Genomic DNA, 56,361 nt, shown 5'->3' with positions numbered 1-56,361 from the left:
CAATACCCGGGCAGGTCAGGTGCTGGCCCAGGCCTTCGGCATCGCGCCATACGCCGGTGTTATCCACCAGCAGGGCGTCCTTGATGCCGTACTGGGTGTAATCCACCTCAGTCGGGTTCTTCGCGTAGATCACCTGGATCAGGTTACCGTTGGCGGTGATGGTGTTGTTTTCTTCGTCGATGACGATGGTGCCGTTGAACGGACCGTGTACCGAGTCGCGACGCAAGAGGCTCGCGCGCTTGGCCAGGTCGTTCTCGGCGCCTTTGCGCACCACGATGGCGCGCAGGCGCAAGCCGTCGCCGCCACCGGTTTTGCCGATCAGGATGCGTGCCAGCAAGCGGCCGATACGACCGAAGCCGTAAAGCACAACGTCAGTGCCTTTGCGGGCGGAAGCGTTCTGCTTGCCCACCACGTCGGCCAATTCTTCACGCACGAACTGCTCGACGGAACGGCCGCTGGCTTGGGCGCGGAATTTGGCGGCCAACTTGCCCAGGTCTACCGAGGCCGCGCCGAGCTTGAGCTCGCTCATGGCTTTGAGCAGAGGGAATGTTTCGTGGACGGAGAGTTCGCTGTCGTTGGCAGAACGATGGCGAGCAAAGCGATGCGCCTTGAGAATCGCGATGACTGATTGGTTGATCAGGCTGCGGCCATAGATCGAGCTCACCACATTGTTATTGCGGTACAGCTGACCGATAAGCGGGATCATCGCTTCAGCGAGTGCTTCACGGTCGATCCATTCACCAAGACACTGGTCGGGCTTCTGAGTCACGGGAACCTTCCACATGTAGGGGCTGAAAAAAGGGGCTACATTATGCCGCCAGGCCGCCCCAGGAGCAATGCGCGTCCCACAACAAAAAGCTCTCATCCAAAAAAGCCACCCCGCTGCAGCCCAGTAAATACGCGGGTTCCAGAAGGCCACTAGTGGAGCAGGCGGGGCGACTTGTCCGTAACCCTCCGAAAACTATGTGCATTTCAGCACTACATACTGAGTCAAAACACGCCATTGTTTGTCTTAGCCACTACATTTCCCACAAACCGTAATAGGCTCAGTCAGCAACTGACAGGCGGCACCTCGGGCCGTTACAATTACCGACTTTGTCGCAACGCTTGGAGCTCAACCTTCCGTGCCCGTTCTGCGTCTACCGCTACTCCCTGCCGCGGCAGGTAAACAGCACTGGGGTAACTTGCCCGGTGCCGCCCTGAGCCTGGCCATCGCCGAGGCTGCCAGCGCAGCCAAGCGCTTTACCCTGCTGCTTACCGCCGACAGCCAAAGCGCCGAACGGCTGGAGCAGGAGCTGAGCTTCTTCGCCCCCGATTTGCCGGTGCTGCACTTTCCCGACTGGGAAACCCTGCCCTACGACCTGTTCTCGCCGCACCAGGACATCATTTCCCAGCGCATCGCCAGCCTGTACCGCCTGCCGGAACTGGCCCACGGCGTGTTGGTGGTGCCGATCACCACGGCGCTGCATCGCCTGGCGCCGACCAAGTTCCTGCTGGGCAGCAGCCTGGTGCTGGATATCGGCCAGAAGCTCGACGTCGAGCAAATGCGCACGCGCCTGGAAGCCAGCGGCTACCGCTGCGTCGACACGGTCTATGAGCACGGCGAATTCGCGGTACGCGGCGCGCTGATCGACCTGTTCCCGATGGGCAGCAAGTTGCCGTACCGCATCGACCTGTTCGACGACGAAATCGAGACCCTGCGCACCTTCGATCCGGAAAACCAGCGCTCCATCGACAAGGTCGAGTCGGTCAAACTGCTGCCGGCGCGGGAGTTCCCGCTGCAAAAAGACGCGGTGACACGCTTCAAGGCGCGCTTTCGCGAGCGCTTCGACGTGGACTTCCGCCGCTGCCCGATCTTCCAGGACTTGAGCAGCGGGATTACCCCCGCCGGTATCGAGTACTACCTGCCGCTGTTCTTCGACGAAACCTCCACCCTGTTCGACTACCTGCCCCAGGACACCCAGGTGTTCTCGCTGCCGGGCATCGAGCAAGCGGCGGAAAACTTCTGGAACGACGTGCGCAACCGCTATGAAGAGCGTCGCGTCGATCCATCCAGGCCTTTATTACCGCCCGCCGAACTGTTCCTGCCGGTGGAAGACTGCTTCGCCCGCCTGAAAAACTGGCCGCGCGTGGTCGTCAGCCAAGAGGATGTGGACGCCGGCACGGGCCGCGCGCGCTTCCCGGCGCAAAACCTGCCGAACCTGGCGATTGAAGCCAAGGCCAGCCAACCGCTCGAAGCGCTGTCCAACTTCCTCGGCGATTTCCCCGGTCGCGTGCTGTTTACCGCCGAATCGGCCGGGCGCCGCGAAGTGCTGCTGGAGCTGCTGGAACGCCTGAAGCTGCGCCCGAAAACCGTCGACAGTTGGCCGGACTTCATCGCCAGCAAAGAGCGCCTGGCGATCACCATCGCGCCGCTGAATGAAGGCCTGCAGCTGGACGATCCGGCCCTGGCGCTGATCGCCGAAAGCCCGTTGTTCGGTCAACGGGTGATGCAGCGTCGTCGCCGCGATAAACGCGCCGACGCCAACAACGACGCCGTGATCAAAAACCTCACCGAGTTGCGCGAAGGCGCGCCAGTGGTGCATATCGACCACGGCGTCGGCCGCTACCTCGGCCTGCAAACCCTGGAAATCGACAACCAGGCCGCCGAATTCCTCACCATGGAATACGCCGAAGGCGCCAAGCTGTATGTGCCGGTGGCCAACCTGCACCTGATCGCCCGCTACACCGGCAGCGACGATGCCCTGGCGCCGTTGCACCGCCTCGGTTCCGAGACCTGGCAGAAAGCCAAGCGCAAGGCCGCCGAACAGGTGCGCGACGTCGCCGCCGAGCTGCTCGACATTTATGCCCGGCGTGCAGCGCGCGAAGGTTACGCCTTCGCCGACCCGAAAGCCGACTACGCCACTTTCAGTGCCGGCTTCGCCTTCGAAGAAACCCCGGACCAGCAAACCACCATCGACGCCGTGCGCGCCGACATGCTCGCGCCCAAGCCGATGGACCGCCTGGTGTGCGGCGACGTGGGCTTCGGCAAGACCGAAGTGGCGATGCGCGCAGCCTTCATCGCGGTGCATGGCGGCAAGCAAGTGGCGATCCTGGTGCCGACCACCCTGCTCGCCCAGCAGCACTACAACAGTTTCCGTGACCGCTTTGCCGACTGGCCGGTGACCGTGGAAGTGATGAGCCGCTTCAAGTCCGCCAAGGAAGTGAATGCCGCCGTCGCCGACCTGGCGGAGGGCAAGATCGACATCGTGATCGGCACGCACAAGCTGCTGTCGGACGATGTGAAGATCAAGAACCTGGGCCTGGTGATCATCGACGAAGAACACCGCTTCGGGGTGCGCCAGAAAGAACAGCTCAAGGCCCTGCGCAGCGAAGTCGACATTCTGACCCTCACCGCCACGCCGATTCCGCGCACGCTGAACATGGCGGTGTCGGGCATGCGCGACCTGTCGATCATCGCCACCCCGCCGGCGCGGCGCCTGTCGGTGCGCACCTTCGTGATGGAGCAGAACAACAGCACGGTCAAGGAAGCGTTGCTGCGTGAATTGCTGCGCGGCGGGCAGGTGTATTACCTGCACAACGACGTGAAGACCATCGAGAAATGCGCCGCCGACCTCGCTGCATTGGTGCCGGAAGCGCGCATCGCCATCGGCCACGGGCAAATGCGCGAGCGCGACCTCGAACAGGTGATGAGCGACTTCTACCACAAGCGCTTCAACGTGCTGATCGCCTCGACCATCATCGAGACCGGCATCGACGTGCCAAGCGCCAACACCATCATCATCGAGCGCGCCGACAAGTTCGGCCTGGCACAACTGCATCAACTGCGCGGCCGCGTCGGACGCAGTCACCACCAGGCCTACGCCTACCTGCTGACGCCACCGCGCCAGCAAATCACCGGCGACGCGGAAAAACGCCTGGAAGCCATCGCCAACACCCAGGACCTGGGCGCCGGCTTTGTGCTGGCCACCAACGACCTGGAAATCCGTGGCGCCGGCGAACTGCTCGGCGACGGCCAGAGCGGGCAGATCCAGGCCGTGGGCTTCACCCTGTATATGGAAATGCTCGAACGTGCGGTGAAAGCCATCCGCAAGGGCGAGCAACCGAACCTCGACCAACCGCTGGGCGGCGGCCCGGAGATCAACCTGCGCTTGCCGGCGTTGATTCCCGAAGACTACCTGCCGGACGTCCACGCACGGCTGATCCTGTACAAACGCATCGCCTCGGCCACCGACGAAGAAGGCCTCAAGGACTTGCAAGTAGAGATGATCGACCGCTTCGGCCTGTTGCCGGAACCGACCAAGAACCTGGTGCGCCTGACCCTGCTCAAATTGCAGGCTGAGCAACTGGGCATCAAGAAGGTCGACGCCGGGCCGCAGGGCGGGCGCATCGAGTTCGAAGCGCAGACGCCAGTGGACCCGCTGGTGCTGATCAAGCTGATCCAGGGCCAGCCCAACCGTTACAAGTTCGAAGGGGCTACGCTGTTCAAGTTCATGGTGCCGATGGAACGCGCCGAAGAACGTTTCAATACCTTGGAGGCGCTGTTTGAGCGCCTCATCCCGAAATCTGCTTGAAGGACGCCCCAATGCGCGTGTTCCGCATTCTGAGCTTGTTATTAGTGGTACTCGCACCCTCGGCGTTTGCCGACAGCCTGTACCAAGTGGAAATGGTTCTGGTGCGCCAGAACATGGAGCCGGTGATCAACAGCCGCGCCGCGCCGGAAGACTGGGATGCCGGCGCCATGCGCCTGGGCGACAGAAAGAGCCCGCCGCGCCTGGGCACGATCGTCGACAAACTTCGCGCAGACGCCAACTACACCGTGCTCGCACACAAGGCCTGGGAACAGAACCTCGGCGAGCAACCGGTAAAGATCGCGATCACCGACGGCCAGGAGCAGTTCGGCCAGTTTCCCATCGAGGGCGTGCTGAACCTGCAACTGGGCCGTTTTACCGATATCGACGCCGACTTCTGGATCAACCAGTTTGACGGCAACGGCAGCGTCATCGCCAGCGAGCACCTCGCGCAGAAAGACGTGCGCACCAAGAACAACCAGCTCAACTACCTGGATGGCGGCCACCTCGCGCTGCTGATCAAGATCACCTCGTTGACCGCCAAGCAGCCCAGCGCACCGCCCACCGACCTTCAGGACTGATCCAGCGCCATGCCCCTGACGTCGCCGCTGACCAAGCCCTTGGCCCCTTCGTGGGCCAATCGCTTCAAAGAACAAAGCCTGGAGCGCGGGCGGCGCTATGCCCTGGAAAACCGCGTGCGCATCGTCGAGTCGGGCGACAGCACCATCATCGCCAGTTGCGAAGGCTCGGGCAGCAACGTCTACCGGCAGACCATCTCGTTGCGCGAATCGGCCAAGGGCACGCTGATCCTGGTGGACAGCCGCTGTACCTGCCCGGTACACACCAACTGCAAACACATCGCGGCGGTGCTGCTCAAGGTCCAGGAAACCCTGGCCTACCCGGCGGCGGCCCAGGACGCCGAACTGCTGGAAAAACTCCAGGCCGTGCTGGACAACCGCGTGGTGTTGCCGCAAGTGGTGATGGACGATGTGCTGCCCGTGCCGCGCTTGTGGCTGGCGAGTGTCGAGTTCAGCGCGTTCGAGCCGCGCAACGGCAAGATGCAGCGCTATATCCAGCACCGTGCGGCGCTGTCGTTCAATTATCTGGGCAACTACGTCAGCGGGCAAAAGAACGCCGACATCATCGTCCGCCAGGAAACCCAGAGCCTGCGAATCAAGCGGCACCCCGAGCAGGAACAACGCTATCGCGAGCAACTGCGCCTGCTCGGCTTCAAGATCGCCACGCGCCAGAGCAAAGCGCTGCCGGAAAGTGCCGGCGAGCTGTTCGAGATGGTCAATGACAGCGCCTGGCTGAACTTCACCCTCAACGCATCGCCGACACTGCGGGCAGAAGGCTGGGAGTTGCAGATCGACGACGACTTCGGCTTCGACCTGAGCCCGGTGGACGACTGGTATGCCACCGTCGACGAAGGGCCGGAGCGTGACTGGTTCGATCTGGAACTGGGGATCATCGTCAACGGTGAGCGCCTGAGCCTGTTGCCGATCCTGCTCAACCTGATGCGTTCGCACACCGAGATCCTCAACCCGGAAAAACTCGCGCGGCGCCGCGATGACGAACTGATCCTGGTCAACATCCCCGGCCTGCCCAACGGTGGCCATGGCCCGCTGCAAGTGGCGCTGCCCTACGGCCGCTTGAAACCCGTACTGGCCACCCTCGGCGAGTTTTACCTGCAGGAACCCGGCACCACCACGCTGCGCCTGGCCAAAGCCGACGCGATCCGCCTCAACCCGCTGGAAGACCTGCCCCTGCAATGGGAAGGCGGCGAGAAGATCCGCAACTTCGCCCAGCGCCTGCGCGACATCAAGGATTTCACCTGCGTCGCGCCCGAGGGCTTGAACGCGACCTTGCGCCCCTATCAGTTGGAGGGCTTGAGCTGGATGCAGTCACTGCGCCAACTGGATGTGGGCGGCATTCTTGCGGACGACATGGGCCTGGGCAAAACCCTACAGACCCTGGCGCATATTCTCAGCGAAAAGATCGCCGGGCGCCTGGACCGCCCGTGCATGGTGGTGATGCCCACCAGCCTGATTCCCAACTGGCTCGACGAAGCCGCGCACTTCACGCCGCAACTCAAGGTCCTGGCGCTGTATGGCGCCACGCGCAAAAAGCACTTCGCGAACTTGCAGGACTACGACCTGCTGCTGACCACGTATGCGTTGCTGCCCAAAGACATCGAGCAGCTCACCGCCCTGCCCTTGCATGTGCTGATCCTCGACGAAGCGCAGTACATCAAGAACCCTTCGAGCAAGGCGGCCCAGGCGGCGCGTGAGCTCAACGCACGGCAGCGCCTGTGCCTGAGCGGCACGCCGTTGGAAAACCACCTGGGCGAGCTGTGGTCGCTGTTCCACTTCCTGTTGCCGGGCTGGTTGGGCGACGTGAAAAGCTTCAACCGCGACTACCGCGTGCCCATTGAAAAACGCGCCAGCGATGTACGATTGCAGCACCTGAACGGTCGGATCAAACCCTTCCTGCTGCGCCGTACCAAGGAACAGGTGGCGACGGAATTGCCGCCGAAAACCGAGATCATCCACTGGGTCGAGCTCAATGAAGCCCAGCGCGACGTGTACGAAACCATGCGCCTGGCCATGGACAAAAAAGTCCGCGACGAGATCACCCGCAAAGGCGTGGCGCGCAGCCAGATCATCATTCTTGAAGCGCTGCTCAAGTTGCGCCAGGTGTGCTGCGACTTGCGCCTGGTCAACGATGCCACCCTACCGGCGCGCGGCAGCAGCTCGGGTAAGCTCGACAGCTTGATGGAGATGCTCGAAGAGCTGTTTGCCGAAGGTCGCCGGATTTTGTTGTTTTCCCAGTTCACCTCGATGCTGAGCTTGATTGAAGTCGAGCTGAAAAAACGCGGCGTCGCCTACGCGCTGCTGACCGGCCAGACCCGCGATCGGCGCACGCCGGTGAAGGACTTCCAGAGCGGCAAGCTGCAGATCTTTCTGATCAGCCTGAAGGCAGGTGGCGTGGGCCTGAACCTGACCGAAGCCGACACCGTGATCCACTATGACCCGTGGTGGAACCCGGCCACGGAAAACCAGGCCACTGACCGTGCGTATCGCATCGGCCAGGAAAAGCCGGTATTCGTGTACAAGATGATTGCGCGGGGCACGGTGGAGGAGAAAATCCAGCACCTGCAGAAGGAAAAGTCCGACCTGGCAGCAGGCGTGCTGGACGGGCGGACCACCGGGGATTGGCAGTTGGGCAACGAGGATATCGAGGCGCTGTTTGCGCCGTTGCCCAATAAGCAAGAAAAGCGCTGACGGTTAGATCGCCTATCGCGGGCCTGCCCGCGATAGGCGCGCCGCCGCCTTAATCGATCAACTGCGCCTCGCGCAGTGCCCTGAGCGCCACCAGCCAACGCGGATCTTGCTTATAGTCCGTCGACGCAATCGCTTGCCCACGCATCCGCGCAATCCGCGCCGATGGCGTGACCTTCATGCGCTGGGCCGCACTCAGCGCCAGTTCGGCAGCCGCCCGATCATTGCACACCAGGCCCATGTCGCAACCTGCCGTCAGTGCGGCTTCAATACGGCTGGCCGCATCCCCGACCACATGGGCACCGGCCATGGACAGGTCGTCGCTGAAAATCACCCCGTCAAACTGCAGCTCGCCGCGCAGGATGTCCTGCAACCAGCGGCGCGAGAAACCGGCAGGCTGGGCGTCGACTTGCGGGTAAATGACGTGTGCCGGCATCACCGCCGCCAATTGCTGACTCAGGCGTGCGAAAGGCACCAAGTCATTGGCGCGAATCTGTTCCAGGCTGCGTTCGTCATTGGGAATCGCAACGTGGGAATCGGCCTCAGCCCAACCGTGCCCCGGGAAATGCTTGCCGGTGGCGGCCATGCCGGCGCTGTTCATGCCGCGGATAAACGCACCGGCAAGCACTGCGGCGCGCTCGGGGTCGCCCTCGAAGGAACGGCTGCCGACCACCGCGCTGCGCTGGTAGTCCAGGTCCAGCACGGGGGCGAAGCTCAGGTCCAGGCCAACGGCCAGGACTTCAGTGGCCATGATCCAGCCACACTGTTCGGCGAGGTATTCGGCATTGGGGTGACCCGCCAGCGCGCGCATGGCCGGCAGACGCACAAAACCCTGGCGCAAGCGCTGCACGCGACCGCCCTCCTGGTCGACCGCCAGCAGCAGGTCCGGGCGCACGGCACGAATCGCCGCGCTCAATTCCCGCACCTGGCGCGGATGCTCGATATTGCGTGCAAAAATGATCAGGCCGCCCACCTCAGGCTGGCGCAACAGGTGGCGATCCTCGGCCGTCAGCCAGGTGCCGGCAACGTCGACCATCAAAGAACCTTGCAGGGCAGCAGTCATAAACCTTCCTTAAATAACGCACACAACCCGTTGCTCTCGCGGCGCGACGGGGGCGGCGAGAACAACGGGTTGCGAGTCAATAGCTGAATTCGGCATGGGCGGCTAGCTTAGCGGATGCCAGCGGCCGCGCACACCCGGGGCGGTCAAACCTTCGCGGGGATTGGCGTGGATTTGCTGCGCGGACGCAATTGGGCGGCGGCCATGGCCTGGTCGGTCACGCCGGTTTCGGCGCGCATGCCCGCAGCGAGGAACGGCACCATCAGGCGCATCACCTGTTCGATGGAGGTGTTGACGCCAAAGTCAGTCTCGGCAATTGCCCGCAACGCTTTGATCCCGGACATGCTGAATGCCGCCGCGCCGAGCATGAAATGTACGCGCCAGAACAATTCGATCGGCGGAATGCGCGGGGCGGCTTCGTTGACCAGCAACATATAGCGGCGGAATACCTTGCCGTACATGTCTTCCAGGTAGCGGCGCAGGTGGCCTTGGCTCTGGCTGAACGCCAGGCCCAACAGGCGCATGAAGATCGACAGGTCGTTGCCGCTGCGGGGCTGCACCACCAGCGCTTGCTCAACGAGGATTTCCAGCAGTTCTTCCAGGCTCGGCTTATGGTCGGCCTTGGCCTGGCGGCGTTCGAGCTCACGGTCGAGACTGGCGCAGAACGGCCCCAGGAAACGCGAGAACACCGCCTGGATCAGGGCTTTTTTTGAGCCGAAATGGTAGTTCACGGCGGCGAGGTTGACCCCGGCCTTGCTGGTGATCAGCCGCAATGAGGTTTCAGCAAATCCTTTTTCCGCGAACAATTGCTCGGCAGCATCGAGAATGCGTTCAACGGTTTCCGACTGGGCCATGGCTACTCCGCCTGACAAACACTTGTTTGAAACATACGTTTCAGGTTGTGTCTTGTCAAGCCTGCGGGTTCGCTTTCCGGCTGGGCAGTCATCTATTTGAAGGCTATTTAATCACATCCTTTCAACTCTGTAGGCAGCGCTGTCTTTGCGTTGTAGGAGGGCTGACGAATGACCGTCCAGCGGACGCGCAAAAAAGGATGATTGCCAAGCGCAGTCCACTGTATATAATCCCAGTCACTGTATAAAAAGACAGAGCGATCAACATGCTAAAACTGACGCCACGCCAAGCTGAGATTCTGGCTTTTATCAAGCGCTGCCTCGACGACAACGGCTACCCGCCGACGCGTGCGGAAATTGCGCTGGAGCTGGGGTTCAAATCCCCCAACGCCGCCGAAGAACACCTCAAGGCCCTCGCTCGCAAAGGCGCGATCGAGATGACCCCGGGCGCTTCGCGGGGCATTCGCATCCCCGGTTTCGAAGCCAAGGCCGACGAATCGACCCTGCCGATCATCGGCCGCGTCGCTGCCGGCGCGCCGATCCTGGCGCAGCAGCACGTCGAGGAATCCTGCAACATCAACCCGACCTTCTTCCATCCTCGCGCCGACTACCTGTTGCGGGTGCATGGCATGAGCATGAAGGACGTGGGCATTTTCGACGGCGACCTGTTGGCTGTCCACACCACTCGCGAAGCCCGTAATGGCCAGATCGTCGTCGCCCGTATCGGCGACGAAGTCACCGTCAAACGCTTCAAGCGCGAAGGCAGCAAGGTCTGGCTCCTGGCCGAGAACCCTGAGTTCGCCCCGATCGAAGTCAACCTGAAAGACCAGGACCTGGTGATCGAAGGCCTGAGCGTCGGCGTCATTCGCCGCTAAAGGAGGCATCATGCAGCTCGTGCACACACCCCAACACACACAACTGTCGCTGTTCGAGGCCTTTATGGCCCAACCCCTTGCGCCCATCCTCAAGGAAACGGTCGAGGCGCCCTGGAGCGCCGAGCCTGAGGCGTTCAGTGAACTGTCGTTGCGCGGTGCGGCCGGGAGCTGCCTGAGCCTGCTGGCGCCGATCCTGCGCGAACTGAGCGAGGAACAGGATGCACGCTGGTTGACGCTGATCGCCCCGCCCGCCAGCCTGACCCAAGCCTGGCTGCGGGACGCCGGTCTCAACCGAGAGCGCATCCTGTTGCTACAACCACGCGGAGCGCAAAGCGCGCAACAGTTGACCTGCGAAGCCCTGCGCCTGGGCCGCAGCCATACAGTGGTGAGCTGGTTGAACCCGCTGAATGCCAACGCCAAGCAGCAGTTGATCAGTGCAGCGCGCACTGGCGATGCACAGAGCTTGAATATTCGTTTGGGGTAAATGCAACAGTCAGACTCGCGGCTAGCTGACCTTGGTCAGTGCCCGCGATCGACGCGAGGCTTCTTCAGGCTGAGAAGCCGATCTGCAACATACAGCCAAAAAAGCGACCAGCGAGACTCAGTGCAGAACCCGTGGACCGTCGTCCTTCTCCGGTTCGCCTTCCGCCAAGCGGCCAGCCATCTGCACACCAACGCTCAACATGGCTTTAGCCACTTCCACGTGCTGGCCTTGCAGGAATGCCTTGGCGTCCTCGGAAAAGTCCAAGATAACCAGAGAACCCTCGTCCTCAGCCCGGCGCAGCTCGATTCGGCCGTCAGGCAATTCAACAATTTCCAGAAAGGACGTCGGCATAAAAGTCTATTCTCCACGAAAGGCCGGGATTATATCAGTCATCTGCCGGGCCTCGCAGAGGATCTGGCGAGGTTTCTTTACGGCTGGATGAATGGTGTCCGTTGGATCACCGCTGCTGCGGTGGGAGCTGGTTTGCCTGCTCCCACATTGCCCAGAGCAATTGGCAGATAACTTAGCTCAGCACTCGTTCAAACCTTCGCGAAAACGCAGCGCCATCTTTTTCAGCTCTTGGCGCCAGCCTTCTAGCTCTTCGCGGCTCAACGGCTTCGGTTCATCCTCTTCCAGCGCCAGCGCCACGATCAACGGCTGGGTCACATCGCCCTTGGGGACATGAGGAACACGTGGCGGCTGGAACATATCGGCATGCGCTTTGAGCAGGCGCGCTACCCAACTGTCGGGGCTTTGCGCCATTTCCACCAGCTCGGCGAGCTCAGGGATCGCCATGGCGTCCAGCACTTCGCGATTCATGATCATTTCCGCACGCGGCGAACCGGCCTGGGGTAAACGGTAGAACCCGGCGATTTCATGACACAACCCCAGCAAGGCACCGTAGAGATGAAACAAGGCCGCCTCACGTCCCGCCTGGACCAGCGCGATGGCGTTCATCTCCTTCCCTGCCTCGGCGCGGCCAAGGGCTTCCAGGGACAAACCCGCAAAGTAAATTTTCTGATTGGTACGGGTATAGAGTTCGTTGGCCATGACGGCAATCTCCACAACGAATAGGCGTGATGCTGGTATGTAGGAGCGGACTTGCCCGCAAAAAAAACCGGGAGCGCCGTGGGGCATCAGGTTTTTCGCGTAATCGTTAACGACCTTCGCGAGCAAGCTCGCTCCTACAGCAAGCAAAAGCCGTCTATGCAGACGGCTTTTAGCGTTATCAGATTAACCGATCAAGCGCCCTGGCGCTTGTCCTCGACCTTCCACTTGCCGCCGTCGTAGAACGCCTTCCAACCAGTAGGTTTACCGTCCACTTCGGACTGAACGTACTGTTCCTTGGTCTTGCGGCTGTAGCGGATCACGGCCGGGCGACCGTCCGGGTCCTTCTTCGGCGCTTCACACAGGAAGTGGTACTTCGGATCGATCTCATCCTTGTGCGGCACGATCTCCAGCACCAACGGCGCACGGGTCTCGCGGTTTTTCGGGAACTGGCTGGCAGCCAGGAACAGCCCCGAAGCGCCATCACGCAGGATGTAGGTGTCGTTGACCTTCTCGCACTTGAGCTCGGGCATCTTCACCGGGTCCATCTTCGGTGGTGCCGCATCACCGCTTTTCAGCAGTTTGCGGGTGTTCTTGCACGTCGGGTTGGTGCAACCGAAGAACTTGCCGAAACGGCCGGTCTTGAGCTGCATCTCGCTGCCGCACTTGTCACATTCCAGGCTCGGGCCTTCGTAGCCCTTGATGCGGTAGCTGCCCTCTTCGATCTCGTAGCCGTCGCAATCCGGGTTGTTACCGCAGATGTGCAACTTGTGCTTCTCGTCCAACAGGTAGGCATCCATCGCCGTGCTGCAGATCGGGCAACGGTGCTTGCCACGCAGGACCAGCGACTCGGATTCACCCTCGTCGTCGGCGGCGATTTCATCGCCCGGCACCAGGTTGACGGTGGCCTTGCAGCGTTCTTTCGGCGGCAGGCTGTAGCCCGAGCAACCGAGGAATACGCCGGTGGACGCGGTACGAATCTGCATCGGCCGGCCGCAGGTCAGGCACGGGATGTCGGTCATCACCGGCTGGTTGGCACGCATGCCGCTGTCCGGGCTTTCGGCCACTTCGAGCTTCTTCTTGAAGTCGCCGTAGAACTCGTCGAGTACGTTCTTCCAGTCGCGCTCGCCGTGGGCCACGTCGTCGAGGTTCTCTTCCATGCCGGCAGTGAAGCCGTAGTCCATCAGGTTGGAGAAACTCTCGGACAGACGCTCGGTGACGATGTCGCCCATCTTTTCCGAATAGAAACGACGGTTGTGCAGCGCCACGTAGCCACGGTCCTGGATGGTGGAAATGATCGCCGCATAGGTCGAAGGACGACCGATACCGCGTTTCTCCATTTCCTTCACAAGGCTGGCTTCCGAATAACGCGCCGGCGGCTTGGTGAAATGCTGGGACGGGTCGAGCTTGATCAGCTTCAACGTGTCGCCCTGGGCCATGTCCGGCAGCACATCGTCGTCGCCTGGCTTGGCGATTTGCGGCATCACGCGAGTGTAGCCGTCGAACTTGAGGATACGGCCTTTGGCACGCAGCTCGAAGTCGCCTGCGCCCACACTGACGGTGGTGGACAGGTATTGCGCCGGCAGCATCTGGCAGGCCAGGAACTGGCGCCAGATGAGCTCGTAGAGACGCTCAGCGTCACGCTCCATGCCGGTCAGCTTACTCGGCTCGGTGTTGGCGTCGGAAGGACGAATCGCTTCGTGAGCCTCTTGGGCGCCTTCTTTGCTGCTGTAGACGTTCGGGTTTTCCGGCAGGTACTTCTTGCCGAACTCGCTTTCAATATACGTGCGCGCCATCGCCACCGCGTCTTGCGACAGGTTGGTGGAGTCGGTACGCATATAGGTGATGTAGCCGGCTTCGTACAGACGCTGGGCCATCATCATGGTTTTCTTCACGCCGAAGCCCAGGCGGTTACTGGCGGCCTGTTGCAGGGTGGACGTGATGAACGGCGCCGACGGCTTGCTGCTGGTCGGTTTGTCTTCGCGCTTGACGATGCTGTAGCTGGAAGACTTGAGCTTCTCCAGCGCAGCCATGGCCTGGGTTTCGTTCAGCGGCTTGAAGGCCTCGCCTTTCTCACGGGCCACTTCGAAACGCACGTTATTGCCCTTGGCGGTACCGAGGTCCGCGTGGACTTCCCAATACTCTTCGGGGTTGAACGCACGAATTTCACGTTCACGCTCTACCACCAGCTTGACCGCTACCGATTGCACACGGCCGGCGGACAGGCCACGGGCAATTTTGGCCCACAGCAGTGGCGAAACCATGTAACCCACGACGCGGTCGAGGAAACGCCGGGCCTGCTGGGCGTTGACACGGTCGATATCCAGTTCGCCCGGCTTGGAGAAGGCTTCCTGGATGGCTTTCTTGGTGATTTCGTTGAACACCACACGCTTGTAGCGGCTGTCATCGCCGCCGATGGCTTCCCGCAGGTGCCAGGCAATGGCTTCCCCTTCGCGGTCCAAGTCCGTTGCGAGATAGATGGTGTCGGCATCTTTGGCGAGCCGGCGCAGCTCTTCGATGACCTTTTCCTTGCCCGGAAGGATTTCGTACTTGGCCTTCCAGCCATGTTCCGGGTCCACACCCATGCGCGAGACCAGTTGCTTGCGCGCTTTCTCTTTAGGCGTGAGTACCGGACCTTCGCCCGCAGCCGCCTTGCCGCGCTTGGCGGCTGGCTCCTTGCTGGCGCTAGCCGAACCGCTGGTGGGCAGGTCTCGGATATGGCCGATACTCGACTTCACCACGTACTCGTTGCCCAAGTACTTGTTGATGGTCTTGGCCTTAGCCGGGGATTCCACAATGACCAGCGATTTGCCCATGGATCGGAAAATTCCTGAATTCGAGAAGTGAAAGGCAGTTGGCGCCTGACGCGGCAACGCTATATATAGTGGCAACCGGGTGAGGTCAAGCGCAGCATTCTGCGCGGCCTGCCGTTATTGCCCTGAAAAAAGACTGGGTTCGGCCTGTACCAAAGCAAAGCGCGGGACCTGTTCGCCGTCAACTTCGACGGATTCGAGGAACATGCTCAAAGGGCGCACCCAAAAGCCGTAATCGCCATACAGTGCTTGGTAGAACACCACTTCTTCTTCGGTCTCGGAGTGCCGCGCCACATTAAAAACGCGGTACTGCGGACCTTTATAATGTTGGTAGAGCCCTGGTTCGACTTTCATGCTCTGGCCGCCTTACAAAATTTGTTAAAAAAAAATAATAAACCTACCGAAAAACAAAAACCGGGGCACTGGGCCCCGGCTTCCGTCAACCAAACGCTTAGAGGCGTTCGAAGACGGTGGAAATGCCTTGGCCGAGACCAATGCACATGGTTGCAACCCCAAGGTTGCCGCCATTTTGCTTCATCACGTTGAGCAAAGTGCCGGAGATACGCGCACCGGAGCAACCGAACGGGTGGCCCAGGGCAATCGCGCCGCCGTGCAGGTTAACCTTCTCGTTCATCTTGTCGAGCACTTTCAAATCTTTCAGCACTGGCAGGGCCTGTGCGGCGAACGCTTCGTTGAGCTCGAAGAAGTCGATATCGGCGATAGTCAGACCTGCGCGCTTCAAGGCTTTTTGTGTAGCCGGTACTGGACCATAGCCCATGATCGCCGGGTCCACACCCGCAACGGCCATCGAACGAATCACGGCCATTGGCTGGATACCCAGGTCCTGGGCACGCTGCGCCGACATCACGATCATGCACGAGGCACCGTCGGTGATTTGCGACGAAGTACCGGCTGTCACGGTGCCGCCCTTGGGATTGAACGCCGGTTTCAAGGCGGCCAGGCTTTCCAGGGTGGTGTCCGGACGAATGGTTTCGTCGTAGTCGAACAGTTTCAGGAAACCGTTCTCGTCGTAGCCGTTCATCGGGATGATTTCATCCTTGAACTTGCCTTCCACGGTCGCCTTGTGGGCGAGTTGGTGGGAGCGCACGCCGAACGCGTCCTGGGCTTCACGGGTAATGCCGTGCATCTTGCCGAGCATTTCTGCGGTGAGGCCCATCATGCCCGAGGCTTTTGCCGCGTACAGCGACATGTGCGGGTTAGGGTCGACGCCGTGCATCATGCTGACGTGGCCCATGTGCTCCACGCCACCGATCACGAATACATCACCGTTGCCGGTCATGATCGCCTGGGCGGCCGTGTGCAGTGCGCTCATCGACGAGCCACACAGGCGGCTGACGGTCTGGGCGGCCGCAGTGTGCGGGATCTGGGTCAGCAACGAGGCCATGCGGGCGATGTTCCAGCCCTGCTCCAGGGTCTGGTTGACACAGCCCCAGATCACGTCTTCGACTTCGTTCGGGTCGACCTTGACGTTACGCTCCAGCAATTTGCTGATCAGGTGCGCCGACATGTCTTCGGCGCGGGTGTTGCGGTGCATGCCGCCCTTGGAGCGGCCCATCGGCGTGCGACCGAAGTCGACAATCACGACGTCTCTTGGATTCAAGCTCATAAATATTCTCGCTCAAGTGTATGGGACGCTTAACCGAAGAAGCTCTGGCCATTCTTGGCCATCTCACGCAGCTTCGCGGTCGGGTGGTACAGCGGGCCCAAATCAGCGTATTGATCAGCCAGGGCAACGAACTCGGCCACACCGATCGAGTCGATGTAACGCAGCGCACCGCCACGGAATGGAGGGAAACCAATACCGTACACCAGGCCCATGTCGGCTTCGGCGGCGGTTTCAACGATGCCGTCTTCCAGGCAACGCACGGTTTCCAGGCACAGGGCGATCATCATCCAGTTGATGATGTCCTCGTCGGACACCTCACGCTGCTCGTAGATGACCGGCGCGAGTACTTCGTGAACCGACGGGTCGGCCACTTTCTTCTGCTTGCCCTTCTTGTCGGTCTCGTAGGCGTAGAAACCCTTGCCGTTTTTCTGGCCCAGGCGCTTGGCCTCGTAGAGCGCGTCGATCGCCGAACGGCGGTCGTCTTTCATGCGGTCCGGGAAGCCTTCAGCCATCACGTCGCGGCCATGGTGGCCGGTGTCGATGCCGACCACGTCCATCAGGTACGCCGGGCCCATGGGCCAGCCGAATTTTTCCATGACCTTGTCGATACGCACAAAGTCCACACCGGCGCTGACCAGCTTGGCGAAACCGCCGAAGTACGGGAACAGCACGCGGTTGACCAAGAAGCCCGGGCAGTCGTTGACCACGATCGGGTTCTTGCCCATTTTCTTGGCGTAGGCAACGGTGGTGGCGACGGCCAGCTCGCTGGACTTCTCGCCACGGATCACTTCCACCAGCGGCATCATGTGTACCGGGTTGAAGAAGTGCATGCCGACGAAGTTTTCCGGACGCTTGAGGGCCTTGGCCAGCAGCGTGATGGAAATGGTCGAGGTGTTGGACGCCAGGATAGTGTCGTCTTTGACCTGGGCTTCCACTTCAGCCAGCACCGCTTGCTTGACCTTCGGGTTTTCGACAACCGCTTCGACCACCAGGTCGACGTGGCCGAAATCGCCGTAGGACAGCGTAGGACGAATGCCGTTAAGCACTTCAGCCATTTTCGCAGCGGTCATACGACCTTTATCAACGCGACCCACCAGCAGCTTGGCCGCTTCCGCCAGGCCTTGCTCGATGCCGTGCTCGTTGATGTCTTTCATCAGGATCGGCGTGCCTTTGGACGCCGACTGATAGGCAATACCGCCGCCCATGATACCGGCGCCAAGTACGGCGGCCTGTTTCACGTCTTTGGCGACTTCATCGTAGGCCTTGGCCTTTTTCTTCAGTTCCTGATCGTTCAGGAACAAGCCAATCAGGCTCCGGGCAGCAGAGGTCTTGGCCAGTTTGACGAAACCCGCCGCTTCCACTTCCAGGGCTTTGTCGCGACCGAAGTTCGCGGCTTTCTGGATGGTCTTGATCGCTTCAACCGGCGCCGGGTAGTTCGGGCCGGCCTGGCCTGCCACGAAACCTTTGGCGGTTTCGAACGCCATCATTTGTTCGATGGCGTTGAGCTTGAGTTTTTCCAGCTTCGGCTGACGCTTGGCCTTGTAGTCAAATTCGCCGCTGATGGCGCCCTTGATCAGGTTCAGTGCCGCTTCGGCGAGTTTGTCCGGAGCAACCACGGCATCGACAGCACCGACTTTCAGCGCGTCTTCAGCCTTGTTTTCCTTACCGGCGGCGATCCACTCGATGGCGTTATCGGCACCGATGATGCGCGGCAGGCGCACGGTGCCGCCAAAGCCTGGGTAGATGCCCAACTTGACTTCCGGCAGGCCGATTTTCGCAGTGGCCGACATGACGCGGAAATCCGCGGCCAGGCACATTTCCAGGCCGCCGCCCAGCGCGATGCCGTTGATCGCGGCAACGGTCGGCACGTTGAGGTCTTCGAAATCGCTGAAAATCTTGTTGGCTTCGAGGTTGCCAGCCACCAGCTCGGCATCGGGCAGCTTGAAGCTCTCGACGAATTCGGTGATGTCGGCGCCGACGATAAACACGTCCTTGCCGCTGGAGACGATCACGCCCTTGACCGAAGCATCTGCTTTGATGGCGTCTACGGCCTGACGCAGTTCGTTCAGGGTTAGACGGTTGAACTTGTTGACGGACTCACCCTTGAGGTCGAATTTCAGTTCGACGATGCCACTTTCAAGAGCCTTAACCGTGATGGCTTTACCTTCGTAAATCATCAACTGATCTCCACGATATGGAAGCTGAACAGTACACATTGGACGCTGGCCTCTGGATGGACATTGAAAATTTCGTCAATGCTCACCCCAATGCGCCAGGCACACCCGCCAATGCGATAGTCGGGATTCTGTATGAGACATCTGACAGACAAACGCTCAATTCATACGCCCGTTTGATTTGGGTACGCCACCTTCATCCAATTCCGGGCAATTGTCAATCGCTCGAAAGCGCTAGGAAAAACGCGACTTTCCAGTCATTTCAGAACCTCAACCGGCGGCCCACGCTTCGCCAATATTCGATTATTCACAAAATCAATAATGAACACGATGTTGAAAAAGGCTGTACAGATCCGGATATCCGGCTAGGCTTGCGGCAACCATGACAGAATAGTCAAAACGCCTGGATGAATACCCGGCGTGGAACACACAGAGTTACCGGCCTGCCTGGCCAACCCCGCCCGATGATGATGTCGGGCTTTTTTATTGCCTGGCGTTCAGGCCAGGGCCTTGAGCAACGTATCAATGGCCTGCAGATCACTCACCTCGCCCTTCTCGCCCCAGCACAATGCGATCATTTGCCGGTCCGCCTCGACTTTGTAGACGTTGGCCGGCAGCGTCGCAAAATGCGCCAACAACGTCTCATCCACGCACGGTTCCTGCCATTGATTGACCCACACCCCAGGCTCCAACTGCCAGTAACTCCATAGCGCAGGAACCTTGCCGCGCCGTGGCCGGTGGTATTGCGCACACGGGCTCGGCGGCTCCTGCTTGAGCCAGTGCGGCCACTCCTGAGGCGACAGTTGCATCGCCAGGCCCATACGGCGCGCCTCCATGCGCAGGGCCATGCGCCCGCTCTGATGACGCGACGGGCGCAGCCATGCCAGGGGGCTCAAAACCACCGCGAGGATTGACACCACTATCCAGACCGTCATATGTGTACTCCCGAATTTCTAGATGAGCGGATTTGACCTGACGCAACCCCATCCGCCTGAAAGCAGCCATACTGAACTTATTGCAGTCCCCTGGAGGAACGCCCCATGTCATACGAACATATTCTGGTCGCCGTCGACCTGACCGAAGAGTGCGATCCAGTGATCAAGCGCGCCGTGGATCTGGCTGGCGACACGGCCAAGCTGTCCCTGGTGCATATCGTCGAACCGATGGCCATGGCCTTTGGCGGCGACGTGCCGATGGACCTGTCTCAATTGCAACAGCAGCAATTCGATCAAGCCAAGGAACGCCTTGAGCGCCTGATCGCCAAGTACCCGACCCTGAAAAAAGATCAGAGCCACCTGACCTATGGTCAGCCGCGCCAGGAAATCCATCACCTGGCCAAAGAACAGGGCTGCGACCTGATCGTGGTCGGCAGCCATGGCCGTCACGGGCTGGCACTGCTGCTGGGTTCCACCGCCAATGACGTACTGCACGGCGCACCGTGCGATGTGCTGGCGGTGAAGCTGGTAAAAAGCTCGTAAGACCGATGGAGATCCAATGTGGGAGGGGGCTTGCTTGCTCCCACATTTGAACTCATCTCCTATAAAAAACCCGGTGTTCATCAGATGAACACCGGGTTTTTTAATGCATTGGAATCAATCAGGCATCCAGCTCGGCCCAACGCTCAACCAACCCTTCCAGCTCCTGGTTCAATGTTTCCAGGGACGCGATGACCTTGGCAGTTTCCGCCGCCGGACGCAGGTAAAAACCCGCGTCAGCCATTTCCGCTTCGACCGCGGCGATCTGCTGCTCCTTGGCGTCGATTTCACCCGGCAGGGCTTCCAGCTCACGCTGCAGCTTGTAGCTGAGTTTCTTCTTCGCGGCAGGCGCGGCTTCCGCAGCCGGTGCAGCGGCGGCCACAGGGGCCACGACGGCGGAGCTCAAGTCGGCCTTGCCGGACTTGCTCTCGGTCACGCCCAACAGGCGCGGCGAGCCGCCCTGGCGCAGCCAGTCCTGGTAACCACCGACGTACTCGCGCACCTTGCCTTCACCTTCGAAGACCAGGGTGCTGGTGACCACGTTGTCGAGGAATGCCCGGTCGTGGCTGACCATCAGTACGGTGCCGTTGAAGGTCAGCAGGACCTCTTCCAGCAGCTCGAGGGTTTCCACGTCGAGGTCGTTGGTCGGTTCGTCGAGGACCAGCAAGTTGGCCGGCTTGCTGAACAGCTTGGCCAGCAGCAAGCGCGCGCGCTCACCACCGGACAAGGCCTTGACCGGCGTTCGGGCGCGCTGCGGGCTGAACAGGAAGTCGCCCAGGTAGCTCAGTACATGGCGGCTCTGGCCGTCGATATCGATAAAGTCGCGGCCTTCGGCGACGTTGTCGATCACGGTTTTTTCCAGGTCCAACTGGTGACGCAACTGGTCGAAGTAGGCCACGTCGATGCGCGTACCCTCTTCCACTTTACCGCTGGTCGGCTGCAGGCCGCTGAGCATCAGCTTGAGCAACGTGGTCTTGCCGGTGCCGTTGGCGCCGAGCAGGCCGATGCGGTCGCCGCGCTGCAGGACCATGGAGAAGTCCTTGATCAGGAACGGACCGTCCGGGTGATGGAAGCTGACGTTATCCAGCACCATCACCTGTTTGCCGGACTTATCGGCGGTTTCCAGCATGATGTTGGCCTTGCCGGTGCGCTCGCGACGCTCACCGCGCTCAACGCGCAGGGCTTTGAGTGCGCGTACACGGCCTTCGTTACGGGTGCGGCGCGCCTTGATGCCCTGGCGAATCCACACTTCTTCCTGGGCCAGACGCTTGTCGAACAAAGCGTTGGCGGTATCTTCGGCGGCCAGGGTGGCCTCCTTGTGGACCAGGAAGCTGGCGTAGTCGCCGTTCCAGTCGATCAGGCCACCACGGTCCAGTTCAAGGATGCGTGTCGCCAGGTTCTGCAGGAAGGATCGGTCGTGCGTGATGAACAGCACGGCACCCTGGAAATCCTTGAGGGCTTCTTCGAGCCAGGCAATCGCACCGATGTCCAAGTGGTTGGTCGGTTCGTCGAGCAGCAGCAGGTCCGGCTCGGACACCAGGGCCTGGGCCAGCAGCACGCGACGACGCCAGCCACCGGACAATTCGGCGAGGGTCTTGTCGGCCGGCAGTTGCAGGCGGCTCAGGGTGCTGTCCACCAACTGCTGCAGGCGCCAGCCGTCACGGGCTTCGAGGTCTTGCTGGACGTGCATCAGCTTGTCCAGATCTTCTTCGGTGACGCAGTTCTGCGCCAGGTGATGGTACTGGGCGAGCAACGCGCCAACGCCGTCGAGGCCTTCGGCGACCACGTCGAACACTGTCCGTCCGTCGGCAACCGGCAATTCCTGCGGCAATTCACCAATCTTGAGGCCGGGGGCACGCCAAACAGAGCCTTCATCGGGCTTCTGGTCGCCCTTTACCAGCTTCATCATGCTGGATTTACCGGTGCCGTTGCGGCCGATGATGCACACCCGCTCACCACGGGCGATCTGCCAGGACACCTTGTCCAACAACGGCATAGCGCCGAAAGCAAGGGACACATCGCTGAATTTGAGCAGGGTCATACGCTTCTCCAAAAACTGGGCGCGCATTCTACCTGAGTTGAGGGTGGGATGCGGTCGGCATTTTCGCTACTGACGCGTTCTGTAGGACAATTTCGGCGAACTTGAACGAACCGGTCAGCAAAGCTTTCACCGGCCGCTGGCAAAAGGCTAAGCTAGAGGCAATGAGTGTCGGCGATGCCGGCGCTAGTCGTGATTTCTCTGCACGGACGTCTCATGCGCAGTCGCCTTTTCAACTTTTTATCTTGTCTGCTTCTTACCGCCACTGCCGCTCAATCCGCCCTGGCCGTGGACATCACTACCCAACGTCAATATTACGATGAGGCCAAACGCGCCCTGGCCAAAGGCGATACCGGGCCGTACATGCAATACAGCCAGGCCCTGGCCGATTATCCGCTGACGCCGTACCTGGCCTACGACGAGTTGACCGCCCGCCTGAAGACCGCCAGCAACGAGGAAATCGAACAATTCCTCGCTAAAAACGGCGACCTGCCCCAAGCCAACTGGATGAAGCTGCGTTGGTTGCGCTGGCTGGCCGACCGTGGCGACTGGCAGACCTTTGAAAAGTACTACGACCCCAAGCTCAACTTCGTCGAGCTCGATTGCCTGCATGGCCAGTTCCAGCTCACGCACAATCTGAAGGCCGAAGGCTACAAGACCGCCGAGAAACTCTGGCTGACTGGCAAATCCCAACCGGCGGCCTGTGATGCCACCTTTGCGCAGTGGGCCTCAGATGGCCAACTCACAGAGCAGAAAATCTGGGACCGCGCCAAGCTCGCCGCCGAAGCCCGCAACTACGCGCTGGCCAACAGCCTGGTGAAAAGCCTGCCGACCCTCGGCGCCCAAGGCCGCCTGATGGTGGACGTGGCGCAAAAGCCCGAGATGCTCAGCGACCCGTCGCGCTTCCTGCCGGCCACCGAGGCGATGTCTGACGCCGTGGGCCTGGGCCTGCGCCGTCTGGCGCGCCAGGACCCGGACAAGGCCATGGCCATGCTCGACGGCTACGCCACCAGCATGCACTTCTCCCGTGACGAAAAAGTGGCGATTGCCCGCGAGATTGGCCTGACCCTGGCCAAGCGCTTTGACCCACGCGCCCTTGAGGTGATGACCAAGTACGACCCCGAACTGCGCGACAACACCGTGTCCGAATGGCGCCTGCGCCTGCTGTTGCGCCTGGCTCGCTGGGAAGACGCCTACCAACTCACGCGCAAACTCCCACAAGACTTGGCCACCACCAACCGCTGGCGCTACTGGCAGGCCCGCAGCCTTGAATTGGCCGAGCCGAAAAACCCGCAAGCCCTGGTGCTGTACAAGAACCTGTCGCGGGAGCGGGATTTCTACGGTTTCCTCGCCGCCGACCGCTCCAGAGCCCCGTACCAGTTGATCAACAAGCCGCTGCTGATGAGCCAGGCGCTGATCAACAAAGTGCGCAACACCCCCGGCGTGCGCCGCGCCCTGGAGTTCTATGCGCGTGGCCAGGTGGTCGATGGCCGCCGCGAGTGGTACCACGTCAGCCGTCACTTCAACCGCGACGAAATGGTCGCCCAGGCCAGGTTGGCCTACGACATGAAGTGGTACTTCCCGGCGATCCGTACCATCAGCCAGGCGCAGTACTGGGATGACCTCGACATCCGCTTCCCGATGGCCCACCGCGACACCCTGGTGCGCGAAGCCAAGGTACGCGGCCTGCATTCGAGCTGGGTGTTCGCCATCACCCGCCAGGAAAGCGCGTTCATGGACGACGCCCGCTCCGGCGTCGGCGCCAGCGGCCTGATGCAACTGATGCCCGGCACTGCCAAAGACACTGCGCGCAAGTTCAGCATCCCGCTGGCCTCCCCGGCCCAGGTGCTCGACCCGGACAAAAACATCCAGCTCGGTGCGGCTTACCTGAGCCAGGTGCATAGCCAATTCAACGGCAACCGCGTCCTCGCTTCCGCCGCCTACAACGCCGGCCCCGGCCGCGTGCGCCAGTGGCTGCGCGGTGCCGATCACCTGAGTTTCGACGTGTGGGTGGAAAGCATCCCGTTCGACGAAACCCGCCAGTACGTGCAGAACGTGCTGTCTTATTCGGTGATCTACGGGCAGAAGCTCAATTCGCCACAGCCGTTGGTGGACTGGCATGAGCGGTATTTCGATGATCAATAAAGCCTGACGCACACACAAAAATGCCCGCATCGAAGGATGCGGGCATTTTTATGCGCGGTGATTTCAGTGCGCAGCCTGTTCCTCCACGCCATCGCTGAACTGCAACGCCGCCAACCGCGCATACAGCGGGTTACTCGCGATCAACTGCTGATGCGTGCCGATCGCCACCAGCTTGCCCTGGTCCATCACCGCGATCCGGTCCGCATGCTTCACCGTCGCCAGGCGATGCGCGATGACCAGCGTGGTGCGGCCATGCATCAGTTGCGGCAGCGCCTGCTGGATCAGGTGTTCACTCTGCGCGTCGAGGGCGCTGGTGGCTTCGTCCAGCAGCAGGATCGGCGCGTCCACCAGCAATGCGCGGGCGATGGCCAGGCGTTGCCGTTGGCCGCCGGAGAGGCCCATGCCGGCGTCGCCGAGGTGGGTCTGGTAACCATCGGGCATTTGCAGGATGAAGTCGTGGGCATGGGCGATGCGCGCGGCGGCTTCGACCTGCTCGCGGGTGGCGGTCGGGTTGCCGTAGCGGATGTTGTCTTCAACGCTGCCGAAAAACAGCGCCGGGCTCTGGGACACCAGGGCGAAGTGGCGGCGCAGGTCCTGGGGGTCGAGTTCGGTCAGCGGGTGGCCTTCGAGCAGGATGCGACCGTGCTGGGGATCATAAAAGCGCAGCAGCAGATCAAAAATCGTCGATTTGCCAGCACCGGACGGCCCCACCAGCGCCAGGGTTTCACCGGGATTGATGGTCAGGCTCAAACCGTCGATGGCGTAAGTGTCCGGCCGCGAGGGGTAGGAAAAGCGCAGGTCCTGCAGCTCCATACGGCCGCTGACGCGGTCTGGTAACTGCACGGTGCCGCTGGCGGGCGCCTGGATCTCGTTGTTCGACTGCAGCAACTCGCCGATCCGCTCCGCCGCACCGGCGGCGCGCTGCAACTCGCCGAGCACTTCGCTCAACGTGCCGACGGCGCTGCCGACGATCAGGCTGTAGAACACAAACGCCGCCAGCTCGCCGCCGGAAATGCGCCCGCTGATCACGTCCATCCCGCCAACCCACAGCATCACCCCGACAGCACCGAGCACCAGCATGATCACCAGGGTGATCAGCCAGGCGCGCTGGGCGATACGTTTGCGCGCGGTGGCGAAAGCGTCCTCGACGGTCACGGCAAAGCGTTGTTCGTCCTGTGCCTGGTGGTTATAGGCCTGCACGGTCTTGATCTGGCCGAGCGTCTCGGACACGTAGCTGCCGACGTCGGCAATGCGGTCCTGGCTCAAGCGCGACAGGCTGCGCACACGGCGGCCGAAAATCAGGATCGGCGCCAGCACCAGCGGCAGCGCCACCACGACGATGCTGGTGAGCTTGGGATTGGTGACAAACAGCAGCACGATGCCACCGATGACCATCAAGGCGTTGCGCAGGAACAGCGACAACGAGGAGCCGATCACCGATTGCAACAGGGTGGTGTCGGTGGTCAACCGCGACTGGATTTCCGAGCTGCGGTTGTTTTCATAAAAACCCGGATGCAGGTAGATCAGGTGATTGAACACCTGCCGGCGAATGTCAGCCACCACCCGCTCACCGATCCACGACACCAGGTAAAACCGCGCAAACGTGCCGACGGCCAGGCCCAGCACCAGGATCATGAACAGGCCGATAGACTGGTTGAGCAAGTGCGGCGATTGGGTCATGAACCCCTGGTCCACCAGCAGGCGAATGCCCTGCCCCATGGACAAGGTGATACCCGCGGTGACGATCAGCGCCACCAACGCACCGAGCGCCTGCCAGCGGTAGGGCGCAATGAAGCGGCTGGCCAGGCGAATTGCACGGCGTTGACGGACTGAGAACATGGAGGGCATCACCTGATGATGGGAGATAGGAACCTGCAGATAACATTGGGGGAACTTGGGTAAATAACAATGAGTCGGGTTAATTATGCCCGCCGACATTGGCCCCTAGAGGTTATCGGTCTAACGCCCGTCTGGAAATTTGTAACGGTTTCTGGTGGACTGGGTATTCGAAGCGATGATCTTGCAAGGAGTTGTAACAGCTTGGTCACGCAGGGGGGTTAAAGTTGGTACACAACCTGATGAGGAGACAGGCCATGACCTTGCAAAACAGCAGCGATGCCAAGATTGAAGTAATCCGCCAACCGCAATACCTGCCTTGCTCCGTCATCGACGCCCAAGGCCGCGAAGTGCAGATTACCGAAGAGATGATCCAGCAAGCGTGCCGTGAGCTGGAACAGCGACTGGTCAAGCCTGCCCAGCAAGGCTGAAGCGCCCACGCTCTTTCAGAACCGGCCTTGATGGCCGGTTTTTTTGTGACCTCGTTCCTACAGCAGCTCAGCGCCCAATGCCTCGACGATGCCAGACAACAGCGCCGATTGCCCATGGATGCGCACCTTCAAGCCATCGATCTCACGGCGCTCCGGATAGTGCTTGCGCAACAGGTCGAACGCCTTGCGTTGCTCATCCACCGTTCCCACGAGGCTGCGACGGAAATCCGCATCGTCGCGACGCGGGTCGTACACGCTGCGGCATAACGTCGCCAGCGCCCAGGCCGGGTCGGTAGACGCATTCAAGTGAACCTCGGCCAGCCACGGCGGCGGCAGCAAATCGCTCAGTTCAATCGCGGGTGCCTGACCCAGATGCGCACAAAAGGCCTGGTAGATCTGCGCCGTGCCACGCTGCTTGCCGTCCAGGCTGTAACCGGCGATGTGCGGAGTGGCCAGCACGCAGAGGTCGGCCAGGTCGACATCCACTTCAGGCTCGCCTTCCCACACATCCAGCACCGCTTGCAGGTCTTCACGCGAAAGCAGCACGTCGCGCAGGGCGGCGTTGTCCACCACCGGGCCACGGCTGGCGTTGATCAGCCAGGCACCGGGCTTGAGACGGTTGAGGCGCTCGCGATCGAGCAAGTGCCAGGTGGAACCATTGCCGGACTTGGTCAACGGCGTGTGCAGGCTGATCACGTCGCATTGCTCGATGATCTGCTCCAGGCTGACGTAGTCACCGTCTTCGGCGATCTGCCGCGGCGGGTCGCAGACCAGCACGTTCCAGCCCAGGCCCTTGAGCACCTTGACCAGCCGCCCGCCCACTTCACCGGCGCCGACAACACCGTAAGTACGCTGATTGAGGTCGGCCCCTTCGATTTCGGCCAGGGTCTGCAAGCTGCCCAGCACATAGTCCACCACGCCACGGGCATTGCAGCCGGGCGCGCTGGACCATTGAATACCGGCCCGATTGAAATAATCGAGGTCCAAATGATCGGTGCCGATGGTGCAGGTGCCGACAAAGCGCACCTTGGAACCTTCGAGCAAGGCCCGGTTGACGTTGGTCACCGAGCGCACCAGCAGTACATCGGCCTGTTCGACGGTGGCGCGGTCAATGGAACGGCCGGGCACCCGGCGGATTTCGCCAAATCCTTGGAAGAAAGCATCGAGCAGCGGAATATTTTCGTCGGCAACAATCAGCATGGCAGGCTCCTTTGGCGGATCAGCAGTGTACAGGGATGCGTTCGGTGTTCCACCGCAGATCGAAGGTGGGAGCCGGCTTGCCAGCGCCCACAGCGAATTGCGCGGCCTGGAGGATCGCTTACAAATCGTTAACACAGGTTTTTTCCTGACCGCTGTGTCAGCGCGTAGAATCCGCCGTCCTGCGCTCTTTTTTGGACATCTGTACGTGAACACTGCCTCCGCCACCCTCACCCGTCCCGCCCGCATCAGCCGGGAAGTGCGTGGCCTGCTGAGACTCGCCGTGCCGATCATGATCGGCCAACTGGCAACCACCGCGATGAGCTTCGTCGACGCCGTGATGGCCGGGCGCGTCAGCCCGCAAGACCTGGCGGCGGTGGGCCTGGGCAATTCGATCTGGATTCCGGTGTACCTGCTGATGACCGGTACCTTGCTGGCCACCACGCCGAAAGTCGCCCAGCGCTACGGCGCCGGCCAGCATAGCGAGATCGGGCCACTGGTGCGCCAATCCCTGTGGCTGGCGGTGGTGGTCGGCATCACCGCGTCGCTGTTGCTGCTCAGCGCCGAACCCATCCTGCACGCGATGAAGGTTGAACCCGACCTGATCAAACCGTCCATGGGCTACCTGCACGGCATCGCCGCAGGCATGCCGGCCGTTGCGGTGTATTACGTGTTGCGCTGTTTCAGCGATGGCCTGGGCCGCACACGACCGAGCATGGTCATGGGCCTGTGCGGGTTGGCGCTGAATATCCCGCTGAACTACATCTTCATCTATGGCCATTTGGGCGTGCCGGCCATGGGCGGCGCGGGCTGCGGCTGGGCCACGGGCATTGCGATGTGGGTGATGACGCTCGGCCTGGCAGGCTGGACGCGCTGGGGGCCGGCGTACCAGAGCAGCGAACTGTTCAAGCGTTTCGATTGGCCGCAATGGGCGGTGATCAAGCGCGTATTGGGCATTGGCCTGCCAATCGGCATCGCGATCTTTGCCGAATCGAGCATCTTCGCGGTGATCGCCCTGCTGATCGGCAGCCTGGGCGCCACAGTGGTCTCCGGCCATCAGATCGCCCTGAACGTCAGCTCCCTGGTGTTCATGATCCCCTACTCCCTGAGCATGGCCGTCACCGTGCGCGTCGGCCAGGCCCTCGGCCGTGACCAGCCGCGCGAAGCGCGCTTTGCCGCCGGCGTCGGCATGGGCACGGCGCTGGTGTATGCCTGCCTGTCCTGCAGCCTGATGCTGTTGTTCCGCGAACAGATCGCGACGATCTACACCCCGGACCCCGTGGTGATCCACCTGGCGTCGACGCTGATCGTGTTTTCAGCGCTGTTCCAGTTTTCCGACTCGATCCAGGTCACCGCCGCCGGCGCGTTGCGCGGCTATCAGGACACCCGGGTGACCATGGTGCTGACCCTGTTTGCCTACTGGGGCGTGGGGTTGCCGGTGGGTTACGCCCTGGGGCTGACCGACTGGTTGGGCGAGCCGAGCGGCCCCAGCGGTTTGTGGCAGGGGCTGATCGTGGGCCTGAGCTGTGCGGCGGGGATGTTGCTGGTGCGCCTGGCGCGCAGCGCACGCCGGCGCATTCGCCGGGACAAGGCGCGCGGTTAAGCCGACTTCTTGCGAATCCAGTACAGGTACGTACCGGCCTGCTCCTGCTGAGCCACCAGTTCGTGGTCGAGGAACACGCAGAACTTGGGAATGTCGCGGCGGGTCGACGGGTCGGTCGCGATCACCTTGAGCAGACCGCCAGGCGGCAGGTCGCGGATGTGCTGGTGCAGCATCATCACCGGCTCCGGGCAGTTGAGGCCCGTTGCATCAAGGGTGCCGTCGACGGCAGTGTCGGTCATATCGCTCATTGATTACTCCTGCAGCAGGCGCTCAGTTTAACGGGCCTTGGTTTTCTTCACATCCACCAGGCGGCGCAGGTGGCAGGTCACTTCCTCGCGGTCGTGGTACAGCTGCTTGCAGCCGATCTCCACGCGAATGCCGCGTGCCTTGAAGCCGTCTTCGATGCGCTCGAGCAAACGCTTGACCTCGGCATAACGCTGTTTCATCGGCAGTTTCAGGTTGACCACCGCTTCACGGCAATAGCCTTCGCCGATCCAGGTTTCCAGCAAGGCGGCGTTGCGTGCCGGTTTTTCGACGATGTCACACACCATCCAGTCCACCGGCTGCTTGGGCACAAAGGTGAAGCCGTCGGCCATCAAGTGTTGCACCAGGCCAGTGTCCATCAGGCTTTCGGCCATGGGCCCGTTGTCGATGGCGGTCACCAGCATGCCCCGGTTGACCAACTGCCAGGTCCAGCCGCCGGGCGCGGCGCCCAGGTCGACGCCCGTCATGTCGCCATGCAGGCGCTCGTCCCACTGGTCGCGGGGGATGAAGTGGTGCCAGGCCTCTTCCAGCTTCAGGGTCGAGCGGCTGGGTGCGTCGCGGGGGAATTTCAGGCGCGGGATGCCCATTGGCCACATCGCCGAGTTGTTCGATTCGGCCAAGCCGATGAACGCTTCGCGGCCGCTCTTGAAGGTCAGCAGCAGGCGTGGCTTGCTCGGCTCGTCCACCAGTTTGCCGGCGTTGAGCAAGGCTTTGCGCAGGTGGACTTCGAATTTCTTGCAGAAGTTCGACAGTTCCTTGCCGTCGTTGGTGTCGACCATCTCCAGCCACAGGCTGCCGCACACCGGAAAATCGCGCAGGTGCGCGAGGATCACGCTGATGCGGTCGGTTTCCGGCAGGTCGATGAACACCCCGCGTGCCCATTGTCGCGGGAAGATCAGCTCGGCAAACCGCTGGCCGTGCATCAGGCGCTGGGCGCCGTCTTCTTCGGTGCAGACAAATTCGGCGCAAGCGCTGCCGGTCTTGGCCTTGGCGTAGCCGGAAACGTTCAGGCGCGCGGCGTGCTCCGCGATCTCGGAACAGACCTCGCCTTCAAAACCCGGGCGGCAGTGCATAAAAAGGGTGTTCATCAATTCTCCTGGCGACTCAACGGACATGCGCTATCGCAATGTCTGTCATGAAAACGCGCGCATGATAGCTGACTTCGGAACCTTGGATCTGTCCATAGAGTCCAGTAATTAGCCAGCTACTGAAAACAGCGCTAGTTTGATAGCTCTGTTCGTCCCGTCAGGTCCGTAGCCGTGCGGACCATAAGGAGTCATGTAATGTCATCCATTGATAGCCTGAGAACCCTTAAAACCCTGCAAATCGACGACAAGACTTATCACTATTTCAGCCTGCCCGAAGCCGCCAAGAGCCTGGGTGACCTGGATAAGCTGCCGATGTCCCTCAAAGTGCTGCTGGAAAACCTGCTGCGCTGGGAAGACAACAAGACCGTCACCGGCGCCGACCTCAAAGCCATCGCCGCCTGGCTCAAAGAGCGCCAGTCCGACCGCGAGATCCAGTACCGCCCGGCCCGCGTGCTGATGCAAGATTTTACCGGGGTGCCCGCCGTGGTCGACCTGGCCGCCATGCGCGCCGCCGTGGCCAAGGCCGGGGGCGACCCGCAGCGCATCAACCCGCTGTCGCCGGTGGACCTGGTGATCGACCACTCGGTGATGGTCGACAAGTTCGGTACTACCGGCGCGTTCGAGCAAAACGTCGACATCGAAATGCAGCGCAATGGCGAACGCTACGCCTTCCTGCGCTGGGGCCAGAGCGCCTTCGACAACTTCAGCGTGGTGCCGCCGGGCACCGGCATCTGCCACCAGGTCAACCTCGAATACCTCGGCCGCACCGTGTGGACCAAGGATGAAGACGGCCGTACCTACGCCTTCCCCGACACCCTGGTCGGCACCGATTCCCACACCACCATGATCAACGGCCTCGGCGTGCTTGGCTGGGGCGTGGGCGGGATCGAAGCGGAAGCGGCGATGCTCGGCCAGCCGGTGTCGATGCTGATTCCGGAAGTGATCGGCTTCAAGCTCACCGGCAAATTGAAAGAAGGCATCACCGCCACCGACCTGGTGCTGACCGTCACCCAGATGCTGCGCAAGAAAGGTGTGGTCGGCAAATTCGTCGAGTTCTATGGCGACGGCCTCGCCGACCTGCCCCTGGCGGACCGTGCCACCATCGCCAACATGGCCCCGGAATACGGCGCAACCTGCGGCTTTTTCCCGGTGGATGAGGTGACCCTGGACTACCTGCGCTTGTCCGGTCGTCCTGCGCAGACCGTCAAACTGGTCGAGGCCTACACCAAGGCCCAGGGCCTGTGGCGCAACGCCGGCCAGGAGCCGGTATTCACCGACAGCCTGGCCCTGGACATGGGCGGCGTCGAAGCCAGCCTCGCCGGACCGAAACGCCCGCAAGACCGCGTGTCGCTGCCGGATGTCAGCCAGGCGTTCAGCGACTTCCTCGACCTGCAATTCAAACCGACCAACAAGGAAGAAGGCCGCCTGGAAAGCGAAGGCGGTGGCGGTGTGGCCGTGGGCAATGCCGACCTGGTAGGCGAGACCGACTATGAAGATGACGGCCACACCTATCGCCTGAAAAACGGCGCCGTGGTCATCGCCGCCATCACCTCCTGCACCAACACCTCCAACCCCAGCGTGATGATGGCGGCCGGGCTGGTGGCGAAAAAGGCCGTGGAAAAAGGCCTGACCCGCAAACCCTGGGTGAAAACCTCCCTGGCCCCCGGCTCCAAAGTGGTCACCGACTACTACAAGGCCGCCGGCCTCACTCAATACCTGGACAAGCTCGGCTTTGACCTGGTGGGTTATGGCTGCACCACCTGCATCGGCAACTCCGGCCCGTTGCCCGAGCCGATTGAAAAAGCCATCCAGAAAGCCGACCTTGCCGTGGCGTCGGTGCTGTCCGGCAACCGCAACTTCGAAGGCCGCGTCCACCCGCTGGTGAAAACCAACTGGCTGGCCTCGCCGCCGCTGGTGGTGGCGTATGCGTTGGCCGGTACAGTGCGCATCGATATCAGCCGCGAACCGTTGGGCAACGATCAGCAAGGCAATCCGGTGTACCTGAAGGACATCTGGCCGAGCAGCCAGGAAATTGCCGACGCCGTCGCCCAGGTCAGCACCAGCATGTTCCACAAGGAATACGCCGAGGTGTTTGCCGGTGACGCACAGTGGCAAGCGATTGAAGTGCCGCAGGCCGCGACCTACGTGTGGCAGAAGGATTCCACCTACATCCAGCACCCGCCGTTCTTCGACGACATCGCCGGCCCGCTACCGGTGATCAAAGACATCAACGCTGCCAACATCCTGGCCCTGCTGGGCGATTCGGTGACCACCGACCACATCTCCCCTGCCGGCAACATCAAGGCCGACAGCCCCGCCGGTCGCTACCTGCGCGAACAAGGCGTGGAACCGCGTGACTTCAACTCCTACGGCTCACGCCGGGGCAACCATGAAGTGATGATGCGCGGCACCTTCGCCAATATCCGTATCCGCAATGAAATGCTCGGCGGCGAGGAAGGCGGCAACACGCTGTATATCCCCACCGGCGAGAAAATGCCGATCTACGACGCGGCCATGAAATACCAGGCATCCGCCACACCGCTGGTAGTGATCGCCGGCCAGGAATACGGCACCGGCTCAAGCCGCGACTGGGCGGCCAAGGGCACCAACCTGCTGGGGGTCAAGGCGGTGATCGCCGAGAGTTTCGAACGGATTCACCGCTCCAACCTGGTGGGTATGGGCGTGCTGCCCCTGCAGTTCAAGCTGGACCAGAACCGCAAGGCGCTCAAGCTCACCGGTAAGGAGAAGATCGACATCCTCGGTTTGACCGCTGTGGAGATCGTGCCGCGCATGAACCTGACCCTGGTGATTACCCGCGAGGATGGCAGCAGCGAGAAGATCGACGTGCTGTGCCGGATCGATACCCTCAATGAAGTGGAATACTTCAAGGCCGGGGGCATTCTGCACTATGTGCTGCGCCAGTTGATCGCCTCTTAGGCGACGCTGTAAATCAAATGTGGGAGGGGGCTTGCCCCCTCCCACATTTTGATTGCATTTCAAGCTGGAAAAACCGAGATCAGCCGAAGAGCCACTTCCACAGCAGTACCAAGACGACAACCGCCAGCACCGGCCGCGCAACGCGGTAGGCCTTGGGATGCTTGCGCTTCCACTGCTTGACCACACTGCTGATCTTGTCGCTGAACGACTTGCTCCAGGCATAGGCCTGGTTGATACCGCCGACGCGTTCGTCATCCACGTTCTGCGGCGCGGTGGCGTGGCCCAGTTGCGCGCTGACCCAGCGGTTGATGCGGGTCATCAGGGGATTGCTCAGCGGACGTTCGATGTCGCAGAACAGGATCACACGCGTCTTTTCCGTCTCGTTCTTCACCCAATGTACGTAGGTTTCGTCGAACATCACGTCTTCACCGTCGCGCCAGGCGTATTCCTGGCCATCGACGAAGATGCGGCAATCATCGGAGTTCGGTGTAGACAGCCCCAGGTGATAACGCAGGGAACCGGCAAACGGGTCGCGGTGCGGGTTGAGGTGACTGCCGCCCGGCAACAGCGCGAACATCGCGCCCTTGACGTTGGGGATGCTGCTGACCAGCGCTACGGTTTTCGGGCACAGGGCCTCGGCCGACGGCAGCGGTTTGTCGTACCACTTGAGGTAGAAACGCTTCCAGCCCTTCTTGAAGAACGAACCGAAGCCGGCGTCGTTATTCTTTTCGGCAGCGCGGATGTAACCCTCGTCGAACAGGTGCATGGCTTCTTCGCGGATCACTTCCCAGTTGTCCTTGAGCACGTCCAGTTCCGGGAACTTGCTGCGGTCCAGGTACGGCTTGGACGGCACGGCCGAGAACAGGTACATCAAGGCGTTATACGGGGCAAACAGCGCCGAGTGATTGACGAACTGGCGCAACATCGGCAAACGGGCCTTGCCGCGCAGGTGCACGTACAGCGTACTGCCGATAAACACCAGCAACACCGACAGTTTGGCGGCCAAAGAAAAGGTCATGCAGCAACTCCTGGAAATAAGCGCCTGGCCAACAACCTCCCGTCGAGGGGAAACCAGACGTAGCAGCCGGCCATGATAAACACTCCGGACCTCGGGAAAAACCCGCGCAGTCCAACAATCAGCGTTTAAAACGGCGCGAGGGTGGGCCAATTATGCATAAGGCCCCCGCCCTCACGCTGATTTGCATCAAGCCTGGTTTTCTTGATCGGTAAACAAATCACTGAACAGCATGCTCGACAGGTAGCGCTCGCCGGAGTCCGGCAGGATCACCACGATGGTCTTGCCCTGCATTTCCGGCTTCTCGGCCAGGCGCACGGCGACCGCCATCGCCGCACCGCAGGAGATCCCGCACAGAATCCCCTCTTCCCGCATCAGGCGCAGGGCCATGGCCTTGGATTCGTCGTCGCTCACCAGCTCCACGCGGTCGATCATCGACAGGTCGAGGTTCTTCGGCACGAACCCGGCGCCGATGCCCTGGATCTTGTGCGGGCTGGGCTTGATCTCTTGACCGGCCAGCGCCTGGGTGATCACCGGCGATACGATCGGTTCGACGGCCACCGACAGAATCGGCTTGCCCGCGGTGTTCTTGATATAGCGCGACACCCCAGTAATCGTGCCGCCAGTGCCCACGCCCGCCACCAACACGTCAACGGCGCCGTCGGTGTCGTTCCAGATTTCCGGGCCGGTGGTTTTTTCGTGGATCGCCGGGTTGGCCGGGTTTTCGAACTGCGCCGGCATGTAGTAGGTGGCCGGGTCGCTGGCGAGGATTTCCGCGGCTTTGTCGATTGCGCCCTTCATGCCCTTGGCCGGTTCGGTCAGCACCAGCTCGGCGCCCAGGGCCTTGAGCACTTTGCGGCGCTCGATGCTCATCGACGCAGGCATGGTCAGTACCAGTTTGTAACCACGGGCGGCGGCGACAAACGCCAGGCCGATACCGGTGTTGCCCGAGGTCGGTTCGACAATGGTCATGCCCGGCTTGAGTTTGCCGGTGCTTTCCGCGTCCCAGATCATGTTCGCGCCAATGCGGCACTTCACCGAATAACCCGGGTTACGCCCTTCGATCTTGGCCAGGATGGTCACGCCACGCGGTGCGATGCGGTTGATCTGAACCAGAGGCGTGTTACCGATGGAGTGCGCGTTGTCTGCAAAAATGCGGCTCATGACGGGTCCTTGAGGCGGCTTGAAGAAAGCCCCAAGGGTATGCCTCGTCTTCCAAAGCGTCCAGTCAGAGGAACGTCGGCAGCATCGGAACAGTCAATCTCCTACAAGCCCGCAGAACGGCCCCGGGAACAACCACGCCTTCGATCGACTGAGCGCAGGCGTGACTGGTCATTCAGAGACTGAATAACCCGTCTGCGTTCACAGTCGCCGGGGCCGCACGGTATAGTCGGGCATTGATGAATTCGAGGAATGACCGATGAAGTTCGAAGGCACCCAGGCCTACGTTGCCACCGATGACCTGAAACTGGCCGTCAACGCGGCCATCACCCTGGAGCGGCCGCTGCTGGTCAAGGGCGAGCCGGGCACCGGCAAGACCATGCTCGCCGAGCAGTTGGCCGAATCCTTCGGCGCCAAGCTGATCACCTGGCACATCAAGTCCACCACCAAGGCCCACCAGGGCCTGTATGAGTACGATGCGGTCAGCCGCCTGCGCGACTCGCAGTTGGGCGTGGACAAGGTGCACGACGTGCGCAATTACCTGAAGAAGGGCAAGCTCTGGGAGGCCTTCGAGGCCGAGGAGCGGGTGATCCTGCTGATCGATGAAATCGACAAGGCCGACATCGAGTTCCCCAACGACCTGCTGCAAGAACTCGACAAGATGGAGTTCTACGTCTACGAAATCGACGAGACCATCAAGGCCAAGAAGCGCCCGATCATCATCATCACCTCCAACAATGAAAAAGAGCTGCCGGACGCGTTCCTGCGCCGCTGCTTCTTCCATTACATCGCCTTCCCCGACCGCGCCACCCTGCAAAAGATCGTCGATGTGCATTACCCCAACATCAAGAAAGACCTGGTCAGCGAAGCGTTGGACGTGTTCTTCGACGTGCGCAAAGTGCCGGGCCTGAAGAAAAAGCCCTCCACCTCCGAACTGGTCGACTGGCTCAAGCTGCTGATGGCCGACAATATCGGCGAAGCGGTACTGCGCGAACGCGACCCGACCAAGGCCATCCCGCCCCTGGCCGGTGCGCTGGTGAAGAACGAGCAGGACGTGCAATTGCTCGAGCGCCTGGCGTTCATGAGCCGTCGCGGTAACCGATAAGGGCGCCTGCCATGTTGCTCAACCTGTTCAATGAAATGCGCGCAGCCAAGGTGCCGGTGTCGGTGCGCGAGCTGCTCGACCTGATCAACGCCCTGAAACAGCGGGTGACCTTCGCCGACATGGACGAGTTCTACTACTTGGCCCGGGCGATCCTGGTCAAGGACGAACGCCATTTCGACAAGTTCGACCGCGCCTTCAGCGCCTATTTCAACGGTCTGGAAAAACTCGACGAGCACCTGCAGGCGCTGATCCCCGAAGACTGGCTGCGCAAGGAGTTCGAACGTTCGCTGAGCGACGAAGAACGCGCACAGATCCAGTCCCTCGGCGGCCTGGACAAGCTGATCGAGGAATTCAAGAAACGCCTGGAAGAACAGAAAGAGCGCCACGCCGGCGGCAACAAATGGATCGGCACCGGCGGCACCAGCCCGTTCGGCTCCGGCGGCTACAACCCGGAAGGCATCCGCGTCGGCGATGCGGGCCAGCGCCAGGGCAAGGCGGTCAAGGTTTGGGACCAGCGCGAGTACAAGAACCTCGACGACCAGGTGGAACTGGGCACGCGCAACATCAAGATCGCCCTGCGCCGCCTGCGCAAGTTCGCACGCCAGGGTGCAGCGGAAGAGCTGGATATCGACGGCACCATCGACCACACCGCCCGCGATGCCGGCTTGCTGAACATCCAGATGCGTCCGGAGCGGCGCAACACCATCAAGCTGCTGTTGCTGTTCGACATCGGCGGCTCGATGGACGCCCATGTGAAGACCTGCGAAGAGCTGTTCTCCGCGTGCAAGACCGAGTTCAAGCACCTGGAGTACTTCTACTTCCACAACTTCGTGTACGAGTCGGTATGGAAGAACAACCAGCGCCGCACCTCGGAACGCACCTCCACCCAGGACCTGCTGCACAAGTACGGCGCCGATTACAAAGTGATCTTTATCGGCGACGCGTCGATGGCGCCGTATGAAATCACCCAGGCCGGCGGCAGCGTCGAGCATTGGAATGAAGAGCCAGGGTATGTGTGGATGCAGCGCTTCATGGCCAAGTACAAGAAGCTGATCTGGATAAACCCGTACCCGAAGGACACCTGGGGCTATACGGCGTCGACCGGGATTGTGCGGGAGTTGGTCGAGGATCAGATGTATCCGTTGACCTTGCGCGGGTTGGAAGAAGGCATGCGGTTTCTTTCCAAGTAACCCCCGATCCCAGGAAAGTCGAAAATCCAATGTGGGAGGGGGCTTGCCCCCGATGGAGGTGTATCAGTCACACATCTATTGACTGACACACTGCCATCGGGGGCAAGCCCCCTCCCACAATTTGGATTTCAGTGTTCTTCAGGCTGCGGTAAACCGCCGCAAAAAGTCCACATGCTGCCTATGCGCCGTCTCCTGCACCACCGGCGTCAACCGCACCTTCTCCCCCGGCACACACTGCGCCAGCCGCGCCAATGCCAACGGCGTCAACGCCCCCAGGCGCGGGTAGCCGCCGATGGTCTGCCGGTCATTGAGCAACACAATCGGCTGCCCGTCCGGCGGCACCTGGATCGCGCCCAGCGGGATCCCCTCAGAGATCAACGACGGCCCCTGGTATTCAAGCGGCGTGCCCAGCAAACGCATGCCCATACGGTCGGCGCGGCTGTCGAGGGTCCATTCGGTGTTGAACGCATCGAACAGACTCTGCCCGCTGAACTGGCCGATCTGCGCGCCGACAATCACATCCAACGGCGCCTTGGCCGGCAATGCGATTGCGCTCAACACTTTCATCGCACCGCCCGTGCCGGAATAGGCCAGTCGCCCGCCTTGCGCCAACGGTTTGCCGAAACCGTCCAGCCCGCCGAGTTCCTCACGCACCACGGTGGCACAGCTGCCCAGCACCTGCGGCGCATCAAACCCGCCCGGCGCCGCCAGGTAGGCCCGCGCGCCGCTGAACGGCTGGGTAAAGCGCAGCCGCTGGCCCTTTTGCAGGATAAAACTGCGTCCGGGGCTGATGGCGCGCTCATCGATGTAGGCGCCCAAGTCCGCACCGGCCAAGGCCAGCAGGCAATAGTCCTCGGCCTGCACGGTAAAACCGCCCAGGGTAATTTCCACCACCGGCGCATCCAGGGCGTTGTCCAGCAGCCAATTGGCCCAGGACATCGACACCCAATCCAGCGCGCCGCCCTGGGTCACGCCCAGGTGTCGCACGCCAAAGCGGCCGGTGTCTTGCAACAGGCACAGCGGGGTGCTGGCCTCAATGATCAAGCCGCTCATGCCTGCGCCTCCAACGGCGTGTCATCGCCACCCAACTTGATGAATTCGGCGTGGTCGACCGCCTCGAAGCGCACCGTATCGCCGGGCTGCATCAGGCTGTAACCGTCGCGGTCGCGGTCGAACAGCTGGGTCGGGGTGCGACCGATCAGGTTCCAGCCGCCGGGAGAGACCACTGGGTAGGCGGCCGTTTGCCGTTCGGCGATGCCGACACTGCCGGCCGCCACGCGTTTGCGCGGGGTGTTAAGCCTGGGGGTGGCGAGGCATTCATCCACCAGCCCCATAAAGGCAAAACCAGGGGCAAAGCCGAGGGCGAACACCTGGTATTCGTGGGCGCTGTGGCGGCGGATCACCTCATCGACCGCCAGGCCACTGCGCTGGCTGAGCAAGGTCAGCTCTGGCCCGACGCTCAGGTCGTACCACACCGGCAGCACATGGCAGTGGCCGCTGCCCTGGGCCTGGGGTTGCAGGTCGGTGAGGGCCTGGCCGATCAATTCCCGCGCCTGGGCCGGGTTCAACACGGTGAGATCGTAATGCACCATCAAGGTGGTGTAGGACGGCACCAGGTCCACCAACGCCGCGCCAAACCCTTGCCGCAGACGCTGGGTAGCGGCAAGCATCCACGGCATATTGGCTTCGGCGATCACCTCAAACAGACGCACCATCAAGCAGTCGATGGCCACCACTTCGATGCGTGGCTTCATTGGCACTTCAACGCCTCGCGAATGCGCTGCACGGCGGCGACCGAACTGGCGTTATCGCCATGCACGCACAGGGTATTGGCCCGCAGGATCAAAGGGCTGCCGTCGCTGGCGGTCAAGGGTTCGCCACGGGAAATGGTCACCGATTGCTGGATGATGGTCTCGGTATCGTGGTGTACCGCGCCCGGCAATTGGCGCGAAACCAGATGGCCCTGGTTGTCGTAGGCACGGTCGGCGAAGGCCTCGAACCACAGGATCACGCCGTATTCGTCGCCCAGCGCCTGGGCCGCGCTGTTGTCACGGGTGGCCAGCAGCATCAGCGGCAGGTCGCCGTAAGTGGCGACAGCCTGGATCACCGCACGCAACTGCGCGGGGTTGGCCATCATGTCGTTGTACATCGCGCCATGGGGTTTGACGTAGCTGACCCGTCCGCCCTGGGCGCGGCAGATGCCGTCGAGCGCGCCGATCTGGTAGTGCAACAGGTCCTGGATTTCCTCTGGCGTGTAGGCCATGGAACGGCGGCCAAAACCTTGTAAGTCCTGATACGCCGGGTGCGCACCGACCAGCACACCATGCTTGAGCGCCAGGCTGACGGTCTTGCGCATGATGCTCGGGTCGCCGGCATGGAAGCCGCAGGCCACGTTGGCGCAATCAATGAACGGCATAACCTCGGCATCCAGACCCAGGGTCCAGTTGCCAAAACTTTCGCCGATGTCGCAATTCAATAGCAGGCGGCTCACGCGGGTTGCTCCTGTAGGCTTTGTTTTTTTGTAGTGTGGGATCTTTTACACAAGACTCGCAACTTGTCCTGACACCCCAACGACGCTTATCGTGGAACGGCTCGATTTTTGGCGTTTGCCCGGTGCGGCGTCCAACTAATAAAAACCGATCCATGCATAAGAAAAAGTTGATCCCATGAATTTGAAGTTCCTCGAAACCTTCGTCTGGGTGGCCAAGCTCAAGAGTTTCCGCCTGACCGCCGAGAAACTGTTCACCACCCAGGCCTCGATCTCCAGCCGCATCGCCGTGCTGGAGAGCGAACTGGGGGTGAAACTGTTTCTGCGTGACTCACGCGGCGTCAGCCTGACGCCGGAAGGCTTGAAGGTACTCGATTACGCCGAGCAAATGATGGTGACCATGCAGGGCTTGAAACAGTCCCTGGAGACCACCAGCAGCAAGGTCGGGCGGATTCGTATCGGTGCGATGGACACGGTGATCCACACCTGGCTGAGCCCGTTGGTCGCCGAATTGATGGACCATTTCCCACGGGTGGAAATCGAGTTGGTCGCCGATACCGCACTCAACCTCAGCGATCAACTGCAAAAAGGCTTCCTCGATCTGATCCTGCAAACGGACCTGCTGCGCCTGGAAACCGTGCGTAGCCTGGAACTGGCCAGCCACCCCATGGCCTGGATCGTCGCCAGCCAGTCGATCTACAACCGCAACTACGCCTCCCTCGCCGAACTGGCCCAGGAGCGCATCATCACCTACTCGAAAAATTCCCACCCGCACCAGGATGTCTTGAGCCTGATGCAGGCCAACGGCGTCGCCGCACCGCGTATGAACTGCGTGAATTCGGTGTCGGCCATTACCCGCTTGCTGCGCGATGGTTTCGGCATTGGTGCACTGCCGCCTGTGTTGGTGCGCGAAGAGCTGGCACGGGGGGAACTGGTGATGCTGCCGATGGCGCAACGCTTACCGAACCTGCAGGTCGTGGTGTCGTGGCGCGTGGGGGTGGAACTGGTCGAAGAGATTGTGGGGCTGTGCCAGAAAGTGGTGGCGCGCTATGCCGAAGAAGTCGGCGAAGAGCGGATGGTAATGAGCAACTGAAGGAACTCAATCCAAATGTGGGAGGGGGCTTGCCCCCGATAGCAGGGTGTCAGTCAGCCTGTTTTTAGCTGACCCACCGCTATCGGGGGCAAGCCCCCTCCCACATTGCCCCCCTCCCACATTGGATTTGTGTCGGCCGTTAGAGGCCCTTGAGGTCGCGCTCTTCGATCGGCCGGCTCTGGCGCAGACGCTTGCCGCCCAACACCACCCAGTCGATCAAGCGGAACAGGCACTCCAGGCCGAACGACAACAACATCGCGCCGCCCAGGCCCCAGCCCATGGCTTCGGGGGTCAACAGGATCTGGTAGCTGTAACCGTTCCAGGTTTCCAGGCGGATCGCCGGGTCGGCCGCGACCGCTACCTGCAATGCGCGAATGTACCAGGGGCCTTGCATGGCCTGGAATTGCTTGTCCAACGCCAACTGGCGATCCAATAACGTGCCGAGGCTGTTGGCATCGCTGCGAAATACCGGGTCGTCGCTGGCACGGTAGTGGGCCACCAGGGCCTGCAAGTCGCCATTGAAGAACTGTTGCGCGGTGGATTCAAAGCCGCGCAGGCCAGTCTGGGCCTCGATCAGGTGGGCTTCGACGCGCTTGGCGTAGTCATTGATAAACCCCGGCACTTGCACACCGACCAACAAGCCAATGGCAAACAACACCAACCGCAGATAGCTGAGCAACATAGTCGACTTCCTTACTCGGTAATGCCCTGGCTGACGCATTCACCGCGCCGCCACAGGCTCCACTGGCCCGGTTCGTAGCGGGTCCAGTTTTCGTTGTCGGTCAGCGGTTCGGTGGCGATCACCGTGACCACATCATTAGGCGTTGTTTCGGCCTGAAAATCGACGATCACGTCGACATCTTTCAAGCGCGCCGGGCCAAACGGGGCGCGTCGGGTAATCTGCGCCAGTTTGGTCGAGCAGTAGCAAAACAACCAATCACCGTCGCTGAGCAGGCAGTTGAACACACCTTTGCTGCGATATTCGGCGCAGGCGGCGATCAGGTCCGGCAGCATCTGCTCGATGTCCACCGGCTCCGGGAACGCCTCGCGGACCCGGTTGAGCAAGTCGCAGAACGCCGCTTCGCTGTCGGTGTCGCCCACCGGGCGGTAAAACGTGGCGCGTGGGTTGAAGTCCGCCAATTGGCCGTTGTGCGCAAAGCACCAGTTACGCCCCCACAGTTCGCGCACGAACGGGTGGGTATTGGACAGGCATACCTTGCCAACGTTGGCCTGGCGGATATGGCCGATCACCACTTCACTTTTGATCGGATAACGCTGCACCAACAACGCGACTTCCGACTCGCTGCTCGCGGCCGGGTCCTGGAACAGGCGCAGGCCGCGGCCTTCATAGAAGGCGATGCCCCAACCGTCGCGGTGGGGGCCGGTACGCCCGCCGCGCTGCATCAGCCCGGTAAAGCTGAACACAATGTCGGTGGGGACGTTGGCACTCATGCCCAATAATTCACACATGCCAGGGCTCTCGCTGCAGGGCAGACAACGTTAAAGGCGCGGTTCGACCCGCATACCGCTCACAGGCGCGGGGCGACGGAACGGCTCGTCATCCTCTTCCGGCTCGGCGGCCAAGGCAGCATCGACCGCAGCCTTGCGCTCACGGCTCGCCTTGGCGGCGCGCTCGATGGGCCAGCGTATCAACACAAACACGAGGTACACGCCAAAAGCGATCATCGTGTACATGAACAAGTCGGAGACCGCCCGCCAGGCGTTATTACCGACTTTGAGCACCAGGTCCAACGCGGTAATCGCCACGGCGGGCGCGAACTGGGTCTTGACCGGGTCGACGACGGTCGGGCTCAACAGCAGCACGGCCATCAGTAATTGCAGTGGCTCGCGCAACCAGCGCCAGATCCAGCGGGTCATGCGCCACCACACCAACAGGCAGCCCAAAGCGGCGAAGGCGTAAAGGCCCCAAGCGGTCAGATAGTCGTTCTCGGTCATGGTGTCCATGGCAAGGTAGGCAAACAGGCCGCTATGATAACGGCTTTTGCGTGTCGCGGCTGCAATGCCTGCCACCATCCTCCAGACAGAGAGTGATCCATGCCGCCATCGACCCCCATCACTGCCGCCCCGATTGCCCGCAAGGCCGCAGGCCAGGACCCTTACGCCTGGCTGCAAGCGCGTGACAGCGCTGAAGTCATGGATTACCTCAAGGCCGAAAACGCCTGGGAGCAAGCCCAACTCGCCGAGCAACAGGCGCTGCGCGAAACCCTGTTCGAAGAGATCAAGGGCCGCATCCTCGAAACCGACCTGTCGCTGCCCTCCCCCTGGGGCCCGTACCTGTATTACACGCGCACCACCGCTGGCGACGAATACGCCCGCCACTATCGCTGCCGCCGCCCGGCCGACGACAGCAACCAAGTGGACGACAGCAGCGAAGAGCTGTTGCTCGACCCCAATGCGTTGGCCAACGGCGGCTTTTTCTCCCTCGGTGCGTTCAGCATCAGCCCCGACCACCAGCGCCTGGCCTACAGCCTCGACACCAGTGGCGAAGAGATCTACACCCTGTACGTGAAGGAATTGGCCACCGACAAAGTCAGCGAACTGGCGTTCGACAACTGCGACGGCAGCATGACCTGGGCCAATGACAGCCTGACGCTATTCTTCGGCGAGCTGGACGACACCCATCGCCCGCACAAACTCTACCGCTATCGCCTGGACGGCACCGCCGCGCAGGAAGTGTTCCACGAGACCGACGGGCGTTTCTTCCTGCACTGCTACCGTTCCAGCTCCGAGCGCCAGTTGCTGGTGGCCCTGGGCAGCAAGACCACCAGCGAAATCTGGGCGCTGGACGCCGACCAGCCGCACCTGGACTTCACCTGCCTGGCGCCACGGGTCGAAGACCACGAGTATGACGTCGACCATGGCCAACTCGACGGTGCGTGGACATGGTTTATCCGCAGCAACCGCGACGGCATCAACTACGCCCTGTTCGTCGCCGCCGACACCGGCCGCGTGCCAACCCAAGCCGACTGGCAAAACCTGATCCCCCACAGCGATGAGGTAATGCTCGACGGCGTGAGCCTGAACGCCAGCGCCATGACCTTGAGCCTGCGCATCGGCGGACTGCCGGTCATCGAAGTGCATCCCCAGGGTCTGCCGACCTACCGCGTGGAATTGCCTGACGCCGCCTACAGCCTCTACGTACAAAACAGCCTGGAATTCCCCAGCGACAAAATCCGCCTGCGCTATGAAGCGCTGAACCGCCCGGCCCAGGTGCGCCAACTGGAACTGGCCAGCGGCGCGCAACAGGTGCTCAAGGAAACCCCGGTACTCGGCGTGTTCAACGCCGACGATTACGTCAGCCAGCGTTTGTGGGCGACCTCCGCCGATGGCACCCAGGTGCCGATCAGCCTGGTGGTCAAGCGCGACCAGCTCGGCAAGCCGACGCCGCTGTACCTCTATGGCTACGGCGCCTACGGCCAGAGCCTTGATCCGTGGTTCTCCCACGCACGCTTGAGCCTGCTGGACCGTGGCGTCGCGTTTGCCATTGCGCATGTGCGCGGCGGCGGCGAACTGGGTGAAGCCTGGTACCGCAATGGCAAGCAGGAACACAAACAGAACACGTTCAGCGACTTCATTGCCTGTGCCGAACACCTGATTGCACAGGGTTTGACCAGCGCCAAACAGCTGGTCATCAGCGGCGGCAGCGCCGGCGGCCTGTTGATCGGCGCGGTGCTCAACCAGCGCCCGGAGCTGTTCCAGGCGGCGATTGCCGAAGTGCCGTTTGTCGACGTGCTCAACACCATGCTCGACCCGGACCTGCCGCTGACCGTCACCGAGTACGACGAGTGGGGCAACCCGCAAGAGCCCGAGGTCTACGCACGCATCAAGGCGTATGCGCCGTATGAAAACGTCCGCGCCCAGGCCTACCCGGCCCTGCTGGTGATCGCCGGCTACAACGACAGCCGCGTGCAGTACTGGGAAGCGGCCAAGTGGGTGGCCAAGCTGCGCGACACCAAGACGGACGACAACCTGCTGCTGCTCAAGACCGAACTGGGGGCCGGCCACGGCGGCATGAGCGGGCGTTACCAGGGATTACGTGACGTAGCACTCGAATATGCATTTGTGTTCAAGGCGCTGGGGCTGGTTTAGCGGTCCTGTCTGAACGCTGGAGCGCTCGACGCGGTTAACCGCCGGGCGTCTTTGGCTTGCTGTCGTTTGGCGGTAAACCGGGGACCGTCTGGTCCTTCGGTGGCGCAGGTAACACGATGGGCACCAGCGGCGGCGAGCCGTTCGTCTTGGGCACGGCCGGCGGGGTGACTTGCGGATACAGCGTCGGGGTGGGCGTGCCCGGCGCGCCAGGGGTTGGCGCCGGCGCGACCGGTACGGTTTGCAACTCCTGAGCCTGCGCCACACCCAATGCGAGCGCGCCCAACACAATGACCGTTAGAATGCTGCACTTCATCGATGGCTCCATGGCCTGACCGGAATGTCGTAAGGCTACTCCCAACCGCGTAAGAATGCCCTTCCCAATGAGATTTCCATGAAACGTTTCGTTCTGCTGGATACCACTCCGATCCCCGACAACGGCGGTGCTTTGTGCCTGTTCGAATACGGCGAGGATTTTGTCATCAAGATCCAGGGCGGCGACGGCGGCCAGTTGATGAACACGCGCATGCATGGCTCCGAAGACGCGCTGGCGGAAATTCCTTGTCGCAAAGTCGCCGGCCGCCCCGGTTCGCGGGTATTGATCGGCGGGCTGGGCATGGGCTTTACCCTCGCGTCGGCCCTCAAGCACTTGGGCAAGACCGCCGAAGTGGTGGTGGCGGAGCTGGTGCCCGGCGTCGTGGAATGGAACCGCGGCCCTTTGGGCGAAAAAGCCGGACGCCCATTGCTTGACCCGCGCACCGTGATCCGCATGGAAGACGTGGCCAAGGTGCTGCAAGCCGAGCCCCACGGCTTTGATGCGATCATGCTCGACGTGGACAACGGCCCCGAAGGCCTCACGCAAAAAGCCAACAGTTGGCTCTACTCCGCCGGTGGCCTGGCCGCCTGCGCCAAGGCCCTGCGCCCCAAGGGCGTGCTTGCGGTATGGTCGGCCAGCGCCGACAAGCTGTTCAGCGACAAGCTGCGCAAGGCCGGCTTCAAGGCCGAAGAAGTGCAGGTGTTCGCCCATGGCAACAAGGGCACGCGGCACACCATCTGGATTGCGGAAAAGCTCAAGGGCTAATTGCGCCGCGATTGACTAGAATCAACCTTATCCGTGACCCACCCAAAGACAGGAGCCATGATGAGCTCGACCAACCCGCCCTCCCACACCGCCAAGCTCGACCGCATCCTCGCCGATGCCCAGCGCGACCGGGAAATGGGCTACCGCGACAAAGCCCTGAAAATGTACCCCCACGTGTGCGGCCGCTGCGCCCGTGAATTCGCCGGCAAGCGCCTGAGCGAACTGACCGTGCACCACCGCAACCACAACCATGACGACAACCCCCAGGACGGCTCCAACTGGGAGTTGCTGTGCCTCTACTGCCACGACAACGAGCACTCGCGCTACACCGACCAGCAGTACTTCGGCGAAGGCTCCACCAGCAGCCCGACGATCGCCAAGGCCACGCACAACCCGTTTGCGGCGTTGGCAGGGTTGATGAAGAAGGACGACTGAAGCTCGTCGCTGCCTGTCCCGGCCGTCTTCGCGAGCAAGCCCACTCCCACCTTTGGAATGCATTCCCCCGGTGGGAGTGGGCTTGCCCGCGATGGCGGCCTCACAAGCAACACATATCTTGATACCGACCACACCCGTATAATCGCCGCTTTTCTCCAAGGCACCCTTCCCCGTGGGCAATAAACGCTACAGCTGCATCGGTCTGTATAACCCCAAATCCCCCGAAAACGTCGGTTCGGTGATGCGCGCCGCCGGCTGCTACGGCGTGGCCTCGGTGTTCTACACCGGCAAGCGCTACGAGCGCGCCCGGGATTTCATCACCGACACCAAGAAGGTCCACCACGACATTCCGCTGATCGGCATCGATGACCTGAAAAAAATCCTGCCGCTGGGCTGCATCCCGGTCGCCGTCGAACTGGTGGAAGGCGCCCGCCCGCTGCCTGAATACACCCACCCCGACCGCGCGCTGTACATCTTCGGCCCCGAAGATGGCTCCCTCGACAAAGAGATCCGCGACTGGTGTGAAGACGTGGTGTACATCCCGACCACCGGCTGCATGAACCTCGCCGCCACCGTCAACGTGGTGCTCTACGACCGCATGGCCAAGGGCAATAACACCCGCTCTGGCCCCAAGTACTGATTTTTCGGGAACATCCGGCGCCTGCACACAGTCAGTTGCGTATCACTAGCCCTTGTTGGAGACCGATCATGAGCGACAGCAAAACCCTGCGACCTGTCATTGAATCCACCCCACGCCAGGCCCGCCCCACGCAAAACGTACACGGCTGGGAGCGCATCGGCTCGGTGGCCGGCGGTGTGATCATGGTCGGCAAAGGCCTGCGCCGTGGCGGGATTTTCGGGCTGCTCCAAGTGGCGATTGGCGGCGTGGCGCTGACGCGTGGGGTGACCGGGCACAGTTCGCTCAAGGACAAGCTGGAACAGGGTCGCCAGGAAATGAACAGCCTGCGCACGAAAATCGAGCGAGCCGGTGAAGAGTTGAAAAAACTGAAGACCAAGGCGCAAGTGGCCGCCGAAAAGGCCGCAAAAACCACCGGCTGAGCCAAGTCTTCTGCCTGTTGGCGATCCAAATGTGGGAGGGGGCTTGCCCCCTCCCACCTTTATTCAGGGTCAGCGCAATAGCTTGGAGTCCAGCACCACCGACGACTCACCGATAATGCTCTGGGCCAGTCGCACAAACTCTGGGGTGCTGACGCTGTTCGCCCGCATCACCGCTTGCGCGAGATCGTCCAGGGAGCGCTTATTGTGGGTTTTCACGCGGATCTCGCGATCCAGCTCCTGCATCACCACCACCGCCCGCGCCACGGTTGCGCCGCTGACGTGCTCGCCGCGCAAGGTGGTGACATCCTTGCCTTCGCGGGTCAGCCGCGCCTGTATCGCCGCATAGCGCTCGTCGGTGATCCCGCCGCCACGGCGCAGCAGTTCGATCGCGTAATACTCCGCCAGGCCTTCGCTGATCCAGTCGCTGGTGTCATGGTCGTTGAAGCGAGCGATGGCTTGCACCACTTCGCGGATCAGCGGGCTGCTGCCGTTTTCACTGACCAGCGGCGTGCGGCTGTTGAGGTAGATCGAGTCGCGTGACGAAAACGCGCCACGGCGCATCGGGTCGCTGGCGCCGACGATCAATAACTTGGCGGGGTGGCGCGGGAACGCGGCTTCCACCTGCGGCCAGACGAAGGTCAGCAACGTCAGCACATCCATACGACGCATGGCCTGGCCCTTGGGCGAGGCCACGGTGACGTCGGTTTCCCCCAGGCGCACCCGGCGGCTGCCGAGGTTACCGGCGAGCATCCAACCGGTGGGCCGATCGAACAGGCGCGAGACGTTGTCGATCCGGAAGGCGTGCTTGCCGATACGCGGCCAGGCGGTTTCGACGCTTTTCCAGCCGGTTGGCAGCTCGAACACCAGGCGCGAGACCAGCTCGACGCCGTCCTGCTGGTCGAGGCGCGCGGCTGGCACCAGGTCTTCCCCGCGAAACAGCGCCCAGCTCGGCGTCATCCGCGCTTCATAGGCACCCGGCTTGCGCGCATGGCTGAGGCGTACACGGTAGGTCAGGCTGGCCTTGTCGGCGCTGGGTTGCCAAAGGCCGCGATGGCCACTGACTTTCCATTGGCCGTCGGCCTGGAAATCGCTGTAGTCACCGTCGCGGCCCAAATCGAAATCCAGGCTGCGCACCGCCGAGCCCTGGGACAGGCTCACGCGCACCAGCGCCTGATCGCTCTGGGGCAGCAGTTTGACGTGATAGTCCAGGTCGACTTTCTTCGCGCACCACGCCGGCGTGCTCAGCGCCAGCAACACCAGGCTCGCCGCCAGTTGGGTCAGCCCCCTCATGCTCACTCCTTGTTCAGCCCGCGCGGAAGATCAGGTAATCCTCCCAGTCGTCTTCGGGCACGCTGCCTTCGGCGAGCATGCGTCCGGACTGGGAAATGCGTTCGTGATGCACGGCGTCACGGTCGCCGCAGACCAGGTGATGCCACAGCGGCAAGTCCTTGCGCTCGCTGACCAGGCGGTAGCCGCAGGTGGGCGGCAGCCACTTGAACTGGTCGGCCTGGCCCGGGGTGAGCTGGATGCAGTCGGGCACCGACGCGCGGCGATTGGGGTAATCGGTGCACTGGCAGGTTTTCAGGTCGAGCAGTTTGCAGGCGATGCGCGTGTAATAGACGCTGTTGTCGTCTTCATCCTCGAGCTTTTGCAGGCAGCACAGGCCACAGCCGTCGCACAACGACTCCCACTCCTCCTGATCGAGGTGTTCAAGGGTTTTGCGTATCCAGAAAGGTTCGACTTTGGCGGCCATGGCTCTACATCAGTATCGGTAGGTGAAAAGGCCGTCAGTCTAGTGCCCAAGACCACTGCGGCCAAGCGCTTACGACTGGCGGTGTTACAAGACTTGTCAGTCTAGCGGGGGCGCAGTAGCTTTGGGCGCCGAATTGACAATCAGGAACTGCCCATGAGCACCAACCCCCGCGCTGCCGATTACCCGATCAACCCCCAGTTCACTGACCGCTGGTCGCCCCGCGCCTTCACCGGCGAGAGCATCCCGCAGGAAACCCTGCTGAGCTTTTTCGAAGCCGCACGCTGGGCGCCATCGGCCTATAACTCGCAGCCCTGGCGTTTCCTCTACGCGCGCCGGGACACGCCGGACTGGGAGCGTTTCCTGGGCCTGTTGAACGAATTCAACCGCAACTGGGCGCAGCATGCGTCGGCCCTGGTGATCATCGCCTCGAAAACCGACTTCATCGCCCCCGGCGCCAGCGAAGAAACCCCAGCCCTGTGGCACACCTTCGACACCGGTTCGGCCTGGGGCTACCTCGCGCTACAGGCCAGCCTCAGCGGCTGGTACACCCATGGCATGGCCGGCTTCGATCAGGAACTGACGCGCAAGGAGCTGAAGGTTCCACAGGGTTATGCGCTGCATGCGGCGGTCGCGATCGGCAAGCTGGGCGACAAGTCGACCTTGCCGGAGTACCTGCAAGGCCGTGAGACGCCAAGCCCGCGTAAGCCGTTGAGCGAGCTGGTGTCGCAAGGCGATTTCAGTCTCTAGGACTGACGTGGGAGCTGGCTTGCCAGCCCCCACCTGCGGTTCGGCGCGGTGTCAGTAGCCGCGCTCGAAATCCACTTCACCGCGCAAGGCTTGCTGGGCCTGGTACGCGCGCACGTTCTCCAGAAACAGTTGCACCATCATCGGCGGCGAGGTCGGTGCCGAGCTGTGCCCGGTCAGCAGCAAGCCCCAGGCGGTCCAGAACGGGTGGCGTTGCGGCAACGGTTCCTGGCGACACACGTCGATCACCGCACCGGCCAGATGCCCTTCTTTCAAGGCTTCGACCAGATCGGCATCGACCACCGCGACGCCACGGCCGACGTTGATGAACAACCCGCTCGGCTTGAACTGCTTGAACAACGCCGCGTCGTACAGGTCGTGGGTGTTCGGCGTGTTCGGCAGCAGGTTGATCACGTAGTCCGCTTCGCCCACCAGCCGACCCAGTTGATCGATCCCGGCCACTTCGATAAACGGTGCCTGCTCGCGTGCCTGGCTGGCGATGCCATATAGCTTGACGCCAAACGGCACGAGAAACTGCGCCACGCGTTGGCCGATATCACCGCAGCCGACGATCAACACGGTGCGCCCGGCGAGGCTCTGGCCCATGCGGCTGTCCCACTTGCGCTCGACCTGGCTGACCAGGCGCGCCAACACTTCGCGTTCATGGCCCAGCATGTAGGTGAGGATAAATTCCGCCATGACCTGGCCAAAAATCCCCACCGCACGGGTCAGCCGATAGTCGCGGGGCAAGCCTTCGGCCAGCAGCGGCGTGACGCCGGCCCAGGTCGATTGCAGCCATTGTGGGTGGTGCCCCTGGCGCAACAGGGTGGCCAGCAGGTCCGGCTGGCCAAGCCACACCGGGCAATCGGCGGCCAGGCGCGACAGTTCGGCCGAGTCGCCGCTGGTCAACACCTCAAGGTCCGGTGCCGCTTCGCTCAACAACCGAGCGTAGAGCGGGTGATCCTGTTCAGCAATCAGAACACGCATGGTTCAAACCTTTCAAAAACAATGCAGACGGCCGCCCGCATCCTTACGGCCACCGTCCATTAATACGATTCCATGGAAAAATGCGCCCAGGACAGGGCACTGAGCGATCACATCGGGTCGTTGCGGCGCAGCAGCTCTTCGGGCAAGTGTTCGATGTACTCATCTTCGGCCGGTGGCATTTGCAGGTGGTAGCCCTGCTTTTCGAGGTTTTCCAGGACCACCGCAATGTCCTCGCGCGACAGCTTGCGCTCAGGCGTCAACACCATATCGAACGCGTGATGGGCTTTGCCGAAGGCTTCCATCAAGGGTTCCGGCACGCGCTCCAGGGCATCGCTTTTCAGCACGTAGAGGTACATTTCGTTGCGTTTCAAGCTGCGATAGATGGAGCAAATACGTTTCAAGGCTGTTCTCCGGCAGTGGCCAGGCTGTCGAGCAGCGCCTGGCCCATCAACTCGCGGCGCCAGCCACGCAGCGAGTCTGGCAGTTTATAAGGCCCATCGGGGTAGCCACTTTTGACCAGGGCTTCGAGGGTTTTCTTGCGCAGCATCAGTTCCGGCGCCATGTCCAGGCGTTCGGCTTGCGCCTGGCCCAAGGCGCGCAGTTGCTTGATCAGCGCAGCGGCATCCACCGGCAGCGGTTCAGCCACGGCGGGCGGCCATTGGTCCATGGACACGCTGCCGGCGCGCTTGATCAGGTCCAGCAGAAACTGGCCATCCTGACGCACGGTGCGCGGGTGCATGTCTTCGATTTTGCCCAGGGCGGCGAGGTTATCCGGCTGGGATTTGGCCAGGGGCCACAGCGAGTGTTCACGAATGATGCGGTTACGCGGCAGGTCGCGGGCACGCGCTTGCTGCTCGCGCCAGGCGCACAGTTCACGCAGCACGGCGAGTTGGGCACGGGACAGTTTCCACGCCAGCTTGGCCTCGCGGTACACCTCGTAAGGGTCGACTTCGCGGCGCAGGTTGGCCACCAGTTCGGCACCGTCGTCCAGGACCCAGGCGTATTTGTCGTCCGACAGCCGCGGGCGCAGGCGAATGTAGACCTCGGCCAGGTGGACCGCGTCTTCGGCGGCGTAGCTCACCTGGGTCTCGGACAATGGGCGCTGCAGCCAGTCGGAGCGGGTTTCGCCCTTGGGCAAGTCGATATCGAGCACGGCTTGCACCAGGCGCGAATAGCCCATGGAGAACCCAAGGTTCAGGTAAGCCGCAGCCAGTTGGGTGTCGAACAACGGCACTGGTAGGCTGCCGGTCAGGCGCAGCAACACTTCCAGGTCTTCACTGCAGGCGTGGACCACTTTGATCACGGCCGGGTTTTCCAGCAAAGCGGCCAACGGTTGCCAGTTGTCGATGGTCAGGGGGTCGATCAGGTAAGCGCGAACGCCATCACCGATCTGGATCAGCCCGGCAATGGGATAAAAGGTGTCGACCCGCATGAATTCGGTGTCGAGGGCGACGAATGGCAACTGCTGCCATTCGGCGCAATGCTGGCCGAGGCTATCGTTGTCGCAGATCCAGTGAATATCGATGGCCACACGGCTCTCCCTTGAAGAATGGCGCGCAGTATATATCGCGGAAGGGACTTGCGAGCATCCGCAGTGCACACGCAATCATGAAAACTCCGACAGCGCGTGAAGAATAGTCCGACCGATGGGAGTTATCCCGTCTTACGCAGAACGTAGACACGCCACACACTGGAGCCGGGGATGAACTCCTGGTAATTCAGGACCTCGAAGCCCGCCTGGCGGAACTCGTCCTCCACCGGCGTATGAGACGCGACCGACACAATCACCGTGTCGCGGCTGACCCGATGAAACTCCTGCAGCAGCGCCTGGCGCGCTTCGCTGCTGGGTACATGGCGAAACAATTCCAGACAGAAAATGCAATCCACCGCATTCGCCGACAGGCCGATGGAAAACGCCGAACCTTGAAAGGTCTTGACCCGTTTGAGCAGCGACGTCGGGTGGTGGGTGCGGGCGTGGTCGAGCATGTCCTGGGAGTTATCCGAGGCGAGGATCACCCGGTTGACGTGCTCGGCCAACACCGGCCAGAAGCGCCCCGAGCCGCAGGCCAGGTCGAGGACCAAACCGGGCTCGCCGGCAACCTTGAGGGCATTGCGCACCAGCCGCCCGTCGCGCCACGCCGCCAGACGCCGACGCAACCCGGGCGGGTGCGTATCGCCGCAAATCCTGGCGTGCTCGCGGTCACAGCGCTCGGCGTATTCAATCTCGATGGAAGAAAGTGGTGGTGACGACATCACGGACTCATATGAGTGGAACGGTAGTGAACGACCTTGATTCGCAGCTTACCCACTGCAACGTGAAAAAAAGGTCGAAAACTCCACCCCTGCCATTCCACTCACGCCGAGTGCAGATACCAGCGCCAATCCTGCTCCCCCACCTCGCCCATGAACTGCCGATATTCAGCACGTTTCACCGCCAGATACACCCCGAGGAACTCACTGCCGAACGCCTCCCGTGCCCAGTTGGAATCTTCCAATGCGCGCAGGGTGGTGAGCCAGTCGGTGGGCAGTAACGCGTTGGCCTGGGCGTAGCCGTTGCCTTCCACCGGGGCGCCGGGGTCGCGTTGTTCGCGGATGCCGCGGTGGATACCGGCGAGGATAGCCGCTGCCGCCAGATAGGGGTTGGCGTCGGCGCCGCAGAGGCGGTGTTCGATATGCCGCGACTGCGCCGGACCACCCGGCACGCGCAGGCTGACGGTACGGTTATCGACGCCCCAGGTGGCGGCCAGCGGCGCGTAGCTGTTGGTCTGGAAGCGGCGATAGGAGTTGGCGTTGGGGCAGAACATCAGCAGCGAATCGAGCAAGGTGCTGAGCATGCCGCCCACCGCCTGGCGCAGCAGCGGCGTGCCGTCGGCGGCCTCGCTGGCGAACAGGTTATTGCCCTCGGCATCCGCGAGGCTGACGTGCATGTGCATGCCGGTGCCGGCCAGGTCGTCGAACGGCTTGGCCATGAAGCACGCCGTCATCCCGTGTTTGTGCGCCACGCCTTTGACCAGGCGCTTGTAGCGCACCGCTTCATCCATCGCTTGCAGCGCGTCGGCGCGGTGTTCCAGGGTGATTTCGACCTGGCCCGGGGCGTATTCGGAAATCGCCGTGCGGGCCGGAATGCCTTGCAGTTTGCAGGCGCTGTAAAGGTCGGCGAGAAACGGCTCGATCTGCTCCAGTTCGCGCAGGCCATAGACCTGGGTCGCACGCGGGCGGCCGCCGTCCATGTCGCGTGCCGGTTGCGGGCGGCCGTTGCTGTCGGGTTTCTGGTCGAGCAGGTAGAACTCCAGTTCCGCGGCCATCACCGGGTAGTAACCGTCGGCCTTGAGCCCGTCGATCACCCTGGCCAGCACATGCCGCGGGTCGGCCACGCTGGCGGGCAAGCCTTCGGTGGGGTGCATGCTGACTTGCACCGCTGCCGTCGGCATCAGCCGCCACGGCATGCGCTGCAAACTGCCGCTGATCGGGTAGGCGCGGCAGTCGATATCGCCCACCTCCCACACCAGCCCGGAGTTTTCCACGTCATCGCCGTGGATAGTCAGGCCAAGGATGGTGCTGGGCAGCGGGCGGCCACTTTCATACACCGCCAGCAGTTCGTCGCGATGCAGCAACTTGCCGCGCGGCACGCCATTGTTGTCGAGGATAAACAGCTCGAACATCTCGATGTCCGGGTTCTGCTCAAGGAAAGAGTGGGCTTCGTGCAGGCTGGCAAAAACACTCATGGCAATTCTCATACGTTTGCGTCAGGCAGGCACACAGGCGCCGCCGGGCGGATGCGCGCAGGTGCGCGTCATCCATCGGATAGATCAACGTAGGAGAGAGGTATCTGGTGGGCGCGCATGTCGACAGTGGAACAGGGCCCAGAAAGCCAGCGCAGAGGGTAACGCCTCGACATCCGCCACACCGCTCGGCGCAACGACGCCAGGCAGTGTCTCGGGGTAAGCGTCGGGGCAACCGTCCATGGGCGAATCACAGTGGTGGAGTTGCCCGGCAGCGTCACATGCTGGCTCAGGTGGGTCAATTCAGGGTTGCCGGAGTTTGGTTACACGTTGGCTAAACATTCGCCGTCCTTGCCACTCTGCCATCTTGCTGGAAATAATGGCCGCCCGATCATGCCAAGGACTCGACCGCATGAAAGCTCCCTTAGCCCTGTGTGTATTGGCGAGCCTGGCGACGCCCGCCCTGGCGGACACTGCCCCCTCGCGCCTGGACACCGTGCTCGACAGCGGCACGCTCACCGTCTGCACCACCGGCGACTACAAGCCTTACACCTCCCTGCGTGCCGATGGCCGCTACGAGGGCATCGATATCGCCATGGCCGAGTCCCTGGCCAAGAGCCTCAA

General features: G+C 61.9%; 52 protein-coding genes (2 of these 52 running past the window's edge). 21 read left to right on the top strand and 31 right to left on the bottom strand.

The features are described 5' to 3' along the window. Positions 1-784, bottom strand: partial view of a glyceraldehyde-3-phosphate dehydrogenase gene (locus U5A08_RS07925; protein ID WP_253394135.1) — the 5' portion only. The gene continues 680 nt to the left of window position 1, outside the view; 784 of the gene's 1,464 nt are visible here — the first part of the coding sequence; it begins with the start codon at positions 782-784; its stop codon lies beyond the left edge, outside the window. 340 nt (positions 785-1,124) lie between these two features. Here U5A08_RS07925 and mfd point away from each other — a divergent pair, with 340 nt between their 5' ends. Genes mfd through U5A08_RS07910 form a run of 3 tightly spaced genes read left to right on the top strand, consistent with a single transcriptional unit; the run spans position 1,125 to position 7,855 of the window. Beyond that, entirely contained in the window at positions 1,125-4,574 is a 3,450-nt protein-coding gene (gene mfd, locus U5A08_RS07920) for a transcription-repair coupling factor (protein WP_321851090.1), read from the top strand. A gap of 11 nt (positions 4,575-4,585) precedes the next feature. Next, positions 4,586-5,152, top strand: coding sequence for a CsiV family protein (locus U5A08_RS07915; RefSeq protein ID WP_321851088.1), 567 nt, complete (start codon positions 4,586-4,588; stop codon positions 5,150-5,152). Positions 5,153-5,161: 9 nt separating this feature from the next. Next, positions 5,162-7,855: a DEAD/DEAH box helicase gene (locus U5A08_RS07910; RefSeq protein WP_253394132.1), complete on the top strand. Its 2,694-nt coding sequence runs from the start codon at positions 5,162-5,164 to the stop codon at positions 7,853-7,855. A 49-nt stretch (positions 7,856-7,904) separates the two neighbouring features. Here U5A08_RS07910 and nagZ read toward each other — a convergent pair whose 3' ends face one another. Beyond that, on the bottom strand, positions 7,905-8,915 hold the full coding sequence (gene nagZ, locus U5A08_RS07905; RefSeq protein WP_321851086.1) for a beta-N-acetylhexosaminidase: 1,011 nt from the start codon (positions 8,913-8,915) through the stop codon (positions 7,905-7,907). A gap of 143 nt (positions 8,916-9,058) precedes the next feature. Next, positions 9,059-9,766, bottom strand: coding sequence for a TetR/AcrR family transcriptional regulator (locus U5A08_RS07900; protein WP_253394130.1), 708 nt, complete (start codon positions 9,764-9,766; stop codon positions 9,059-9,061). 263 nt (positions 9,767-10,029) lie between these two features. On the opposite strand from U5A08_RS07900, the gene lexA reads away from it, so the two are divergent. Together lexA and sulA are read left to right on the top strand one after the other, a co-directional pair. Further along, the gene (gene lexA, locus U5A08_RS07895) at positions 10,030-10,638 is read left to right on the top strand and encodes a transcriptional repressor LexA (RefSeq protein ID WP_003172575.1); all 609 of its coding nucleotides are present in this window, start codon (positions 10,030-10,032) and stop codon (positions 10,636-10,638) included. Between the two features lie 10 nt (positions 10,639-10,648). Continuing rightward, positions 10,649-11,122: an SOS-induced cell division inhibitor SulA gene (gene sulA, locus U5A08_RS07890; RefSeq protein ID WP_253394126.1), complete on the top strand. Its 474-nt coding sequence runs from the start codon at positions 10,649-10,651 to the stop codon at positions 11,120-11,122. A gap of 117 nt (positions 11,123-11,239) precedes the next feature. Here sulA and U5A08_RS07885 read toward each other — a convergent pair whose 3' ends face one another. The 6 genes from U5A08_RS07885 to fadB form a co-directional block, all read right to left on the bottom strand. After that, complete coding sequence (locus U5A08_RS07885; protein ID WP_053255041.1) at positions 11,240-11,473, bottom strand: hypothetical protein; 234 nt, start codon at positions 11,471-11,473, stop codon at positions 11,240-11,242. Positions 11,474-11,650: 177 nt separating this feature from the next. After that, positions 11,651-12,172: a DUF6586 family protein gene (locus U5A08_RS07880; protein ID WP_253394124.1), complete on the bottom strand. Its 522-nt coding sequence runs from the start codon at positions 12,170-12,172 to the stop codon at positions 11,651-11,653. A 191-nt stretch (positions 12,173-12,363) separates the two neighbouring features. Further along, positions 12,364-14,985 (bottom strand): type I DNA topoisomerase, encoded by a 2,622-nt coding sequence (gene topA / locus U5A08_RS07875; protein WP_247402001.1) that lies wholly within the window; start codon positions 14,983-14,985, stop codon positions 12,364-12,366. Positions 14,986-15,099: 114 nt separating this feature from the next. Then, complete coding sequence (locus U5A08_RS07870; RefSeq protein WP_010563748.1) at positions 15,100-15,336, bottom strand: DUF1653 domain-containing protein; 237 nt, start codon at positions 15,334-15,336, stop codon at positions 15,100-15,102. Between the two features lie 97 nt (positions 15,337-15,433). After that, on the bottom strand, positions 15,434-16,609 hold the full coding sequence (fadA, locus tag U5A08_RS07865; RefSeq protein WP_253394122.1) for an acetyl-CoA C-acyltransferase FadA: 1,176 nt from the start codon (positions 16,607-16,609) through the stop codon (positions 15,434-15,436). A gap of 29 nt (positions 16,610-16,638) precedes the next feature. Continuing rightward, entirely contained in the window at positions 16,639-18,786 is a 2,148-nt protein-coding gene (gene fadB / locus U5A08_RS07860; protein WP_017848773.1) for a fatty acid oxidation complex subunit alpha FadB, read from the bottom strand. A 17-nt stretch (positions 18,787-18,803) separates the two neighbouring features. On the opposite strand from fadB, the gene U5A08_RS07855 reads away from it, so the two are divergent. Next, entirely contained in the window at positions 18,804-19,169 is a 366-nt protein-coding gene (locus U5A08_RS07855; protein WP_321851082.1) for a hypothetical protein, read from the top strand. Positions 19,170-19,280: 111 nt separating this feature from the next. On the opposite strand, the gene U5A08_RS07850 is transcribed toward U5A08_RS07855, so the two are convergent. Then, entirely contained in the window at positions 19,281-19,718 is a 438-nt protein-coding gene (locus U5A08_RS07850; RefSeq protein ID WP_321851081.1) for a hypothetical protein, read from the bottom strand. A 105-nt stretch (positions 19,719-19,823) separates the two neighbouring features. Between U5A08_RS07850 and U5A08_RS07845 the strand changes: the two genes are divergently transcribed. Further along, complete coding sequence (locus U5A08_RS07845) at positions 19,824-20,261, top strand: universal stress protein (protein WP_253394115.1); 438 nt, start codon at positions 19,824-19,826, stop codon at positions 20,259-20,261. Positions 20,262-20,379: 118 nt separating this feature from the next. Here U5A08_RS07845 and U5A08_RS07840 read toward each other — a convergent pair whose 3' ends face one another. Beyond that, on the bottom strand, positions 20,380-22,299 hold the full coding sequence (locus tag U5A08_RS07840) for an ATP-binding cassette domain-containing protein (protein WP_253394114.1): 1,920 nt from the start codon (positions 22,297-22,299) through the stop codon (positions 20,380-20,382). A 213-nt stretch (positions 22,300-22,512) separates the two neighbouring features. Here U5A08_RS07840 and U5A08_RS07835 point away from each other — a divergent pair, with 213 nt between their 5' ends. Then, positions 22,513-24,441, top strand: coding sequence for a transglycosylase SLT domain-containing protein (locus tag U5A08_RS07835; protein ID WP_253394113.1), 1,929 nt, complete (start codon positions 22,513-22,515; stop codon positions 24,439-24,441). Between the two features lie 63 nt (positions 24,442-24,504). On the opposite strand, the gene U5A08_RS07830 is transcribed toward U5A08_RS07835, so the two are convergent. Further along, positions 24,505-26,289, bottom strand: a complete 1,785-nt coding sequence (locus U5A08_RS07830; protein WP_253394112.1) for an ABC transporter ATP-binding protein/permease — start codon at positions 26,287-26,289, stop codon at positions 24,505-24,507. A gap of 245 nt (positions 26,290-26,534) precedes the next feature. On the opposite strand from U5A08_RS07830, the gene U5A08_RS07825 reads away from it, so the two are divergent. Next, positions 26,535-26,708 (top strand): PA1571 family protein, encoded by a 174-nt coding sequence (locus U5A08_RS07825; protein WP_247407196.1) that lies wholly within the window; start codon positions 26,535-26,537, stop codon positions 26,706-26,708. A 57-nt stretch (positions 26,709-26,765) separates the two neighbouring features. Here U5A08_RS07825 and pdxB read toward each other — a convergent pair whose 3' ends face one another. After that, positions 26,766-27,908 carry a 4-phosphoerythronate dehydrogenase PdxB gene (gene pdxB / locus U5A08_RS07820; RefSeq protein WP_253394111.1) on the bottom strand — a complete coding sequence of 381 codons (1,143 nt, stop codon included), beginning with the start codon at positions 27,906-27,908 and terminating at the stop codon, positions 26,766-26,768. A gap of 205 nt (positions 27,909-28,113) precedes the next feature. Here pdxB and U5A08_RS07815 point away from each other — a divergent pair, with 205 nt between their 5' ends. Continuing rightward, positions 28,114-29,508 (top strand): MATE family efflux transporter, encoded by a 1,395-nt coding sequence (locus U5A08_RS07815; protein WP_253394110.1) that lies wholly within the window; start codon positions 28,114-28,116, stop codon positions 29,506-29,508. On the opposite strand, the gene tusA is transcribed toward U5A08_RS07815, so the two are convergent. Continuing rightward, on the bottom strand, positions 29,505-29,756 hold the full coding sequence (tusA, locus tag U5A08_RS07810) for a sulfurtransferase TusA (protein ID WP_373423728.1): 252 nt from the start codon (positions 29,754-29,756) through the stop codon (positions 29,505-29,507). The two genes, U5A08_RS07815 and tusA, sit on opposite strands and share 4 nt — an antisense overlap. Positions 29,757-29,783: 27 nt before the next feature. After that, positions 29,784-30,860, bottom strand: coding sequence for a 23S rRNA (cytidine(2498)-2'-O)-methyltransferase RlmM (gene rlmM / locus U5A08_RS07805; protein ID WP_253394109.1), 1,077 nt, complete (start codon positions 30,858-30,860; stop codon positions 29,784-29,786). 195 nt (positions 30,861-31,055) lie between these two features. On the opposite strand from rlmM, the gene acnA reads away from it, so the two are divergent. Then, positions 31,056-33,797 carry an aconitate hydratase AcnA gene (acnA, locus tag U5A08_RS07800; RefSeq protein ID WP_321851079.1) on the top strand — a complete coding sequence of 914 codons (2,742 nt, stop codon included), beginning with the start codon at positions 31,056-31,058 and terminating at the stop codon, positions 33,795-33,797. A 79-nt stretch (positions 33,798-33,876) separates the two neighbouring features. Here the strand turns inward: acnA and U5A08_RS07795 are convergent, their stop codons facing one another. After that, positions 33,877-34,815: an aspartyl/asparaginyl beta-hydroxylase domain-containing protein gene (locus U5A08_RS07795; RefSeq protein WP_253394107.1), complete on the bottom strand. Its 939-nt coding sequence runs from the start codon at positions 34,813-34,815 to the stop codon at positions 33,877-33,879. Between the two features lie 186 nt (positions 34,816-35,001). Further along, the gene (gene cysK / locus U5A08_RS07790; protein WP_321851078.1) at positions 35,002-35,976 is read right to left on the bottom strand and encodes a cysteine synthase A; all 975 of its coding nucleotides are present in this window, start codon (positions 35,974-35,976) and stop codon (positions 35,002-35,004) included. Between the two features lie 256 nt (positions 35,977-36,232). On the opposite strand from cysK, the gene U5A08_RS07785 reads away from it, so the two are divergent. Further along, entirely contained in the window at positions 36,233-37,078 is an 846-nt protein-coding gene (locus tag U5A08_RS07785; RefSeq protein WP_321851077.1) for an AAA family ATPase, read from the top strand. Between the two features lie 11 nt (positions 37,079-37,089). After that, the gene (locus U5A08_RS07780) at positions 37,090-38,268 is read left to right on the top strand and encodes a vWA domain-containing protein (RefSeq protein WP_253394103.1); all 1,179 of its coding nucleotides are present in this window, start codon (positions 37,090-37,092) and stop codon (positions 38,266-38,268) included. A gap of 138 nt (positions 38,269-38,406) precedes the next feature. Here U5A08_RS07780 and U5A08_RS07775 read toward each other — a convergent pair whose 3' ends face one another. The 3 genes from U5A08_RS07775 to U5A08_RS07765 are packed head-to-tail and all read right to left on the bottom strand — an operon-like array spanning position 38,407 to position 40,759. Beyond that, positions 38,407-39,321: a 5-oxoprolinase subunit C family protein gene (locus tag U5A08_RS07775; protein WP_321851075.1), complete on the bottom strand. Its 915-nt coding sequence runs from the start codon at positions 39,319-39,321 to the stop codon at positions 38,407-38,409. Then, positions 39,318-40,022, bottom strand: coding sequence for a 5-oxoprolinase subunit B family protein (locus U5A08_RS07770; protein WP_253394099.1), 705 nt, complete (start codon positions 40,020-40,022; stop codon positions 39,318-39,320). The genes U5A08_RS07775 and U5A08_RS07770 overlap by 4 nt, the downstream gene beginning before the upstream one ends. After that, the gene (locus U5A08_RS07765; protein ID WP_321851074.1) at positions 40,019-40,759 is read right to left on the bottom strand and encodes a 5-oxoprolinase subunit PxpA; all 741 of its coding nucleotides are present in this window, start codon (positions 40,757-40,759) and stop codon (positions 40,019-40,021) included. Before U5A08_RS07765 ends, U5A08_RS07770 begins: the two co-directional genes overlap by 4 nt. 175 nt (positions 40,760-40,934) lie before the next feature. Between U5A08_RS07765 and U5A08_RS07760 the strand changes: the two genes are divergently transcribed. Continuing rightward, positions 40,935-41,849, top strand: a complete 915-nt coding sequence (locus U5A08_RS07760; protein ID WP_321851073.1) for a LysR family transcriptional regulator — start codon at positions 40,935-40,937, stop codon at positions 41,847-41,849. Positions 41,850-41,988: 139 nt separating this feature from the next. Here the strand turns inward: U5A08_RS07760 and U5A08_RS07755 are convergent, their stop codons facing one another. Genes U5A08_RS07755 through U5A08_RS07745 form a run of 3 tightly spaced genes read right to left on the bottom strand, consistent with a single transcriptional unit; the run spans position 41,989 to position 43,883 of the window. Then, positions 41,989-42,531 carry a DUF2937 family protein gene (locus U5A08_RS07755; protein WP_017848756.1) on the bottom strand — a complete coding sequence of 181 codons (543 nt, stop codon included), beginning with the start codon at positions 42,529-42,531 and terminating at the stop codon, positions 41,989-41,991. 11 nt (positions 42,532-42,542) lie between these two features. Continuing rightward, positions 42,543-43,319 carry a class II glutamine amidotransferase gene (locus U5A08_RS07750; RefSeq protein WP_105696746.1) on the bottom strand — a complete coding sequence of 259 codons (777 nt, stop codon included), beginning with the start codon at positions 43,317-43,319 and terminating at the stop codon, positions 42,543-42,545. A 30-nt stretch (positions 43,320-43,349) separates the two neighbouring features. Further along, positions 43,350-43,883 (bottom strand): MFS transporter, encoded by a 534-nt coding sequence (locus tag U5A08_RS07745; RefSeq protein ID WP_247406487.1) that lies wholly within the window; start codon positions 43,881-43,883, stop codon positions 43,350-43,352. A gap of 21 nt (positions 43,884-43,904) precedes the next feature. Here U5A08_RS07745 and U5A08_RS07740 point away from each other — a divergent pair, with 21 nt between their 5' ends. Further along, on the top strand, positions 43,905-45,959 hold the full coding sequence (locus U5A08_RS07740; protein ID WP_253394093.1) for a S9 family peptidase: 2,055 nt from the start codon (positions 43,905-43,907) through the stop codon (positions 45,957-45,959). Between the two features lie 34 nt (positions 45,960-45,993). Here the strand turns inward: U5A08_RS07740 and U5A08_RS07735 are convergent, their stop codons facing one another. Further along, positions 45,994-46,272 (bottom strand): hypothetical protein, encoded by a 279-nt coding sequence (locus tag U5A08_RS07735; RefSeq protein ID WP_253394091.1) that lies wholly within the window; start codon positions 46,270-46,272, stop codon positions 45,994-45,996. 78 nt (positions 46,273-46,350) lie between these two features. Between U5A08_RS07735 and U5A08_RS07730 the strand changes: the two genes are divergently transcribed. The 4 genes from U5A08_RS07730 (at position 46,351) to U5A08_RS07715 (ending at position 48,531) form a co-directional block, all read left to right on the top strand. After that, a complete protein-coding gene (locus tag U5A08_RS07730) occupies positions 46,351-47,037 on the top strand; it encodes a spermidine synthase (RefSeq protein ID WP_247406490.1) in 687 nt (228 codons plus the stop codon). 60 nt (positions 47,038-47,097) lie between these two features. Then, positions 47,098-47,472, top strand: a complete 375-nt coding sequence (locus U5A08_RS07725) for a YajD family HNH nuclease (protein ID WP_003210675.1) — start codon at positions 47,098-47,100, stop codon at positions 47,470-47,472. A 172-nt stretch (positions 47,473-47,644) separates the two neighbouring features. Next, on the top strand, positions 47,645-48,112 hold the full coding sequence (locus tag U5A08_RS07720; RefSeq protein WP_247406491.1) for an RNA methyltransferase: 468 nt from the start codon (positions 47,645-47,647) through the stop codon (positions 48,110-48,112). A gap of 68 nt (positions 48,113-48,180) precedes the next feature. Then, positions 48,181-48,531, top strand: a complete 351-nt coding sequence (locus U5A08_RS07715; RefSeq protein ID WP_253394089.1) for a YgaP family membrane protein — start codon at positions 48,181-48,183, stop codon at positions 48,529-48,531. Between the two features lie 69 nt (positions 48,532-48,600). Here the strand turns inward: U5A08_RS07715 and U5A08_RS07710 are convergent, their stop codons facing one another. Together U5A08_RS07710 and U5A08_RS07705 are read right to left on the bottom strand one after the other, a co-directional pair. After that, the gene (locus U5A08_RS07710; RefSeq protein WP_253394088.1) at positions 48,601-49,821 is read right to left on the bottom strand and encodes a M61 metallopeptidase family protein; all 1,221 of its coding nucleotides are present in this window, start codon (positions 49,819-49,821) and stop codon (positions 48,601-48,603) included. Positions 49,822-49,834: 13 nt separating this feature from the next. Continuing rightward, on the bottom strand, positions 49,835-50,284 hold the full coding sequence (locus U5A08_RS07705) for a YcgN family cysteine cluster protein (protein ID WP_110624195.1): 450 nt from the start codon (positions 50,282-50,284) through the stop codon (positions 49,835-49,837). A gap of 153 nt (positions 50,285-50,437) precedes the next feature. On the opposite strand from U5A08_RS07705, the gene U5A08_RS07700 reads away from it, so the two are divergent. After that, positions 50,438-51,031, top strand: a complete 594-nt coding sequence (locus U5A08_RS07700) for a nitroreductase family protein (protein WP_253394087.1) — start codon at positions 50,438-50,440, stop codon at positions 51,029-51,031. A 51-nt stretch (positions 51,032-51,082) separates the two neighbouring features. Here U5A08_RS07700 and U5A08_RS07695 read toward each other — a convergent pair whose 3' ends face one another. From U5A08_RS07695 to U5A08_RS07675, 5 genes are all read right to left on the bottom strand, one after another. Beyond that, positions 51,083-52,015 carry a D-2-hydroxyacid dehydrogenase gene (locus U5A08_RS07695; protein WP_253394086.1) on the bottom strand — a complete coding sequence of 311 codons (933 nt, stop codon included), beginning with the start codon at positions 52,013-52,015 and terminating at the stop codon, positions 51,083-51,085. 107 nt (positions 52,016-52,122) lie between these two features. Continuing rightward, on the bottom strand, positions 52,123-52,416 hold the full coding sequence (locus U5A08_RS07690; RefSeq protein ID WP_017848744.1) for a YcgL domain-containing protein: 294 nt from the start codon (positions 52,414-52,416) through the stop codon (positions 52,123-52,125). Then, positions 52,413-53,546 carry a ribonuclease D gene (gene rnd / locus U5A08_RS07685; protein WP_253394085.1) on the bottom strand — a complete coding sequence of 378 codons (1,134 nt, stop codon included), beginning with the start codon at positions 53,544-53,546 and terminating at the stop codon, positions 52,413-52,415. Before rnd ends, U5A08_RS07690 begins: the two co-directional genes overlap by 4 nt. Positions 53,547-53,668: 122 nt before the next feature. Then, positions 53,669-54,268: a class I SAM-dependent methyltransferase gene (locus U5A08_RS07680; protein ID WP_253394084.1), complete on the bottom strand. Its 600-nt coding sequence runs from the start codon at positions 54,266-54,268 to the stop codon at positions 53,669-53,671. A gap of 101 nt (positions 54,269-54,369) precedes the next feature. Beyond that, complete coding sequence (locus U5A08_RS07675; protein WP_253394082.1) at positions 54,370-55,740, bottom strand: glutamine synthetase family protein; 1,371 nt, start codon at positions 55,738-55,740, stop codon at positions 54,370-54,372. A gap of 409 nt (positions 55,741-56,149) precedes the next feature. Between U5A08_RS07675 and U5A08_RS07670 the strand changes: the two genes are divergently transcribed. Continuing rightward, a protein-coding gene (locus tag U5A08_RS07670) for a transporter substrate-binding domain-containing protein (RefSeq protein ID WP_253394080.1) crosses the window boundary here: on the top strand, positions 56,150-56,361 show its 5' end (the start). The gene runs 562 nt beyond the window's last position; only the first 212 of its 774 coding nucleotides appear in the window; it begins with the start codon at positions 56,150-56,152; the stop codon falls past the right edge of the window.

This window comes from Pseudomonas paraveronii, from assembly GCF_963681955.1.
GTDB classification, from domain to species: domain Bacteria; phylum Pseudomonadota; class Gammaproteobacteria; order Pseudomonadales; family Pseudomonadaceae; genus Aquipseudomonas; species Aquipseudomonas paraveronii.
This window is presented reverse-complemented; position numbering and strand designations above follow the sequence as displayed.

What these genes read in the sequence shown, in the direction of transcription:
- U5A08_RS07680 (WP_253394084.1), bottom strand. Translation starts at nt 54,268, where the DNA reads ATGTCGTCACCACCACTTTCTTCCATCGAGATTGAATACGCCGAGCGC.
- U5A08_RS07700 (WP_253394087.1), top strand. Translation starts at nt 50,438, where the DNA reads ATGAGCACCAACCCCCGCGCTGCCGATTACCCGATCAACCCCCAGTTC.
- U5A08_RS07775 (WP_321851075.1), bottom strand. Translation starts at nt 39,321, where the DNA reads ATGAGCGGCTTGATCATTGAGGCCAGCACCCCGCTGTGCCTGTTGCAA.
- U5A08_RS07855 (WP_321851082.1), top strand. Translation starts at nt 18,804, where the DNA reads ATGGAAGCTGAACAGTACACATTGGACGCTGGCCTCTGGATGGACATT.
- U5A08_RS07880 (WP_253394124.1), bottom strand. Translation starts at nt 12,172, where the DNA reads ATGGCCAACGAACTCTATACCCGTACCAATCAGAAAATTTACTTTGCG.
- cysK (WP_321851078.1), bottom strand. Translation starts at nt 35,976, where the DNA reads ATGAGCCGCATTTTTGCAGACAACGCGCACTCCATCGGTAACACGCCT.
- rlmM (WP_253394109.1), bottom strand. Translation starts at nt 30,860, where the DNA reads ATGAACACCCTTTTTATGCACTGCCGCCCGGGTTTTGAAGGCGAGGTC.
- U5A08_RS07755 (WP_017848756.1), bottom strand. Translation starts at nt 42,531, where the DNA reads ATGTTGCTCAGCTATCTGCGGTTGGTGTTGTTTGCCATTGGCTTGTTG.
- U5A08_RS07675 (WP_253394082.1), bottom strand. Translation starts at nt 55,740, where the DNA reads ATGAGTGTTTTTGCCAGCCTGCACGAAGCCCACTCTTTCCTTGAGCAG.
- U5A08_RS07885 (WP_053255041.1), bottom strand. Translation starts at nt 11,473, where the DNA reads ATGCCGACGTCCTTTCTGGAAATTGTTGAATTGCCTGACGGCCGAATC.
- fadA (WP_253394122.1), bottom strand. Translation starts at nt 16,609, where the DNA reads ATGAGCTTGAATCCAAGAGACGTCGTGATTGTCGACTTCGGTCGCACG.
- U5A08_RS07870 (WP_010563748.1), bottom strand. Translation starts at nt 15,336, where the DNA reads ATGAAAGTCGAACCAGGGCTCTACCAACATTATAAAGGTCCGCAGTAC.
- U5A08_RS07915 (WP_321851088.1), top strand. Translation starts at nt 4,586, where the DNA reads ATGCGCGTGTTCCGCATTCTGAGCTTGTTATTAGTGGTACTCGCACCC.
- U5A08_RS07750 (WP_105696746.1), bottom strand. Translation starts at nt 43,319, where the DNA reads ATGTGTGAATTATTGGGCATGAGTGCCAACGTCCCCACCGACATTGTG.
- pdxB (WP_253394111.1), bottom strand. Translation starts at nt 27,908, where the DNA reads ATGCTGATTGTTGCCGACGAAAATATTCCGCTGCTCGATGCTTTCTTC.
- U5A08_RS07740 (WP_253394093.1), top strand. Translation starts at nt 43,905, where the DNA reads ATGCCGCCATCGACCCCCATCACTGCCGCCCCGATTGCCCGCAAGGCC.
- sulA (WP_253394126.1), top strand. Translation starts at nt 10,649, where the DNA reads ATGCAGCTCGTGCACACACCCCAACACACACAACTGTCGCTGTTCGAG.
- U5A08_RS07770 (WP_253394099.1), bottom strand. Translation starts at nt 40,022, where the DNA reads ATGAAGCCACGCATCGAAGTGGTGGCCATCGACTGCTTGATGGTGCGT.
- U5A08_RS07735 (WP_253394091.1), bottom strand. Translation starts at nt 46,272, where the DNA reads ATGAAGTGCAGCATTCTAACGGTCATTGTGTTGGGCGCGCTCGCATTG.
- tusA (WP_373423728.1), bottom strand. Translation starts at nt 29,756, where the DNA reads ATGAGCGATATGACCGACACTGCCGTCGACGGCACCCTTGATGCAACG.
- U5A08_RS07745 (WP_247406487.1), bottom strand. Translation starts at nt 43,883, where the DNA reads ATGGTGGCAGGCATTGCAGCCGCGACACGCAAAAGCCGTTATCATAGC.
- U5A08_RS07710 (WP_253394088.1), bottom strand. Translation starts at nt 49,821, where the DNA reads ATGAGGGGGCTGACCCAACTGGCGGCGAGCCTGGTGTTGCTGGCGCTG.
- U5A08_RS07705 (WP_110624195.1), bottom strand. Translation starts at nt 50,284, where the DNA reads ATGGCCGCCAAAGTCGAACCTTTCTGGATACGCAAAACCCTTGAACAC.
- nagZ (WP_321851086.1), bottom strand. Translation starts at nt 8,915, where the DNA reads ATGACTGCTGCCCTGCAAGGTTCTTTGATGGTCGACGTTGCCGGCACC.
- U5A08_RS07725 (WP_003210675.1), top strand. Translation starts at nt 47,098, where the DNA reads ATGAGCTCGACCAACCCGCCCTCCCACACCGCCAAGCTCGACCGCATC.
- topA (WP_247402001.1), bottom strand. Translation starts at nt 14,985, where the DNA reads ATGGGCAAATCGCTGGTCATTGTGGAATCCCCGGCTAAGGCCAAGACC.
- U5A08_RS07830 (WP_253394112.1), bottom strand. Translation starts at nt 26,289, where the DNA reads ATGCCCTCCATGTTCTCAGTCCGTCAACGCCGTGCAATTCGCCTGGCC.
- U5A08_RS07900 (WP_253394130.1), bottom strand. Translation starts at nt 9,766, where the DNA reads ATGGCCCAGTCGGAAACCGTTGAACGCATTCTCGATGCTGCCGAGCAA.
- U5A08_RS07780 (WP_253394103.1), top strand. Translation starts at nt 37,090, where the DNA reads ATGTTGCTCAACCTGTTCAATGAAATGCGCGCAGCCAAGGTGCCGGTG.
- U5A08_RS07760 (WP_321851073.1), top strand. Translation starts at nt 40,935, where the DNA reads ATGAATTTGAAGTTCCTCGAAACCTTCGTCTGGGTGGCCAAGCTCAAG.
- U5A08_RS07795 (WP_253394107.1), bottom strand. Translation starts at nt 34,815, where the DNA reads ATGACCTTTTCTTTGGCCGCCAAACTGTCGGTGTTGCTGGTGTTTATC.
- U5A08_RS07695 (WP_253394086.1), bottom strand. Translation starts at nt 52,015, where the DNA reads ATGCGTGTTCTGATTGCTGAACAGGATCACCCGCTCTACGCTCGGTTG.
- fadB (WP_017848773.1), bottom strand. Translation starts at nt 18,786, where the DNA reads ATGATTTACGAAGGTAAAGCCATCACGGTTAAGGCTCTTGAAAGTGGC.
- U5A08_RS07730 (WP_247406490.1), top strand. Translation starts at nt 46,351, where the DNA reads ATGAAACGTTTCGTTCTGCTGGATACCACTCCGATCCCCGACAACGGC.
- U5A08_RS07840 (WP_253394114.1), bottom strand. Translation starts at nt 22,299, where the DNA reads ATGACCCTGCTCAAATTCAGCGATGTGTCCCTTGCTTTCGGCGCTATG.
- U5A08_RS07845 (WP_253394115.1), top strand. Translation starts at nt 19,824, where the DNA reads ATGTCATACGAACATATTCTGGTCGCCGTCGACCTGACCGAAGAGTGC.
- U5A08_RS07850 (WP_321851081.1), bottom strand. Translation starts at nt 19,718, where the DNA reads ATGACGGTCTGGATAGTGGTGTCAATCCTCGCGGTGGTTTTGAGCCCC.
- acnA (WP_321851079.1), top strand. Translation starts at nt 31,056, where the DNA reads ATGTCATCCATTGATAGCCTGAGAACCCTTAAAACCCTGCAAATCGAC.
- U5A08_RS07715 (WP_253394089.1), top strand. Translation starts at nt 48,181, where the DNA reads ATGAGCGACAGCAAAACCCTGCGACCTGTCATTGAATCCACCCCACGC.
- U5A08_RS07910 (WP_253394132.1), top strand. Translation starts at nt 5,162, where the DNA reads ATGCCCCTGACGTCGCCGCTGACCAAGCCCTTGGCCCCTTCGTGGGCC.
- lexA (WP_003172575.1), top strand. Translation starts at nt 10,030, where the DNA reads ATGCTAAAACTGACGCCACGCCAAGCTGAGATTCTGGCTTTTATCAAG.
- U5A08_RS07785 (WP_321851077.1), top strand. Translation starts at nt 36,233, where the DNA reads ATGAAGTTCGAAGGCACCCAGGCCTACGTTGCCACCGATGACCTGAAA.
- U5A08_RS07825 (WP_247407196.1), top strand. Translation starts at nt 26,535, where the DNA reads ATGACCTTGCAAAACAGCAGCGATGCCAAGATTGAAGTAATCCGCCAA.
- U5A08_RS07835 (WP_253394113.1), top strand. Translation starts at nt 22,513, where the DNA reads ATGCGCAGTCGCCTTTTCAACTTTTTATCTTGTCTGCTTCTTACCGCC.